We start from the raw sequence: 55,811 nt of genomic DNA, 5'->3' as shown, positions 1-55,811 counted from the left end.
ATCCACTTGCCCCCACCCGAGGGGATGAAGAACCCCAGCAGCGCCGAATAGACGCCCATCAGCAGGGCGAAGGTGTCGTGGGTGGCAATCTGGGTGAAGAACGCTGCAATATGGTGCGCCAGGGTCTGGCCGTCGGCGCCGTTGACCTTGGTCAGGATGGCGGCGATGGAGCCGTACAGCGGAAACTGGATCAGCACCCCAGTGGTGGCCGGTACCGCGCGGGCCACGGCGTCGAGGAAGTGCCGGGGTCGCCAGTGCAGCAGGGCGCCTAGGGAGATGAACAGCAGGTTGTAGGTGTTCAGCCCGGAGATGGCCTCGATGGCCGGCTTGCTGGCGAATTCCTGCACCAGCCAACCCGCGGCCAGCAGCACCAGCAACACGATAAGGATCGGGCTGTATTCCAGCCATTCACCCGGACGGGTCGGCCTGGCGGCCGGCTTGGGCGCCGGGGTGACATCGACGCCACAGGCGCGGGCATCGCGCGCGCTGTCCGGCCCCGGGGCGGTGACATAGGCGATCACCGCCGAGACCACCAGCAACACCAGCAGCAGGACGCCGGACTGCCAGAGGAACAGCGTCTGGCTGAAGGGGATCACCCCGGTGATGGCCAGGATCGATGGGGGCAGGCTGGCCGGATTGGCCTGCAGTTGCGCCGCCGAGGACGACAGCCCCAGCGCCCAGACCGCCCCCAGGCCCAGGTAGGCCGCAGCGCCAGCGGCGCGATAGTCCATCTTGAGTTCTTCTCGCCGCGCCAGGGCGCGCACCAGCAGGCCGCCGAACACCAGGCTCAGACCCCAGTTGAGCAAGGAGGCGAGCATGGCCACCAGGGCCACCCAGCACACCGCGCCGCGTCCGGTGCGCGGCACCCGTGCGAGACGCTCGATCAGGCGCCCGGCCGGGCCGGAACTGGCGACCACATAGCCGCCGATGACCACGAAGGCCATCTGCATGGTGAAGGGGATCAGACTCCAGAAGCCGTCGCCGAAGGCCTTGGCGGTGGTGGCCGCCGGCGCCCCTATGCCCAGGGCTGCCAGGGCCACCACGGCCACGGCGAGCACCGCGAAGACCCAGGAGTCGGGAAACCAGCGTTCGGCCCAGTTGGAACAGGCCAGGGCGAACCGCGCGCTGCGCGAGTCGCGGGAGGGGGTTGAGCTCATGAGAGGTCCTTTTGTTGTTGTTTTTTGTGGGAATGTAGTGCGGGACGGTGATGCTTTGATCGCGGCCATGGGCCGCTCCTACGGTGGTGTCCGGACCTGTAGGAGCGGCCCATGGCCGCGATAGGCTTTAACGCCGCTCCACCGCTAGCGCCACGCCCTGACCACCACCGATGCACAGGGTCGCCAAGCCTCGTCGACCGTCACGGCGGCGCAATTCGTGGAGCAGGGTCACCAGCACGCGGCAACCGGAGGCGCCGATGGGATGACCCAGGGCGATGGCGCCGCCGTTGACGTTGACCTTGTCGTCATCCCAACCCAGCTCCTGACCCACGGCCAGGGCCTGGGCGGCGAAGGCTTCGTTGGCTTCGATCAGGTCCAGGTCGGCCAGCCGCCAGCCGGCCTTTTCCAGGGTCCTGCGGGTGGCAGAGACCGGGCCGATGCCCATGATCGCCGGATCCACTCCCGCGCTGGCATAGGCGGCGATATGGGCCAGCGGCGTGAGCCCCAGGGCGGCGGCCTTGGCCGCGCTCATCACCAGCACGGCAGCGGCGCCATCGTTGAGGCTGGAAGCGTTGCCCGCGGTGACGCTGCCGTCCTTGGCGAAGGCAGGCCGCAGGCGCGCCAGCCCCTCGGCGGTGGTGTCGGCGCGGATACCCTCGTCGGTGTCGAACAGCAGCGGTTCGCCCTTGCGCTGGGGGATGGCCACCGGGGTGATCTCCTCGCGGAACCGCCCGGACTCCACCGCGGCCGCGGCGCGCTGCTGGGAGCGTGCAGCGAAGGCATCCTGGGCCTCGCGGCTGATGCCGTATTTCTGCACCAGATTCTCCGCGGTCTGGCCCATGTGGTAGTCGTTGAAGGCATCCCACAGCCCATCGCTGAGCATGGTGTCGACCAACTCGGCATGGCCCAGGCGCAAGCCGGTGCGTACCTTGGGCAGCACATAGGGCGCCAGGCTCATGTTCTCCATGCCGCCGGCGACGACGATCTCGGCGTCGCCGCAGCGGATCGCCTGGACCGCCAGCTGCACCGCCTTGAGGCCGGAGCCACAGACCTTGTTCAGGGTCAGGGCCGGCACCTCGTGGGGCAGGCCGGCCTTGACCGCCGCCTGGCGCGCCGGATTCTGGCCGGCGCCGGCGGTGAGCACCTGGCCGAGGATGACTTCATCCACCGCAGCAGGCGCCACGTTGGTCTGTTCCAGCAGGGCGCGGATGACGGTGGCGCCAAGCTCCACCGCGGGCACATTGGCCAGGGAGCCCTGGAAACTGCCGACCGCGGTGCGGGTGGCGGCGACGATGACGACGTCTTGCATGGCTGGGATCTCCTCAGGCCTGGATGGGGGCGCCGGTGGCGGCGCGCAGTTCATCGAGGCTCACGCCTTCGGCCAGCTCCACCAGTTTCAGGCCGCCTTCGGTCACCTCCAGCACAGCCAGGTCGGTGATGATCAGGTCGACCACGCCAACCCCGGTCAGCGGCAGGTCGCAGGCCGGCAGGATCTTGTGGGCACCCTTGGCGGTGTGTTCCATCAGCACCACCACGCGCTGTACGCCAGCCACCAGGTCCATGGCGCCGCCCATGCCCTTGACCATCTTGCCGGGGATCATCCAGTTGGCCAGGTCACCTTTTTCCGACACCTGCATGGCGCCCAGGATGGCCAGGTTCACATGGCCACCGCGGATCATGCCGAAGCTGGTGGCGCTATCGAAATAGCTGCTGCCGGGCAGGGCGGTGACGGTCTGCTTGCCGGCGTTGATCAGGTCCGGATCGACCGTCTCGGCGGTGGGGAAGGGGCCGATGCCCAGCAGGCCGTTTTCCGACTGCAGCCAGACGTCCATGCCGGCGGGAATGTAGTTGGCGACGAGGGTCGGCAAGCCGATGCCGAGGTTGACGTAGAAGCCGTCCTGCAGCTCCCGGGCGGCGCGTTGCGCCATCTGTTCGCGGGTCCAGGCCATCTTACTTCTCCTCGCTCAGGGTGCGTTTTTCGATGCGTTTCTCGGGGCTTGCGTTGACCACCAGGCGCTGCACGAAGATGCCGGGCAGGTGGATCTGGTCGGGGTCCAGCTCGCCGACTTCCACCAGCTCCTCCACCTCGGCCACGCAGACGCGACCGGCCATGGCGCACAGCGGATTGAAGTTGCGCGCGGTCTTGTTGAACACCAGGTTGCCGGCCTTGTCGGCGCGCAGCGCCTTGACCAGGGCCACGTCGGCGGTCAGCGCCAGTTCCATGACATGGGGCTGGCCATTGAAGTCGCGCACCTCCTTGCCCTCGGCCACCAGGGTGCCGTAACCGGTACGGGTATAGAACGCCGGGATGCCGGCGCCACCGGCGCGCAGCTTCTCGGCCAGGGTGCCCTGGGGGGTGAATTCCAGTTCCAGCTCGCCAGCCAGGTACTGGCGCTCGAATTCCTTGTTCTCGCCCACGTAGGAGGAAATCATCTTGCGGATCTGCCGGGTCTCCAGCAGCTGGCCGAGACCGAAACCATCCACCCCGGCGTTGTTGCTGATGGCGGTCAGCTCGCGGGCGCCAGTGTCGCGCAGCGCGGCGATCAACGCCTCGGGAATGCCGCAGAGGCCGAAGCCACCCACGGCCAGGGTGATGCCGTCGCTGACCAGCCCGTCGAGGGCGGCCGCGGCGTTGGGATAGAGCTTGTTCATGGCAGAGGTCCTCTTGTCGTTATTGGGCGGTCCAGCCGCCGTCCATGGTCCAGGCGGCGCCGCGCACCTGGGCGGCGGCGTCGCTGCACAGGAACAGCGCCAGCTCGCCCAGCTGGTCGGTGGTGACGAATTCCTGCGAGGGCTGCTTCTCGCTGAGCAGGTCGCGACGGGCCTGGTCCGGATCGCTGCCACGGCTGTCCAGCTGCTGCTGGATCAGCGGGGTGAGCACGAAACCCGGGCAGAGCGCGTTGCAGGTGATGCCGGTGCGAGCGGTCTCCAGGGCCGTGACCTTGGTCAGGCCCACCACACCATGCTTGGCGGCCACGTAGGCCGCCTTGCCAGTGGAAGCCACCAGGCCGTGCACCGAGGAGATGTTGACGATGCGTCCCCAATCGCGTTCGCGCATGCTCGGCAGCGCCAGGCGAGTGGTGTGGAAGACGGCCGAGAGATTGAGGGCGATCACCGCGTCCCAGCGCTCCACCGGAAAGTCTTCCAGCGGCGCCACGTGCTGGATGCCGGCGTTGTTGACCAGGATGTCCACGCCGCCGAAGTCGCGTTTGGCGTAGGCGAAGAGGTCTTCGATCTCCTCCGGCCTGGACAGGTCGGCCCCGTGGAAACCTGAGTGGCCGGGGAGGCTGGCCTGGGCCGCAGCGGGATCGCCGAAGCCGTTGAGGATGAGGGTGGCGCCAGCGGCGGCCAGGCGCTGGGCGATGCCCAGGCCGATGCCGCTGGTGGAGCCGGTGACCAGGGCGGTCTTGCCGGTAAGGTCCATGGTTGTCTCCTTAGACGAGGCCGGTCAGGTAGTAGAGGGCGATGACGAAGAACACCGCCACGGTCTTGATCAGGGTGATCTTGAACACGCCGCCATAGGCTTCGCGGTGGGTCAGGCCGGTCACCGCCAGCAGGGTGATCACCGCGCCGTTGTGCGGCAGGGTGTCCATGCCACCACTGGCCATGGCCGCCACCCGGTGCAGCACCTCCAGCGGGATGCCCGCGGCATTGGCGGCGGCGATGAAGGTGTCGCTCATGGCGGCCAGGGCGATGCTCATGCCACCGGAGGCCGAGCCGGTGATGCCGGCCAGCAGGGTCACGCTCACCGCCTCGTTGATCAGCGGATCGGGGATGGCCTTGAGGCCCTGGGCGAAGAGCACGAAGCCGGGCAGGGCGGCGATCACCGCGCCGAAACCGTATTCGGACGCCGTGTTCATCCCGGCTAGCAGGGCGCCGGAGACGGCGGTCTTGCTGCCCTCGGCCAACCGCCCGCGGATGGCGCCGAAACCCGTGGCCAGCACCAGCAGGATGCCCGCCAGCAGCGCGCCTTCCACCGCCCAGATGCCGGTCAGCTTGGCCACCTCCTGGGTCACTGGCTTGGCCATGCCCGGCAGCGCCAGGTTATGGGTGGCGCCGTACCAATCGGGAATCCAGCGGGTCAGCAGCAGGTTGAGCACGCCCACCAGCACCAGCGGTGCCAGGGCCAGCCAGGGGTTGGGCAGCGGCAGGTCGGCGGCGGTCTCGGGTTCGTTGCGCAGCGGCACGCTGGCATAGCCTTCGCCACTGTTGCGGGCCTTGCGGCGAGCGCTGCCGAGGTAGGTGAGGCCCACCGCGATGACGAACAGCGACCCGGCCAGGCCCAGCCAGGGCGCGGCCCAGGCGGTGGTCTGGAAGAAGCTGGTGGGGATGATGTTCTGGATCTGCGGGGTGCCGGGCAGGGCATCCATGGTGAAGGAGAAGGCGCCCAGGGCGATGGTGGCCGGGATCAGTCGCTTGGGAATGTCGCTCTGGCGAAACATCTCGGCGGCGAAGGGATAGACGGCGAAGACCACCACGAACAGCGAGACGCCGCCATAGGTGAGCAGGGCGCAGACCGCGACGATCACCGGGATGGCCCGTTCGCGACCGAGCAGGCGGATGGCGGCGGCGACGATGGCGCGGGAAAAGCCCGACAGCTCGATCAGCTTGCCGAACAGGGCCCCGAGCATGAACACCGGGAAGTAGAGTTTGAGAAAGCCCACCATTTTGTCCATGAACACCCCGGTGAAGGCGGGCGCCACGGCGGAGGGATCGGTGAGCAACACGGCGCCGAGGGCGGCGAGGGGGGCGAAGAGGATGACACTGAAACCCCGGTAGGCGGCGAACATCAGCAGCGCCAGGGCAGCGAGTGCGATCAGGACACTCATGGCTTCTCCTAGAGCTTCGCCTGAGGCGAAGCGGTTCTTGTTGTTATAGGGCGATACAGGGATCGCCTGAACACAGGAGCCAGAACCGTGCCAGCTTTATAAGCTATTGTTTTGCATGAATTTTTATTTCGATCTTCGCCGGCTAGCGATAAATTGTCTCAAAAGTTGGACCCTGTAGGTTGGGTTGAGCGAAGCGAAGCCCAACATCGCCCCGAGGCCAGCAATGTTGGGCTTCGACGATAGAGCCGTCTCAACCCAACCTACGGGTGGACCCTGTAGGAGCGGCCCATGGCCGCGATGGATTGTCAATCGCGGCCATGGGCCGCTCCTACAGGCTGTCTCTTTATGTAGATATATCTCAATTTTGAGACGTCAGCCCCAAGGCCACTAGTTTCTTGTACAGCGTAGACCGCCCCAGACCCAGACGCCGGGCGGCCTCGTCCACCTTGCCGCCGCAGGCGGCCAGGGTGTCCTGCAACAGCTCGCGGTCGAAGCGCTGGCGGGCTTCGGCATAGGTTTCGCCGCTCGGGCCAGGGAGGGATTGACCTGCTGTGGCAGGTGCGGGGGCCCCATCCAGCGCCGCGGCCAGTGCCCTGGCGTCCAGCTGGCTGTCGTCACCCAAGAGCACCGCGCGCTCCAGCACGTTGCGCAACTCGCGCACGTTGCCGGGCCAGGGTTGGCGCTGCAGCAGCGCCAGCCCATCGGCGGTGAGTTCAGGGGTGGGCTGTCCGCCTATCTGGGGCAGACTGTCGAGGATGGCCTCGGCCAGCACCGCCAGGTCGTCCAGGCGCTCACGCAGCGGCGGGATGCGGATCGGCAGCACATTGAGGCGGTAATAGAGATCGGCGCGAAAGCGCCCCTCGGCCACGGCGGTCTCCAGGTCGCGGGAGGTGGCGGCTATCATGCGCACGTCGCAGGCCAGCACCTCGTTGGAGCCCAGGGGTTCGTACTCCTTTTCCTGCAGCACCCGCAGCAGCTTGGCCTGCAAGGCCAGGGGCATGTCGCCGATCTCGTCGAGAAACAGGGTGCCGCCCTGGGCGATCTGCAGCTTGCCCGGGCGGGCGCGTCGTTCGGCGCCGGTGAAGGCACCCGGCGCGGTGCCGAAGAATTCCGCTTCCAGCAGGCTTTCCGGGATGGCCGCGGCATTGATGCTGACGAAGGGCCGCCCGGCCCGCGGCGAGGCGCCGTGGATGGCATGGGCCAGCAGCTCCTTGCCGGTGCCGGTCTCGCCTAGCAGCAGCACCGCGGCCTCGCTGGCGGCGGCGCGCCGGGCGCGGCGCTTGACCTCCAGGCTGGCCGGACCGCTGCCGACGAAGTGGCCGAAACCGTACTTGGCGGTGCGCGCATGCTGCAGCGAGCGCCGGGTGGTGGCCAGTTCTTCCTGGATGCGAAGGTAGCGGGTCACCAGCGGCGCCAGTTGCTGCAACTGGTCGAACAGCGCGAAGCCGATGGCGCCGATCAGTTCGCCCTCGTCGGTATGGATCGGCAGGCGCATCACCACCAGCGGTCCGTTGCGGGTCTCCAGCATGTCCAGCAGGATCGGCTGGCCATTGCGTGCCACCTCGCGCAGGAGGCTGTGGGGAATGATCTGCTCCACCGGCTGGCCGATGGCGGCGGCGGCATCCGGCAGGCCGAAGTGCTGGGCGTATCTCTGGTTGATCCAGACGATGCGCGCCTCGCGATCGACGATCACCGTGCCGTTGCTGGTCTGCTCGATGATCTCGAACAGCGAGCGGATCGCCCGCTGGCGGATGTCGGCGTAGTCTTCCAGCCCGGGCAGACCCGGCGGGGTGCGGCTCATGGCTTCAGCGCATGGCGCAGCTGGTGCAGGCGCCGCTGGACGATGCGCTCGCGCCGCGCGGCGTCCCACTCATGGAAGCCGTGGCCGCTGCGCAGGCCGGTACGGCCGGCGGCCACCTGGTCTTCCAGCAGCTGCAGCGGGGCCTCGTCCCGCGCCAGGGTCGGCCAGAGATGCCGGGCGATGTCGCGAAAGGTGTCCAGCCCGCCCATGTCCGCCGCCTCCAGGGGGCCGACCATGGCATAGCGCCGACCCAGGGAAGCGCGCATCACCCGATCCACCGTCTCGGCATCCGCCGCGCCGCTCTGCACGATGTGCAGGGCCTCGCGCAACAGGGCGAATTGCAGGCGATTGCCGACGAAGCCGGGAATGGCCCGCTGCAACACCACGGCCTCCAGGTCGGCGGCTTCCAGCAGTTGGCGCACGGACTCCAGGTGCGTGGGCAGGGTGGCCGTGCCGGGCACCAGCTCCACCAGGGGAATGAAGTGTGGCGGATTCCAGAAGTGGGCGATCAGCAGGCGCTCGGGATGGCGCAGGTGCGCGGCCAGATCGTCCGGGGGCAGGCCACTGGTGTTGCTGGCGATCAGAGCGTCCGGGCGCAGCACGGCTTCGAGATGGGCATAGAGACTGTGCTTGAGCTCCAGGCGCTCGGGCACGGCTTCGAAAAGCAGGTCGCAGTCGGCGAGATCGGCAAGCTCGGTCGTGGTCGTGAGGCGGGCGACGACCGCCTCGGTGTCCACGGCAATGTCGGCTTCTTCCAGCTCGGCGAGCAGGGTGCGCGCGGTGGCGGCCACCTCGGCGAGACGGTCGGGGTCGACATCCTGCAGGCGCACGGCATGGCCGTGGCGGGCGAGATGCACGGCGATGCCGATGCCCATGAGACCGGAACCCAGGACGGCGAGGCGTGGCGTGGTCATGATCTTTTCCTTGTGAGACGGCCGCGGCAACCGTCTCACACTTGACCGCCCCCGGCCAAGGCACGGGGGCGCTCCCTTGCACCAAAGGTGGGCCCCAGCTGCGGACCTGCGGCTACGCCACGGCTCTGCCACGCCGCTCGACGATGCCTGGCACGGGCACTGCTAAGGACAGACACGCCCATCCCGAGGAGATCGCCATGAGCAACGCTGGCAACGACTACCCCCTGAGCGAAGTCCCGCCCGAGGCCCGCAGGGGCTTGGCCTCCCTGGCCATGGTGCTGCTGGGCTTCACCTTCTTTACCGCCACCATGTTCGCCGGCGGCAAGCTGGGGGTGGCCTTCGGTTTCGCCGACCTGCTGCTGGTGATCGCCCTCGGCAATCTGCTGCTGGGTCTCTATGCCGCGGCCCTCGGCCATATCGCCTGTCGCAGCGGCCTCAACTCGGTGCTGATGGGGCGCTTCGCCTTCGGCGAGCGCGGCAGCAAGCTGTGCGACCTCATCCTCGGCTTCACCCAGATCGGCTGGTACGCCTGGGGTACGGCCACCGCCGCGGTGGTGCTAGGCAGATACTTCGGCCTGGAGCAGGGCGCGGTGCTGGCGCTGATGGCGGTATTCGGCCTGGGCTTCTGCGCCACCGCCTACATCGGCTACCGGGGCCTGGAGATCCTCTCCTGGATCGCCGTGCCGGCCATGGCGCTGCTGCTGATCCTGTCCATGAGCGTGACCACCGCCAAGGCCGGCGGCCTGGCCGGCCTGCTGGCGATCCAACCCAGCAGCAGCCTGGACCTGTCCACCGCCATCACCCTGGTATTCGGCACCTTCGTCAGCGGCGCCACCCAGGCCACCAACTGGACGCGCTTCGCCCGCTCCACGCGAGTGGCGGTGCTGGCCAGCCTGATCGGCTTCTTCCTCGGCAACGGCCTGATGGTGCTGATCGGCGCCTATGGCGCCATCGTCTACCAGCAGCCCGACGTGGTGGAGGTGCTGATGCTGCAGGGCTTCGCCACCGCCGCCCTGGCCATGCTGCTGCTCAACATCTGGAGCACCCAGGACAACACCATCTACAACTTCGCCGTGGCCGGCTGCAACCTGGTGCGTACCGATCGCCGCAAGACCGTGACCCTGGCCGGCGCCCTGATCGGCACCGCCCTGGCGGTGCTGGGCATGTACGACCTGCTGGTGCCCTATCTGGTCCTGCTCGGTACGGTGATCCCGCCCATCGGCGGGGTGATCGTCGCCGACTTCTGGCTGCGCCATCGCGGGCGCTATCCACTGCTCGCCGAGGCCCGCCTGCCGCACTACAACTGGCCGGGCCTGGCCGCCTATGGACTGGGCACCATCGCCGCCTTCGGCTCACCCTGGGTCGCACCGCTGGTGGGTATCGGGGTGGCGGCACTGGCCTATGGCGTGTTCAATGGACTGACTCGGGGGCGTACTACTGCTCCTGCCTCGCTCTAGGGAGATCCACCATGCGCATCCTCAACGCCCGCCTGCGTGACCGCGAAGGCCTGTACGACATCCGCCTCGAAGGCGGGCGCATCGCTGCCATCGCCGAGCAGTTGATGCCCCCCGCGGTGGGGCCGGACGACATCGACGCCGCTGGCAACCTGGTGGTGCCGCCCTTCGTCGAGCCGCACATCCACCTCGATGCCACCCTCACCGCCGGCGAGCCACGCTGGAACATGAGCGGCACCCTGTTCGAAGGCATCGAGTGCTGGGGCGAGCGCAAGGCCACCATCACCCAGGAAGACACCAAAACCCGCGCCAAGCGCACCATCCGCGCCTTGGCCGCCCACGGCATCCAGCACGTGCGCACCCATGTCGACGTCACCGATCCGTCGCTGGCCGCACTCAAGGCCATGCTGGAGGTGCGCGAGGAAACCGCCCACCTGATCGATCTGCAGATCGTCGCCTTTCCCCAGGAGGGCATCGAGTCCTTCAAGAACGGCCGCGAGCTGATGGAGGAGTCGATTCGCCTGGGCGCCGATGTGGTCGGCGGCATTCCGCACTTCGAATACACCCGCGACCAGGGCGTAAGCTCGGTGAAATTCCTCATGGACCTGGCCGAGCGTACTGGTTGCCTGGTGGACGTCCATTGCGACGAGACCGACGATCCGCATTCGCGCTTTCTGGAGGTGCTGGCCGAAGAGGCGCGCAGCCGCGGCATGGGCGCGCGGGTCACCGCCAGCCATACCACCGCCATGGGCTCCTACGACAACGCCTACTGCGCCAAGCTGTTTCGCCTGCTGACCCACGCCGGCATCAACTTCATCTCCTGCCCCACCGAGAGCATTCACCTGCAGGGCCGCTTCGACAGCTTTCCCAAGCGCCGCGGCGTGACCCGGGTCAATGAGTTGCTGGAGGCCGGCCTCAACGTCTGCTTCGCCCAGGATTCCATCGTCGATCCCTGGTATCCGTTGGGCAACGGCAACATCCTGCGGGTGCTGGAAGCAGGGCTGCACATCTGCCATATGCTCGGCTATCGCAACCTGCAGTCGGCGCTGGATCTGGTCACGGTGAACAGTGCCAAAGCGCTGTGCCTGGGCGACCGTTATGGCCTGGAGGAGGGGCGCCCCGCCAATCTGCTGGTGCTGTCCGCCGAGAGCGACTACGAGATGGTCCGCAGCCAGGGCCTGCCGCTGTATTCCATCCGCCACGGCAAGGTGCTGATGCAACGCCGCCCGGCGCAGGTGGAGTTGGCGGATCTGTAATAGGTGTTGATCAGAGCGGTCCGGCTTGTACCGGTCGCTTGCGATTTTTCAGGAATGGCAAAGATCTGATTCTCACTCGGACAACCCCCTCTCCCTCTGGGAGAGGGCTGGGGTGAGGGCAAGCCCCATGCCGAAGCCCCAGCGGAAAAGGCTGCGCCGTTTTCCACGCTACGGCGCTGATCGCGGCCATGGGCCGCTCCTACAGGGGGGCGGAATCTGTAGGAGCGGCCCATGGCCGCGATTGGCGTCCCCTGGCAGCAGCGGATCGTCATAACTGCAACTGCCATTACCGATGTCGCGTCCCGTCGCGTTGGGCTTCGCTGCGCTTAACTAAACCTACGAAAGCCTATCGCCCGCTTTCGGCGAAATCCCGCAGCGCGGCGCCATCCAGGCGATAGCGTACCCATTCGCTCTGGGCCTGGGCACCCAGGCTTTCGTAGAAGTCGATGGCGGGCGTGTTCCAGTCCAGCACGCTCCATTCCAGGCGACCGCAATCGTTGGCCACCGCCTCGCGGGCCAGCTCGCGTAGCAGGCCCTTGCCCAGGCCGGTGCCGCGGGCGCTGGGGCTCACATAGAGGTCTTCCAGGTAGATGCCGTTGCGGCCCAACCAGGTGGAATAGCTGTAGAAATACACGGCATAGCCCACCACCACACCTTCCTGCTCGGCGACCAGGGCGCGGGTCGGGGTGTCGGCGGCGAACAGCGTGGCCTCGATCTGGGCCGGACTGGCCAGGACCTCGTGGATGGCCTTTTCGTAGTCGGCCAGTTCGACGATCAATGCATGGATACGGGCGGCGTCGGTGCGGCGGGCGGGGCGGATCTGGGTGGTCATGGGTGCCTTGGTCAGGTCGTGGGGCAGCGGCGACCTCAGGAGGGCACCACGGCCCGATTGGCGGACCCGGACAGCATGGCGGCGACCTGCGCGGCCAACTGGTCCAGGGTGAAGGGCTTGGTCATCAATTCCATGTTACCACCCAGGAAGCTGGTCCTACTGAGCGCGCCCTCGGCGTAGCCGGTGAGGAACAGCACCGGCAGCCGCGGCCTGAGCTGCTGGATCACCTCCGCCAGCTGGCGACCATTGAGGCCCGGCAGGCCCACATCGGTCACCAGCAGATCCAGCCGCGGGATCTGCTCCAGCAGGTGCAACGCGGCCTTGCCTTCGGCCGCGCTCCAGACGCGATAACCCAGGGCTTCCAACGCTTCCTGATTGACCAGCCGCACCGCATCGTCGTCCTCCACCAGGAGGATGGTCTCGCCAGCGCCCTGGACGAATTCGGCCGGCTCGATCCGCTTGGGTTCGCGGCGCTGCTCGGCCGCCGGCAGGCAGACGCAGACCCGCGTCCCCGTCGTGTCGCTAGCGATGGTCAGGCGGCCGTTGCTCTGCCGGGCGAAGCCATAGACCATCGACAGACCCAGCCCCGTGCCCTGGCCCTGGGGCTTGGTGGTGAAGAAGGGTTCGAGCACCTTGCCGAGCAGGCGCTCGGGGATGCCGGTCCCGGTGTCCCGGACCTCAAGGCAGACGTAGTCGCCCAGGGCCAGCGCATCATCCCCGCTACCCGGCTCGGTGACCGTCAGCGGATAGGTCTCCAGGGTGATGACACCGCCGTGCGGCATGGCATCGCGGGCATTGATCACCAGGTTGAGCAAGGCATTCTCCAGCTGGTTGGCATCCGCCAGGATCCAGGGCAGGTCATCGGCCAGCGCCAGGGTCACCGAGATCTGCTCGCTCACCGTGCGTTGCAGCAGGTCCTGCAGCGCCAGGATCAGCTCATTGGCAGACATTGGCCGGGATTCCAGCGATTGCCGCCGGGAAAAGGCCAGCAGCCGCTGGGTCAGCGCCGCCGCCCGGTGCGCCGAATGCTGGGCGGCCTCCATGTAGCGCTCCAGGCCCGCCAGCTGGCCCTTGTTCTTGATCTTCATGAGATCCAGGGCGCCCAGTACCCCGGTCAGCATGTTGTTGAAGTCATGGGCGATGCCGCCGGTGAGCTGGCCGACCGCTTCCATCTTCAGTGACTGGCGCAACTGCTCCTCGGCGCGACTGCGCTCGACGGTTTCCCGTTGCAGCTCGCTGAGGGTGTGGGCCAGGGTCCGGGTGCGTTCCTCGACCTGGAATTCCAATTCTTCGTTGAAGCGGCGCAAGGCCAGTTCGGCGCGCTTTTCGTCGCTGATGTCGGCGATCACCGTGGTCGCCCCGATGATCCGCTGGGTGGCGTCGTGCAGGGGCACCGCGCTTACCCGCAACCAGGATTCCTCGCCGGTCGCGGTGGTGTGATAGAAATCCTGGCCCTTGACCCGTTCGCCAGCCAGGGCGCGGGCACCCGGAAAGCGCTCGGGCGGCAAGAGGCGTCCATTGTCGTCGAGCGCGGTCCAGCGTGTGGCTTCCTCGGGTTGCTGGGAGGGGATGCGCTGACCGGGCACATGCTGCTCATAGAAGGGATTACTGACCAGGGTGCGGCCTTCGCTGTCCATGAAGCACACGCCGACCGGCAGGTTCTCCAGCAGTGTCTGCATGCGCTCGCGTTCCTGGGCGAGTTCGGCGAGGCGGTCGCGCATCTCGAACTGGCGCAGGCGCGAACGCCAGGCCGCGGCCACGCTGCTCAGCAGGGAGGCACCGCTCAGCGGGCGCTCCAGGATGACCAGATTGGTGGTCGCCGCCGGCAGCTGCCGACGCAGGAGGTCATTGCCGCGGCCCGAGCGCTTGGCGTCGGAGGCCAGCAGCACCAGCGGGATATCCGACCAGGTCGGTTGCCGCTCCAGCGCCTCCGCCAGCGCCTGCAGGTCCTGGCGCAGGGCCTCTTCGGTGAACACGATGATGCCCGTCTCGTCGCCCAGCGCGGCGGCGACCTCGTCGAGGCTGGCCAGGTAACGCGTGTGGTAGCCCTGGGTGAAGAGGCGCTGCAGACTGGCCGCGTCACCCCGCAACGGGGCGCAGATGATCAGCTCACAGGCCGGCGTCGTGGTCTCGGTCAATCGCGCTCTTCCATCAGGGGTTGCTTGGCACCGAAGTATTCCGGGGTCCCGGTCAGCACGCCGCGGAAGTCCACCAGGGGCTGGCCCACGCGGATGCCCCGGGTATCGATGCGCAATTCCCGAATCGCATCCTCATGGCCACCCCCGCGATGCTTGAGGATGGAGATGGCCTTGCGCAGGCGTCCCTGGGCCTCGAAGAAGCGAATCAGCACCACGGTGTCGGCGATATAGGAGATGTCCAGGCTGGAGGTCATCGAGCCGACCAGGCCATGCTGGGGGTTGATGAGAAAGGTGACGACCCCGGACTGGCTCAGATAGGAGAGCAATTCGTGCAGCTGCAGGATCAACTGCTGTTCCTGGGGCATGGCGGCGAGGTAGCCGTTGAGGCTGTCCAGCACCAGCATCCGGCAGTTGTCCTCCTCGACGTCTCGCCGCACGCGCCAGGCGAATTCACCAGGAGACAGCTCGGCGGGATCGATCTGGTGAACCACCAGCAGGCCTTCCTCGATATGGCGCAGCAGCGGCATCCCCATGCTTTCCGCACGCTTGAGCAGGGTGCCGATGCGCTCGTCGAATTCATAGAGGGCGCACCTCTCGCCCCGGGCGCAGGCGGCCATCACGTACTGCAGGGCCAGGGTCGTCTTGCCGGTGCCGGCCGGCCCGGTGATCAGGGTGCTGGTGCCACGCAAGGGCCCGCCGTGCAACAGGGCATCCATGTCGGCGATGCTGCTGGGTACCGGTTCGCCGGCGAAATCCTGGTAGCGCCCCGCGGCGATCATCCGCGGATAGACCTCCAGGCCGCCATGGCGGATGGTGAAGTCGTGATAGCCGGCGACGAAGTCCCGACCGCGCAGCTTCTGGATCTGCAGGCGGCGACGAGCGGCGCCGAAGTCCAGGGTCAGGCGTTCCAGGGTCAGCACCCCGTGACAGAGGCTGTGCAGGTGATTGTCCCGCTCGCCGCCGCTGGTGGTCAGGTCATCCACCAACAGGACGGTGAGGCCGCGGCCGGCGAAGAATTGCTTGAGCGCCAGCACCTGGCGTCGATAGCGCAGCGGGTCCTGGGCCAGCAGGCGCATCTCCGACAGGCTGTCGAACACCAGTCGGCTTGGCTTGAGCTCATTCACCCGGGTCTGGATCAATTCGATGGTATCGCCCAATTCGGATTCCCAGGGATGCAGGATGGTCTGCTCCTGCGCGCCGCCCAGCACCGCATCGGCAGCCGACAGTTCGAACAGGTGCATGCCCTCCAGGCTCCAGCCGTGGGATTCGGCGACGCTCTGCAGCTCCTCGCTGGTTTCCGACAGGGTGATGTACAGCACCGACTCGCCTCGGCGCACCCCCTCGAAGAGAAATTGCAGGCCCAGGGTGGTCTTGCCCGACCCCGGGGTGCCTTCCAGCAGATAGAGCCGGTCCTTGGGCAAACCGCCGCGTAACACCTGATCCAGACCGGCATTGCCTGTCGCGATAATTGACTGGCTGGGAGAGCTCATGGATGACCGGACCTCGTGGTGGCGGAAGCGAAAAACACAGGATATACGCGGCCCAGCCTGCGCCCCGAGCGGACTCGACAGGGCGGCGGCAAGGTGCAGGCAGTGACGGCAGCACGCCGAAAGACCTCGGCGGGAGAGGGTGACGGCAAGACCCGCACCTTGTTAATGGTCAGTCTAATGCTGTCGCCGGCGCCAGGCCACTGTGACAGGCGGTCACCCGGCCATACCGATACGTCGGTACCGGCTGGCGCGGCGCGATGCTTAGGCGATCCCGTTCGGGCCATCCAGTACCCGGCGGATCTTGCGCGCCAGATCGTTGGGGATATAGGGCTTGGAGATCACATCGAACTCCGAACCACCGATGTCGGTGCGCTCCAGGGAGTTCTCGGCATAGCCGGTGGTGAGCAGCACCTTGATCTCCGGATGCAGGCGTTTCACCTCCCGCGCCAGCATCACGCCGTTCATGCCGCCCGGCATGATCAGATCGGTGAAGAGCAGATCGAAGGGCTGTTCGGTCTCCCGCAGCACGCGCAGGGCCTCGCTGGCGTTGAAGGCGATCTGCGCCGTATAGCCATAGTCTTCCAGCACCAGCTTGGCCAGTTCGGCGACGTCCGGGCGGTCTTCCACCACCAGGATGCGTTCGGTGCCATTACGGCGCTCCGAGCGCTGCTCGCCCTGCTGATGGGTGATGTGGCTGTCGTCCACCGGGAAGTACAGGCGTAGGGTGGTGCCAACGTCCTCTTCCGAATAGATGCGCACCGTGCCGCCGGATTGCTTGGCGAAGCCATAGACCATCGACAGACCCAGCCCCGAGCCCTTGCCTTCCTCCTTGGTGGTGAAGAAGGGATCCATCACCCGGTCCCGGATGCTGGCCGGCATGCCGTGGCCGTTGTCGGTGATCGCCAGGCTGACATAGCGGCCCGGCATGAGGCCGTCGTAGGACATGTTGGCCAGTTCGCGCACCTCGACGTTGCGCGTCTCGATGCCCAGGCTGGGTTGCGCTCGATCCGCCAGGGCGTCCCGCGCATTGATCAGGATATTGAGCAGCGCCACCTCGGCCTGGGTCGGATCGATGCGGCAATTCCACAGGTTCGGATCCAGCTGGGTGCGGATCTCCACATCGCCCAGGGTCCGCTCGGCCAGTTCGTGGGAGGAGCGAATCAGGTTGTTCAGATTCAGCACCCGGCCTTCGAGCTTCTGCTTGCGCGAGAAGGCCAGCAATTGCTGGGTGAGGGTGCTGGCGCGTTCGGCTGCGGACTTGGCATGGGTCGCGCTGCGAACGATGCGCTCCTGGTCGAAGCTGGGCTTTTCCGCGGTGCGCTGGATGATGTCGATATAGCCCATCATCACCTGCAGCAGGTTGTTGAAGTCGTGGGCGATACCGCCGGTGAGCTGGCCGAGGGCCTCCATCTTCTGCGCCTGGCGCAGGGCATCCTCGGCGTCGCGACGGCGGCTGACGTCCAGCTGGGACGCGAAGTAGTAGGTCAGCTCGCCCGCTTCGTTGTACACCGGCGAGACGAACAGCGCATTCCAGAAGGTCGAGCCATCCTTGCGGTAATTGATGATCTCCACCGAGACCTCGCGCTCCTGCTCCACCGCCTCGCGAACCTGGGCGACCACCGAGCGATCCGTCTCCGGCCCCTGCAGGAACCGGCAATTGCGCCCCAGCAGCTCGTCCACCTGGTAGCCGGTCATCTCGGTGAAGGCATTGTTGGCGAAGAGGATCGGATTGTCCGGCTGGTTGGGATCGGTGATCAGCATCGGCATCCGCGTCGTTTCCACCGCGGCGAAGAAGATGTTCTTGCCCTCGTGCGAAACATCGCTCGTCGCTGAATTATCGACCCGCGCCTTGCGGGGTGGGTGCTGTCGGCTCACGGGGGGCGGAATCCTTGCGCAGGCAAAATGGGGCGGTATGGTCCTCAGACAGCCAAGCGGCGAAAAAACTTCACCGGCGCGCCGTCCGAGGCCGTCTGGCATCCTCCTTTGCCAGGCTGAAAGCCAGGCGCGGCGCGGCTTTGGCGGCCATTTGCCAGTGTACCGCTCACCTCTCTCAGGTGACCGTTAGGTAAGTTTGCGGAGAACCTCTCCGGCATCCGATGTCTGAGCTGCCATGAAGCCGAGAAGCCTTGATATACAAAGACAAATTCTTGTTCTGGAAGACGATCCGGGGCAGCGCGAGCTGCTGACCGAAATCCTGACCGAACAGGGACTGGATGTCGTGGCGGTGGCTTCCAGCGACGAGGCCCTGGCGCACATGGACGCCCGCGGCAGCGATACTAAAATGGTCATCGCCGACGTCAACGTGCCAGGCATGCTGGACGGCCTGGCCTTCGCTCAGCTGGCCGCCGTCAGTTGGCCCACGGTGCCCTTCATCATCATCTCCGGCTACATCGACCAGGACCTCGCCATCCTGCCGCGTCGCGCCGCCTTCCTGCCCAAGCCCTGGAGTGTCGCCGACCTCAGCCAGCTGGTCGAAAACCTGCTGCCGCGCCGCTAGCACCCCCTGCCTGTCGATCTCCCAATCGCCCTCGACCCACGTCGGGCGATCCCACCGTTGATGCCTGGAAAGAAGACGTTCGTCGGCATGACTACGGTGGCACTGGCCAAATGATATGACGTCCGTCGGCAAGCCCCTTTGGCAGGGAACCAAATACGCCGAACGCTATCAATGTGCCATCTATTCCCGACTGGCAAGGAGCGCTTCATGGACGCAGTCATCACCCAGATTTCTCAGATCACCGATTGGGAATTTCTCATCGCGCTAGAGCGCAGCCTGGAAAGCCGCGGTCGCCTCGATCTAGCGGCCAGAGAGGCCCTCGAACGCCAAGGCAATCTGCTCTCCCGTCGTTACCTGCTGCAGAAGGGCAAGCTTGGCAACGGTCTCTTCAGCCCGGTGGAAAACGAGGTTCTCGACGTTCTGGCCACGGCCACGGCCGCCCTGCGCCGCAGTCGTCGTCTGCCCCACAACATCGTCAAGAGCCTGCGCGCCGGTGGCCTGATCGAAGCCGTCGAGCGCAACGTCTGCCACGCCGGCGCCCTGCAATGCCGTACCGACTTCGAAGCCGACGGCATTCCCCGTGGCACCCTGGAGCGCATCGTCGACCGCCATCCCCAGGCCTTCGAACTGGAAGCTCGCCGCGCCGCCGCCCGCTACATCGCCGACCAGGAACCGGCCTTCCGCGCCGCCGGCTGAGCCTCGTCATGGCCGCCTGCGGGCGGCCTCGCGATACAGGGGGCAGGCTGATCACTGTCCTGGCGCGTGCTACCGTTGCGAGCCACACGCCGCAACAGGTCCCGCCATGCCCCTCGCCGACAACCTGCTGGCCTTCACCCTGGCCGCCTCCCTGCTCACCCTCACCCCTGGCCTGGATACCGCCCTGATCCTGCGCACCGCCGCGGTCGAAGGCCGCGCCCAGGCCTGGCGCGCGGCCCTGGGAATCAATGCCGGCTGCCTGCTCTGGGGCGCCGCCGTGGCCTTTGGCCTGGGCGCGTTGCTGGCGGTCTCGGAACTGGCCTATACGCTGCTCAAGTATTGCGGCGCCGCCTATCTCTGCTGGCTTGGCCTCAACCTGCTGCTGCGCCCCCGTACCGCCCTCGCACCCACGACAGGCGAGGGCGGTACGGCCTCCAACTGGTTTCTCAGAGGCCTGCTCGGCAATGTCCTCAATCCCAAGATCGGCATCTTCTATGTGTCCTTCCTGCCCCAGTTCATCCCCCAGGGCCAACCCCTGATCGCCTGGACCTTCGGCCTGGTCGCCATCCATGTGCTGCTGAGCCTGCTCTGATCCCTGATCCTGATCGGCGCCACCCGCACCCTGGGCGAGACCCTGCGCAAGGCCGCAGTGATCCGCTGGCTGGATGGGGTGACGGGGGTCGTCTTTCTGCTGTTCGCGGCGAAGCTGGCGTTGAGTCGGCGGTAGGGGGAGGGTAGTGCTGCTTTGGGGGCGCTAAAGCTGAACGGCAGAAACGACAAAGCCCACACTAGGCGGGCTTTTACAGGTGATCCTGTCAAGCGACTACGTCAACACTGAGTGCTGTATGCCGCTTCCTTGCTGTACTCAAGCGGGTGAGGAAAGTGCTGGCATACACGTTGGCATACATACCCATTCGGTATGCCATTCGATTGGAGGCAGCGGCGAGTCTATCTCTCGGCTTGGAAGCTCTGAGAAATCTGGAAGGCATTCGTAGTCGCGACGCTGTATTGGCGAGTTTGGAAATTCCGTCGAGAAACCACCGGACGCTCAAATTCCCGCATGCAGCTATGATCTATTTTCTGGGCTGGACTGAACTTGGAACACAATCTCGATAAAGCTTAGGGGCCGTCAAGAAATTGCTCCGCGTATAGGATGTCACTTTCTAATAGCGTTAGAGTTTTTTCGTGCTCTTCTAAAAGTCTTTGCTTTTCTTGGGCGATGAGATAATGGGCGTTCTCCAAGAACATTGGATTGCTGACCTCTCTATTCGCTGCAGCATGTTTTTGGGCGGCTTTAATTCTTCTTTTGCGTAGCTCCTCTAGCCTGTCCTTTGCATTTAGCTGAAGGTCGAGTTTGTGAAGTGCCCTAACAATGTTGGATATTTCGGAGCTAGTTTTTGCATGGGCGAAGTTGAAGCTATTTTCTTCGAATGCATGATGCTCTTGGTTTTGCGCCTTCCAATAAATAAGATCTCTTTTTAATAGGTTGATGTTTTCCTGATCTCTGATGACTTCTGCGTATGCTATTTCGTAGATTTTTTCTAAAGAAATTTCTAATAGATTACCTTGTCTATGATGGTGTCTATCAGAGAACTCGGCTGTAACTGATATTTTTCTTGATGTACAGAATTGCAATGTCATCGTTTCTAGCCAGATTCGGCAGTAAATTAGCGCTTGTCGAATGTCAGAGATTTCGAGGGCGGCGCCTATTTTATCTTCGAATCCTACGTTGTACTCAACTAAAACGATTCCTCTATTTGTGTGTTTCAAAACTCTGCTTGCGAGTTGGCTGGTGCCGTGTAACTTCTGGTTGCTGTTGCAGTACCTTTCCCAGAAAAGACGGTCGTGAGTTGTTATGATCTTTTGAGTACTGCTCAAATAGGGATCGGAAAAAAATAGGGCAATTATGTTAGCTCTATGCTCAGAGTCAATGGCGTTTACCACATCATCAAAGACGATGAAAGGGTACTGGTGTTTCTCTGCTAGTGCTAATAGTAAGGATAGGCCCAGTGACCTTAAATGCCCTTCGCTGAGGCAGGAGAACGCATTTAAAGTGTTTTTGTTTTTGCATAGAAGTTCAATGATGTAGGAGCTGTCTGTTTTGACAAAAGCTATTGATTCTATCTTTTCTGAATCATCATCGTGGTCGTTGATTGCTTGGTAATAGGCGGTAGCCTTCCTCTCAATGCCGCTAAGTTTAGAGCATTCAAGTTCCACCTTATATTCTATAAGGTCTGCGTAAAGCTTTTTGTATTGGCCTTGTACTTCGCTTAAGAAGCTATTGAAATAAATCTCTCTCTGTGCGCTATGGTATAGGTCTGGACGATTTTTGATCTCTGCATATAGCGAATTGTTTTCTGCCTTAAATCGGCGATAAAGTTGCCTCAGAGCGTTTAGCTCTGCGTCAACTAGCGCTATTTTGTCCCTTAGATTACCAATTCTCGTCTGGGCTTCAGCCTTTCCGGCAGCAGCGAAGGCACGTCGTTGGAATTGTTGAAGACATTCGTCGCAATATCTATCAATCGCTTCTTTGTGCTCTAAGTAAAGTATATCTAAAGCTTCGAGGAGGCGCGCAATAGTTGTAGTGTCATGTTCGACATTTGCAGTGCATTCCTTAAAGGTGTTCACTAGGAAGTAGCCGGTGTATGCCTCTAGATCAACACCTTCTTTCTTGTTTTGTTCTATCTGCTGAACTGCGGGTCTAAGTAGAATTATATAAGATGCCAGGTTCTTTTCTAAAGTTCTAATTCGAGTGTTGGTCGAAGAAATCAACTGCAATTTCTGCAGTTCTGCAGATGCTGTTTCGAATGGGTTGGTAGTCGTCTTATCAAGTGAGGTTAAGCATGCCGGGCACTCTGATTTTTCCTGTGCGGCTTTCCCAAATCTCTCTATGGCATTGTAGATCGCTTCATAGTGTACGCTAGAGGCGTTGTCTATCAGTGTTGCTTTTGCTTTTTGGTATTGTTCTAAGGTGTGGCGGATCTTTCTGAAAAGCGCAGCTATTCCTACCTTTCGCATGATATGAATTTTCGATTCTGCGACTGCTTCTAATAGCTTCTTTTCTCTATGTTTTAATAATGCGTTGAAATAGTTTCTTCTGAGATGAATGCCGCCAGAAGTGTAAGCGGTTAAATCTAGCAGTTCCGCAATATATGATTTTTTAGTTAATATTTCTTCTTGAGCTGATCGCTTTCCTTCGCTATGAAGTCTGATTGTTTGATCTAAATTTGTAAGGCGGTCCTGATGGCTTTGGAGGCGTAGGCTGCTTAAATTAAAATTTACTGGTTGAACAAATCTTCTAATTAGTTCGTCTAGGTCTTCTAGTCCAAGCAAGAGAGCTAAAACATCTCCCTGTTCGAACTTTGTATCTTTACTACCGAGCAAGGAGAACTCTTGCAGTCTATTTCTATCTATAAAGCAGCTGCTTAGTGCAACGGTTTTTGGGAAATTTTCGCCATGTATGTCATGCAAAGACAGCGTGGGGCGACCCTCACCTCGGCGAATATAGTCAGCGATTTTTTCCTTCCGTCTTATAGATTCTTTTATTGATCCTGTTACTTGGAATTCAATTGCCTCGCATAGGGACGTTTTTCCTCCGCCGTTAGGTGCATAAAATATATTATTAAACTCATTAAATATTATTTGAGTTCCTTTGTCTTCATCGCTAAGGCATCCGAAGCCGCGAAAGTTTCTTGCCCTTAATCTTCCAAGTCTGGGTGGTTTGGACGCCTCTACTATCTGTGTCGGCTTTAATTTGTTTAGGATATTGAAGTAATTGATTCTGTGCTTTTTGATGTCTATATCTAATATTTTTCTTTTCTATCGGAAAGTTTTTCCTTGATCCGATCGCTCAGTCTTCCTGGACGTTTAAGATTTTTATAGGCTATCCATAGAGAAAATAGGTAAGCGTCCGACTCTCCTTTGATAGCTCTTTTTGCGAAATCTTGAAGATGGATCAGCATTTTTCGTCCTTGAATTCTGGCAGTAGGGTCAGCGGAACGTGTACCCCCGCTAGTGCAGGGATTTGCAGGGTTTTTTGATAGGCGTTGTTGAGCTTGTCGGCCGTTACTGGCGCGGCTTGAGGTCGGATACAGGGGTGCAGAAAAACCCACACATTTAGCCCGCAGGTGTGGCGGGGGGACAACGGCGCGCGCCGGGTGCAGCCCCGTGCTGCGCGGCCCCTAGTAGGCTGAGACCGGGATCAGCTTGTCGGCGTGGCGTGGGCGATTACCTGAGGCCTTTCGCCGGCCAGGAGGAGCGGGCTGATGCGCTTCGAGCATGCCTGCCAACTCTCCGTCGCGATCAACTGTACTGCGCTTGGATGCGTGGGCCCATAGTGACTGGCGAGAGGTCAGCTGCGGCAATGCTGCCGCTTGGGTTGGCCGTGTCGATATGGTTGGCGCTGCTGATCAAGCTGCGTTTCGTTGACTTGCTCACGTCACCCCGCGCATCGTTGGTTTATGGGACTGGCTTGAATAAAGCCTTTCAAGCAGTGGATCACTCGATAGGAGCAGGGATGGGAGCTTTCACTCCGGCTGGAGAAACGCGTGTAGCGGTACTCGTAGATTGCGACAACGTATCGCCCGAGATTCTGGAGCACGCGTTGCGCGTTGTGGCGCAGTTCGGACGTGTCGTTCTGAGAAGGGGGTATGGTAATCACGGCACCTTGGCCAATAAGTGGCAGGAGGCCCTGGTCCGATTGGCCTTTACGCCATGCCTGCAGTACCAATATGCAGCGGGTAAGAATACCTCTGATATCGCCTTGGCTCTCGATGCAATGGAGGCGCTCTTTGATCACCGTGCGGATACGTTCTGCCTGGTGACCAGCGACTCCGATTTTGCCTACCTGTGCCGCAAGCTCAGAGAGCGCGGCGCTACCGTCTGCATAGTCGGTGAACCCAAGACTCCAGACGCACTACGTAATGCCAGCGACCAGTTCTTTGAGTGGCGCCGCGAGGAGCACCTAAAGGAGCCTGCTTCGGAGCATGCCGACAAGCCAGCGGCCAAAGCCGAAACAAATTCCAAGCAGGAAATCACTAAGCCCGAACCCACTAAGCCAGTCGTCAAACGGCGACCAAGATTTGTGGTGGACGCCGTCTCTCTGCTTGCAGGTGGAACCAGCGAAGGCAAGGTTACCCTGAGCGCCCTTGGGCAGTACCTCAAGCGTACCGATCCCGCATTCTCACCAAACGCTTACGGTCATTCTGGTCTTCTCGACATGATCAGAACCTACGACCTGCTGCGCCTGATCCAAGAGAACGGCGGGCACTGGACGGTGGGGCTTGCAGACAAGGAAGAAGAGTCGGCCGAGCACGCAGCGCACGTGTGAAAGGACGTGGCAAAACGGGACTGAGCCTCCTGGGGCTCATGTAACGGGGCGGCTCGTCGTTGGCCCAGATAGCGCCAGGCATTGCGCGGCTGGCCTTGCTGTTCGATCAGTGCCTGGGCCTCGGCCCGCTGGCAATTCAGCCTGAGGGGATTCGCTGCTCGGCCTGTTCATTCGTCGGCCGCCACCGCAGGTAAAGCAAATAACCAAACCCCAGAAACAACAAAGCCCGCACTAGGCGGGCCTTGGGGTGATCCTGGCGGATCAGATTGGTCGGAGCGACTGGATTCGAACCAGCGACCTTCTCGTCCCGAACGAGACGCGCTACCAAGCTGCGCTACGCTCCGTAATGGATGGCGCGCATTCTACCTAAAACTCATGCAAGCACAAGGGGTTAGGTAAAAAAAATCGCGCCGGGCAGTAATCAGAGCTCCTTGATGGTGCGAACCTGATCCTTGTTGATGCGGGTCGGCTTGCCGTCGAGCTGCTTGAAGGTATAGAAGCCAGAGTCGTCATCGTACTTCGGCGTGTCGGTGGCCTGGATCTCGCGGCCATCGTTGAGGGTGATGACGCTGGGCGTGGAGCAGCCGGCGAGCAGGGCGCTGGCGACGACCAACAGGACGGCGGGGAACAGGTGCTTGTTCATGTGACGGTCTCCTTTCTTGGCAACCAAGCGGCCTTAGGACCGCTGGCGCGGGGTCAAGTTCGTCCGGGAACCGGTGAGTCACACCCTCTGGCTCGATGGGTCGCTAGGTTCTGTACGAAAAGTGCCTGCGCTCGGTGATGCTTCGTTGAAAAAGGCTTCGGAATGCTCATTTACCGCTCGTAAACTCCGCTTCCTCAGCCTTTTTCGCCTCGCCTGACCTTCGCTCGTCGACTTTTCGTACAGAACCTAGGGTCGGATCGCGCTTTCCAGGGCTGTGGGATCGTTGAAGTTGGCCAGGCGGATATCGTCTTCGGCGAAATCCACCGCGGTCAGGCCCAGCGGCAGCAGGGCGCCTCGCGGACTGCGCTCGCCGCCTGCCCAGGCCTGGCGCAGCGCCGGCAGCAGGCGCCGGGGCAGGGCGCTGAACAGCGGTTGCCAGTAGCCACCCTGGCGCGCCATCACCGGGCCGTCGCTCGCCTGGGCCGCGGTCAGCAGTTGCCGGGCGAGGGCGGTATCGATACGGGGCGCATCGCAGGGCAGCAGCAGCACCCAGTCATGCCGCGCCACGGCGAGGCCGGCGAGGATGCCGGCCAGGGGGCCGGGAAAGTCCGGCTGGTCATCGGCCACCAGCTGGTCGGCCCATTGGGCATAGCGCAGCGCGTTGCGGTTGCAGGAGATCACCAGGTCATCGGTCAGTGTTCGCACCGCCGCCTGCACCTGGGCCACCAGTGGCTGGCCCTGCCATTCCACCAGGCCCTTGTCGCGCCCGCCCATGCGTTGGCCGCGCCCGCCGGCAAGGATCAGGATGGAAGCGGGCAGGAGAGACATGCAGAAGACCTCAGGTGTCAGGACGTGGGAAGCGGGCGCCCATCCTAGCCCGGTTTCCGCCCTGGCTGCCGGCTCTGGCGGGGTTTGTTCGGGTAGGCGCCCTGGACTAGACTCGGGCGTGTCCTGCAAAGGGGCGTACTAGACACCTTTGACCCCCTCCGCCTGGTGGAGGGGAGTCCCTGCCCAGAAGGAGTTTGGAAACGATGAAGACGATGCTGCTTTCCGCCCTGGCCCTGGCGGCCTTGCCCGCCTTTGGCGCAGGCGGTGGCGAACCGCCCTCGATCAAGGTCACCTTCGGCAAGCCGACCATCCGGCAGAAGCTGTTCTACGAAAAGCTCTACGAGAAGAAGCCCTATCCCGACGCCACCCTCTATTACTACAGCAATGGCGTCTACAAGATCATCTCGCCGGGCGAGGAGCACTATGGCGTCTACGTGGTGCATGGCCAACTGACCGACGATAAGTACCAGGTGGATTTCATCTCGCTGCCGTCTGCGGACTGGGGTGGCAAGACGGCCCGGCACTTCCTCACCTTCGATCGCAAGGCCGGCACCTTCACCCAGCAGGCGACCTGGGAAGAGGACCCGGATATCGCGCCGCAATATGGTCGCTTCAGCCAGGACGCCAACGACATCGCCGATCCGCGACCCATCAAGTGGGACAGCCATGCCGAGGGCGAACAGCGCCAGCGCTAGCCATGGCCGGTCGCGCCCCTGCGGGTTGAAGGGGCGTCGGCTTTTCCTCTAGGCTGTCGCTATGCAGCCCGCGCGGATGTCTTCCCTGACCCTGGTGGCCGACAGCGAGCCTCCCTGCCGGAGCGCTCGCCTCCTGGCCACCCCTGGTCACCTCACCCACGGGAAACCCGCTGCCCGTCCAGCGGTCTTCCGCTGCACCCTTTCTTTCGCACTCTTCGGAAACCCAAGCAGATGAGCCATAAAGCCGAGGCGGTTTTCGTACCGCTGAACGTTGCCGTCCTCACGGTCAGTGACACCCGCACCTTCGAGACCGATACCTCGGGTCAGCTGTTCGTCGACCGCCTGCAGGCCGCCGGCCACTTCCTCGCCGACCGCGTGCTGCTCAAGGATGACCTCTACCGGATCCGCGCCCAGGTCGCCCACTGGATCGCCGAAGACCAGGTGCAGGTGGTGCTCATCACCGGTGGCACCGGCTTCACCGGTCGCGACAGCACCCCGGAAGCCGTGGCCTGCCTGCTAGACAAGCAGGTGGACGGCTTCGGCGAGCTGTTCCGCCAGATCTCCGTGGCCGACATCGGCACCTCCACCGTGCAGTCCCGTGCCCTGGCCGGTCTGGCCAACGGCACCCTGGTCTGCTGCCTGCCCGGTTCGACCAATGCCTGCCGCACCGCCTGGGACGGCATCCTCGCCGAGCAGCTGGACAACCGTCATCGCCCCTGCAATTTCGTGCCGCATCTGAAGCAGGCCGAACCCTGCGGGCCGCGCGGATGAGCCTGCTATCGCTGGAAGAGGCCCTGGCGCGGTTGCTGGCCATGGCCGCCGAAGACGGTCCCTTGCCCCAGGAGCGCGTCGCCCTGGAAGACGCCGACGGGCGCATCCTGGCCGCTCCGCTGATCGCCGACCTGGACCTGCCGCCCTGGGACAACAGTGCCATGGACGGCTATGCCTTGCGCCTGGATGACTGGCAGGGCGAGCCGCTGCGGGTTTCCCAGCGTATCTTCGCCGGCCAGGCACCGGCGCCGCTGGAGCCAGGCACCTGTGCGCGCATCTTTACCGGCGCGCCGGTGCCGGCGGGTGCCGACTGCGTGGAAATGCAGGAGAACACCGAGGTGCTGGACGACGGTCGGGTCCGTTTCGTCGAGCAACTGCGAGCGGGGCGCAACATCCGCCGCCGCGGCAACGAGGTCAAGGTGGGGGACGAGGTCCTGTCAGCCGGCACGGCCCTGGGCCCGGTCGAACTGGGCGTCGCGGCCTCCCTCGGGCGTGCCCGGCTGGACGTCTTTCGCCGCCCCAAGGTCGCGGTCCTGTCCACCGGCGATGAACTCGTGGCGCCCGGGCAGCCCCTGGGACCGGGGCAGATCTACAACAGCAATCGTGCCCTGCTCATCAGCTGGCTGCGGCGGCTGGGCTGCGAGGTTTCGGACCAGGGCATCCTGCCGGACGACCTCGCCGAGACCCGCCAGCGGCTCGGCGCGCTGCAGGCCGATCTGATCCTGTCCACCGGCGGTGTCTCGGTGGGGGAGGCCGACTATCTGGGCCAGGCACTGCGCGAAGAGGGCGAGCTGACCCTGTGGAAGCTGGCGCTCAAGCCGGGCAAGCCGCTGACCTGTGGGCGTTTCCGCGGTATCCCGCTGATCGGCCTGCCGGGCAATCCCGCCTCGACCCTGGTGACCTTCGGCCTGCTGGCGCGGCCCTATCTGCTGCGCCGGGCCGGCAAGATCGACGTGGCGCCGCTGAGCGTCGAGGTACCGGCGGGTTTCGACTGGCCGCGAGCCGGGGCGCGCCGTGAATACCAGCGCGCGCGCCTGGAGAATGGCCGGGCGGTGCCCCATCGCAACCAGGGCTCCAATGTGCTGCAAACCGCGGCCTGGGCCCATGGTCTGGTGGAGATCCGCGAGGACCGCACCTTCGCCGTCGGTGACTTGGTGCGCTTCATTCCCCTCGCGGAATTGCTCAAGGCCTAGCCAACCGATCGTCAGGACTGAACGTGGCCGTTGGGCCACAGTCCTAGTCTCCAGAATCGCACGCCGGGCTCTGCCCGGTACCTGACGCGGCATCTCGCCGCACAGCGCCAACCTTGGACGACAGACATGACGACGACAGGCACCCTGGCTGACGCAGCCCTGGTCATTCTCAATGGCAAGGAAACCGGTAATGAGGACGTTCGAGAGGCCATTCTCGAACGGCGTGCCGCCGGTCATCGCATCGATGTGCGGGTAACCTGGGAAGAAGACGATGCGGCGCGCTTCGTCGAGCAGGCGACCCGAGAGGGCTATGGCATCCTGGTCGCGGCCGGTGGCGACGGCACCCTGCGCGCCGTGGCCGAAGCCATGGCCCAGAACCACAGCCAGGCGCGCCTCGGTCTGCTGCCGCTGGGCACCGCCAACGACTTCGCCCGCGCAGCGGGGGTGCCGGTAGAACCCGCGGCGGCCCTGGCGCTGCTGGACGGCCCGACCAGCGCCATCGACCTGGTCGCGGCGGATGGTCAACTGTTCCTCAACATGGCCACCGGTGGCTTCGGCTCCCAGGTCACCGCCAACACCCCGGGTGAACTCAAGCGCCTGCTGGGCGGGGCGGCCTATCTGCTCACCGGCCTGACCCGCTTCGCCGAGGTGCATTCGGCCCACGGCCATTTCCGCGGGCCGGGTTTCGAGTGGGAGGGTGAATTCCTCGCCCTGGGCATCGGCAATGGTCGTCAGGCGGGCGGTGGCCATGTGCTCTGTCCCACCGCCGTGGTCAACGATGGTCTGCTCGACGTAGGCATCCTGCCGGCGTCCCAGGACGTGCTCGGTACCCTTGGCGAATTCCTCAGCAAGGGCTTCAGCACCGAAGAGATGTTTATCCGCGCACGCCTGCCCTGGGTTGAGCTGGAAGCCGCCGAAGGTCTGGACATGAACCTCGATGGCGAACCGGTCAAGCGCGACCGGGTGAGATTCGAGGTGCGTCCGGGTATCCTGCAGGTCTATCTACCAGTGGATTCGCCCCTGCTGGGCGAGACCGCCGGCTCGCTGGCCGAGCCGGTCGCGACGTCCTGAGCAGGTGGGTGCGGAGGTAACGTTGGAGCTACTGATCAATGCGGGAATCGTGCTGGCCACGGTGGCTGGCATGGAAGCCTTCGCCTGGTGGTCGCACAAGTACATCATGCACGGCTGGGGGTGGGGCTGGCATGAATCCCACCACCGCCCACGCACGGGCTGGTTCGAAAAGAACGATCTCTATGCGGTTGTTTTCGCCGGCCTCGCCATCCTGCTGATCGCCCTGGGCAATGCCGGTTACTGGCGCCTGCAGTGGATAGGGGCCGGCATGACCCTCTACGGACTGCTGTATTTCATCGCCCACGATGGGCTGGTGCACCAGCGTTGGCCGTTCCGCTACGTGCCGCGCACTGGCTATCTGAAGCGGCTCTATCAGGCGCACCGCATGCACCATGCGGTGGACGGCAAGGACGGCTGCGTGTCCTTCGGCTTCCTGTTGGCGCCAACCACCCAGCAGCTCAAACAGCAGTTGCGTGAGATACACGGCGGCGCCCTGGATTCCTCGCGTGAGCGCAAGGCCCGGGATCAGGTGCAGGAAGGCGTGGACTAGGCGGGAGCGGAAGCGCCTCCTGGGAGGCGCTAACCGGGGTCAGGCGACGGCTGGGGTGTCGTCGTAAGCGGCGAACAGCGAATGGGCGTACTGGCTGCGCTCGCTCTCGTTGCGCAGCAGATCAATGAATTCCTTGGCCGGCGGATTCAGGGTCCCCGCTTCGGCGGCGGTGACCACCTGAGCCTGCTCGCCAGCCGCCAGGTCGGCGAAACCGGCACCCAGTCGCTCGGTGCAATAGCTATCCACCACGGCCAGACCGTCACGCAGCAGGTCGCGCAGATTGGCGCCCTGCTGGACCTGCGCCTGTTCGTCGAAGGGATCGACGATGTTGGAGCGGTCGCCATGGGCGTAGGGGGTGAGCATGTGGCGATCGATGAATTCGGGCAGGCGGGCATCGGCCTGCTGGCTGTCGGCCTGCAGATGAGCGCACAGGGCGACCAGGGTACGCCACTGGGTGGCGTTGAAGAATTCTGGCTTGTAACCGGACTGCGCGTTAGCGGAAAGGCCAAGGGCAAGTAGTGACGAGGAGGCAGCGAAGCGATCGTGTGAAACAGCCGTTTCCGTCTTGTGCATGTGCAAATCCCATACTCGTAGGCTGACTACCGGATGCAGCGCTCTGGCTCAGGCATCCATCCATCCGCGGCCCGCGGGGGGTCGCTTTAATCCGACCCGTTTATCGCATAAAAGTTTGCTGTTGGGCATCCCTGAGATGCACGCAAATGTGACCGAAGCGTAATCGCTGGCGTCAGCGGCGCGGTCGGGTCCAGAGCATGGCTGGGCGCGGCTCGTCGCGCTGGTGCCGGGAGAGCATGGCGCGGGCGGCGCCGCGGCAGACCAGGCGCAGCTTGTCGGCGGTGCTGGTGCTGACGCGTTGGTCCCAGGCATGGGCGCCCAGGTGCAGCACCTGCACGCCGATCTCGCGATAGACGCCACGGGCGGTGGCGATGGCCCAAGCCGAGCGCAGGGGCAGGGCGGCGAGGCCCTGGCGCGCCGAATCGTAGTAGGGCTCGGCCAGACGTACCAGCCGCTCGGCCAATTGGGCGACCGCTGCGCGATGGCGGGGGTCGGCCAGCTCTTCGGCCGGCACGCCGAGCTCGTCGAGCCACAACCGTGGCAGGTAGATGCGGCCGATGCGAGCGTCCTCGACGATGTCGCGGGCGATGTTGGTGAGCTGGAAGGCCATGCCCAGGTCACAGGCGCGATCCAGGGTCTCCTCGTCTTCGGCGCCCATGATGCGCGCCATCATCACCCCGACCACGCCGGCGACGTGGTAGCAGTACTCCAGGGTGTCTTCCAGCTCCACATAGACGCGCTCCTCGACGTCCATGCGAAAACCGGCCAGATGGTCCAGCGGCAGGGCCAGGGGGATGCTGTGGCGCTTGACCACCCGCTGGAAGGCGGCGAAGGCTGGATCCTGCAGGGGCTCATCGCCATAGGCGGCGCGGGTCAGCCGTTCCAGCTCGGCCAGGCGTTCCCGACCGCCACGGCGGTCGCCCTCGACCTGGCCATGGCCCAGTTCCTGGCCGTCGATGACATCGTCGCAATGGCGGCACCAGGCATAGAGCAGTACCGCGCTCTCGCGGGTCTCGGGTGCGAACAGCTTGGCGGCCGCGGCAAAGCTCTTGGAGCCGACGGCGATGCTCTGCTCGGCGTGGTCGACGACGTCATGGGTGGCAGTCATGGCTAACCGTGCTCCTCGAGGATGACGCTGGCGGTGGCCTTGGCCGAGCCCACCACGCCCGGAACGCCGGCGCCGGGATGGGTACCCGCGCCGACCAGGTAGAGGTTGGGAATGACCTTATCGCGATTGTGCGGGCGGAACCAGGCGCTCTGGGTGAGGATGGGCTCCAGGGAGAAGGCCGAGCCGACGTGGGCATTGAGCTCCTGGCGGAAGTCGGCTGGGGTGAAGATGCGCGAGGTGACCAGATTGGCTCGCAGGCCGGGCATGTAGCGCTCTTCCAGATAGGCGAGGATCTTGTCGCGTAGGCGTGGGCCTTCCACGCTCCAGTCGACGTCGGCATTGCCCAGGTGCGGCACGGGCGCCAGCACGTAGTGGGCGCTCTGGCCGGGTGGCGCCAGCGAGGGGTCGGTGACGCAGGGCGAATGCAGGTAGAGCGAGAAATCGTCCGGGACGCCCGGGCCCTTGAACAATTCGTCGATCAGACCGCGATAGCGCTGGCCGAAGCACACCATGTGGTGTTCGAGGCCCACCGGCGGCTGGTTCAGGCCGAAGTGGATGACGAACAGCGACATGCTGTGTCTCTTGCGCTTGAGGCGGTTGCTCTCGACCACGCCATGGGTGTGGTGACCGAGCAGCTTGCGATAGGTGTGCACCACGTCGGCGTTGGAGGCCACCAGGTCGGCCGGGATCTGGCTGCCATCGGCCAGGCAGACGCCGGTGGCGCGATTGCCTTCGGTGAGGATGCGTTCCACCGGCGCATTCAGCCGCAGCTCGCCACCGAGGTCGCTAAAGAGTTTCAGCAGACCCAGGACCAACTGATGGGTACCGCCCTTGGCGAACCAGACGCCCCACTTGCGCTCCAGTGCATGGATCAGCGCATAGATCGAGGAGGTGGCGAAGGGATTGCCGCCTACCAGCAGGGTGTGAAAGGACAGCGCCTGGCGCAGCTTCTCGCTCTTCACGAAGCGCGACACCTGGGTGTAGACGCTGCGCCAGGCGGTGAGCTGGGCCAGCTTGGGGCCAGCGGCGAGCATGTCGCCGACCTTGAGGAAGGGCTTGGCGCCGAGACGGAGGTAGCCCTCTTCGAACACCGCCTGGGAATAGGCCAGAAAGCGCTGGTAGCCGGCCACGTCGTCCGGTTCCAGGGCACGGATCTGCTCGTCCAGACGGGCCTGGTCGTTGACGTAGTCGAAGCGGGTGCCGTCTTCCCAGCACAGTTGGTAGAAGGGGCTGACCGGGAGGAGCTCCACATAGTCGCTCATCCGCCGGCCGCTCAGGGCGAACAGCTCTTCCAGCGCCGACGGATCGGTAATGACGGTGGGGCCGGCATCGAAGGTGAAGCCGGCGTCTTCATAGACATAGGCACGACCGCCGGGCTTGTCGCGACCCTCGATGAGAGTGGTGGCGATGCCGGCCGACTGCAGGCGGATCGCCAGGGCGATACCGCCAAAGCCGGCGCCGATGACGATGGCCCGTTTGGGCCCGTTACCTTGGGTCATGGTGCTTCCTTGAACTGAGGGGGACGCGCCAACGCGGCATCCAGGGCCGGTTTCAGCGGTACCGGCGGTTTGCCGGAGAGAATGCGCAGGCGATCGAAGGCGGTGAGGCGGCCGGCGTAGAACCGCTGGATCAGTGGTTCGCCGAGGCCGTAGAACCTTTGCATGACGCGTACCCGGTGTTCGGGGCGGCCAGCGAGAAAGAGCATGCGATTGAGCAGGCGGAAGAAGCCCTGCTGCCGCCAGCGCCCCTGGGCATACTGCCGCAGGGTGTCGCGCAGCACGGCACTGGAGGTGAAGGGCTGGGCGGCCAGGTGCTCCGCCAGACGCACCGCCTCCGGCAGCGAGTAACCAGTGGTGGGGTGGAACAGGCCCGCGGCTAGGCCGATGGGCGCCCCGGCGCCGATGTTGTCCCAGTAGCGGTCGAGATCGCCGCCCAGGGTGATGGGCAGCACGCCCTGTTCCTCGCGTAGCACCTCGGCGATTTCCCAGTCCTGTTGGCGGGCGTAGTCGGCCAAATGCTGGCGCAGACGTTCGACCGGCAGGCTTTCGCCGTCGGCGTAGTAGGTGTCTTCGATCAGCAGCCGATCCGGGGCCAGCGGTAGGCTGTAGACGAAGCGGTAACCGTCCAACTGATCGACGGTGGCGTCCATCACGATGGGTTCGGTGAGGCCATGGGGGCGGGTGAGGCGGACCTCCTGGCCGAGGAATTTCTGATAGCCCAGCCAGAGCGCCGGATCGGGTCGCGGCCCCCGGGCGTCGATCACCGCGCCGGCGGCCAGGGTGTAGCCATCGGCGAAGACCACGCCGTCGTCCTGTAGGCGCAGCACCTGGCGACCCAGCAGCAGGCGCTCGGCGGGCAGGCGCGCGCTCAGTACCTCATGGAAGCGCTCGGCGCTGATGCTGGCGTAGCCGCTGCCGAGCTGCCGCTGCCGCTCGGGGAAGCGCACCTCGTAGCCCGGCCAGCGATGGGCGACCAGGGGCTCGATCCAGGCATGCTGCGGCACCGTGAGATCCGGTTCGTGGAAGGACCAGGTATGGTTGCCGCCCAGGCGTGGGCTGGCTTCCACCAGGCGCCAATCCAGTTCTGGCCGCGTCTCCGCCAGGCGCAGGGCGAGCAGGCCACCGGCCAGGCCGCCGCCGACGATCAGCAGATCAGGACGCACGGTCGAGCCCTCTTCGGGCCAGGCCATCCACCAGGCGGGCGGCAGCCGCGACGCCACCGGCCGCCTGGGTAATGGGCACGAAGCGTTCGGCTGCCTGGCGATAGCCGGGATCGGCCAGCACCGCGCCAAGGGCCTGGGTAAGGCGTGCCTTGCTGGCCAGGCGCGGCGCCAGGCAGATGCCGGCGCCGACCCGCTCCAACCGCCGGGCGATGCCGGGCTGGTCGAAGACCATGGGCAGGGCAAGCATGGGTTTGCCGGCCGCCAGGGCGTCCAGCACGGTATTGAAGCCGCCATGGGTGATGACCGCATCGGCGCGGGCGATGGCCGCTTCCTGGGGCGCGAAGTCGGTCACCCAGGTGGCGCCATCGTCCAGCAGACGCCGCTCGGCGCTGGGGTCCAGCCGCCCGCAGTGAGCGATCAGCACCTGGACGCCGAGTTGGCGACAGGCCTGGGCGATGCGGCGGAACAGCGGTAGCCGGCCACCCTGCAGGGTGCCGAAGGAGGCGAAGACGAAGGGCCGGCGTGGATCAATCTCCAGTTCCAGCCGTTGCTCACGCACCGCCGGCGAGCGCAGCGGCCCGACTTCGTGGAAGTGCGGTGGTGGTGCGCGGCGCGGAAAGTCGAAGCCCGGCAGGCATTGGCTCAACTGCAGATACGGTGAGAAGCAGTCGTCGAGGGTGCGCCGGTCGCCAAGGCCGAAGGCCTGAGCCTGGCGCTGGATGACCTCGCCCTGGCTACGCATCATCAGGTCGAACACCTGGGTGGCGCCCTGGACGATCTGCCGCTCCCGCTCGGTGCCGGGATAGGCGAAGGGCAGGGTGGGCAGCGGCAGATGGGGCTCGCGATTCATCGGCACGGCGCAGGCCAGCGAGGCATAGGGCAGGCCCAGGTGGTCGCCGAGCAGGCCACCGGCCGGCTCCATCTGGTCGGCGATAAGGCAGTCGACACCCAGGTCGCGCAGGACGGTCGGGCCTTCGCGGCAGAACAATTCGGTATTGCGTGCCATGTCGGCGATCACCCCGAACACCGACCAGGGCTTGCTGCTGGCGGTACGGGCGAGCAAGGGGCCCAGGCTGCCACGTGGATGGCTGGTCGCGCCTATGGCCTGAAACTGGATACCCGCTGGGAGCGTCCGATCGCCCACCTCCTCCTGGTGCAACAGGGTGACCCGGTGGCCGAGGGCGACCAGCGCCTCGCCCAGCACCAGATGGGTGGACAAATGGCTCGGCAGCGGCGGCGAGATCAGGGCGACATGCATGGCGGCGTCCGGTCGGGTGTCGGCCACTATGGGCACCGCAGCGGCGTGGCGTCCAGCAACTCGGCCTGGCGCAAGCTGGCCAGATCGGCTGAGCCGGTGCAGAAGCAGGCGATGCGCAGCTGTTCGATCACCACCTGGAAATGCGCGATCACCGCCTCGGTGGATTCCGTGGCGCCGGGCAGGGCCGCGGCGGCCTGGCCGGCCAGGTCCGCGCCGAGGCGGATGGCCTTGGCGGCGTCGATGCCGTCGCGGATGCCGCCCGAGGCGATCACCGTCGCCTGCGGGCAGGCCGCGCGCACCTGGCGCAGGCTCTCGGCGGTGGGAATGCCCCAGTCGGCGAAGGCGCGGGCGATGGCACGCTGCTGCTCGTCACGGGCGCGTTCGGCTTCGACCGCGGCCCAACTGGTGCCACCGGCCCCGGCGACGTCGAGCACCGCCACGCCTGCTTCCAGCAATTGCCGGGCGACCCGGCCCGAAAGGCCGGCCCCGACTTCCTTGACGACGACCGGCACGGCCAGATGTGTAACCAGGTTTTCCAGCGCGCCGAGGATGCCATGCCAGGTCCGATCGCCACCGGCCTGCACGGCTTCCTGCAAGGGATTGAGATGCACGATCAGGGCGTCTGCCTCGATCATCTCCACAGCGCGGCGTGCCTCGTCGAGGCCATAACCGGCCACCAACTGGGCGGCACCGAAGTTGGCCAGCAGGGGTACGTCCGGCGCCAGGCGCCGCAATTCGCCGGTCAGGCCCTGGTCGCCACCCTGCTGCAGGGCGATCCGCTGGGAGCCGACCGCCAGGGCGATACCCAGGGTCTGGGCCGCTTCGGCGAGATGGCGATTGATCAGCGCGGCCCGCTCTGGCCCGCCGGTCATGGAGCTGATCAGCAGGGGCGCGGCCAGGGGGCGATCGAACAGCCGAGTACCCAGGTCGATCTCGTCCAGATTCAGTTCGGGCAGGGCGCAGTGCGTGAAGCGATAGGCGTCGAAGCCCGTGGTGACGGCGCTGCGGGCCTTGTGGGGATCCAGCACGATGTCCAGATGATCGTTCTTGCGGCTTGCCAGTTCCCAATCCACCATGTCTTCTAGAGTCCGCCCTGAATGACCTTTCGTCGGTCGTTGTGGTCTGGTAGGGGACGACGGGTTCGCTTTGCGAAGACCTAATCCACCGAGGTGCGACCGTTCGTCGGTTCCACATATGGAGTATCTCGACTCATGGCGACCGTATTAGTGCCGAGCGCGACAGACAATTTTGCCGCTTCGCTGCAATGGCAGCGTACCCGTATCGACGAGCGTCTGGCAGAGCTATTGCCGGCCGGGACCGATCCGGTCGCCGCCGCCATCCGCAGTGGGGTCATGGCCCCGGGCAAGCGACTGCGTCCGTTACTGATGGTCCTGGCCGCCGAGGACCTGGGTCAGTCCGACGAAGCCGTGCTCGATCTGGGCTGCGCGGTGGAGATGGTGCACGCAGCCTCCCTGTTCCTCGACGACATGCCCTGCATGGACGATGCGCGCCTGCGCCGTGGCCGTCCGACCCTGCATGTCGAGTTCGGCGAAGACGTCGCCATGCTGGCGGCGGTGGCCCTGCTCAGTCATGCCCTGCGGCTGGTCGCCGGCCTCGCCGGGGTGCCGGCGGAAACCCGGACCCAGATGGTCTGCCAGCTGGCCGATGCGGTCGGTACGGCCGGGCTGGTCTGCGGCCAGTACCATGACCTGCACGACGGTCGCCAGACGCGTCCGGCCGAAGCCATCGCCCTCACCAACCAGCTCAAGACCGGGGCGCTGTTCTCCGCGGCCATGGGCATGGCCGGTGCCACCCTGGTCACCAGCGCCACGCAGCGCGAAGCCTTCCACGTCTTTGCCTGCCAGCTGGGCCTGGCCTTCCAGTTGCTCGACGATCTCGACGACGGCAAGGGCCTGGGCAAGGACGCCGGCAAGGATGGCGACAAGTCCACTCTGGTCAGCCTGCTCGGCCGTGACCATGCTCAACGCCAGTTGCAGAGTCACCTCAAGCAGGCCCGCGAGGCGCTGGCCGTGGCCGATTGCGCCGATGGTGCCCTGGCCGGATTGCTGGATATCGTCTTTCGTCCGCGTTAGGGCGAATTACTGGGCGTCTGGCCCTCTAATCTCTCGATAGCCTTGTTCCCGTGTGAGGAGTCCTGAGATGTCGAAGTGGAAAATTGCTTACAGCAACGTTGACGGCAACACCTCGGTGGTCACCACCGAAGCCGAGCAGAAGCCGGACATGGAGCGGGTCGCCCAGATCGTCCGCGACGATGCCCTGGAAGAGTACGATGACAGCGAGGTCCCGCGGGATTACGACGAACCTACCGTAGCCCTGTTGGAGCGGCACGGCATCACCATCACCGGGATCACCGAAGAGGGCTGATCTCCGGGGTATCTGGTTCTAGGTTCTGTACGAAAAGTCGACGAGCGAAGGTCAGGCGAGGCGAAATAGGCTGAGGAAGCGGATCGGACTCGCGCTCGAGTTCACGAGCGGTAAATGAGCATTCCGACCGGGCTGGCGATCCAGGCCTTTTTCAACGAAGCATCACCGAGCGTAGGCACTTTTCGTACAGAACCTAGCGCAGGGGCCAGATACCGCCATCCCCTACCACGAAGATCCGTCGCGCCGGATCGGGCGCCAGCAGGTGCCCGCCGGTGAAGTCCCCGAAGGCCGGCAGGATCAACACTTCATCGTTTTCCAGGCAGAAGCAGGGCAGGCGTAGCGCCTGACGCCCGCGGCCGTGCAGGCGAAACGCCGGATGGATATGTCCGGCCAGCACCGGCAGTCGCGGATGGGGATCGGGTTCGTGCTGCAGCGACAGGCCGTCCAGTTCCAGCGGCTCAGCTACCACGTCGATACCCAGGGCGGCCGGTGGATCCCCCGCGCGGCGGTCGTGGTTGCCGCGGATCAACAGCAGCCGCAGGTGGGCCTGGTGTTCCCGCCAGCGCTCCAGGGTGTCCATGGTCAGGGGCGCGCGGGATTCCGGCGCGTGCAGGAAGTCACCGAGAAAGATGATCTCGCGGCAGTCGTAGCGCGCCAGCAGGCTGTCCAGTCGCGCGATATTGCCCGCTGTGGTGCCGTGGGGTACCGGCTGACCCAGTGCCCGAAACGCCGCGGCCTTGCCGAAATGGATGTCCGCCACCAGCAGCGCCTGGCGCGCCGGCCAGTAGATGGCCTTTTCCGCGAGCAGCCAGAGTTCGACACCGGCGAGGATGAGAGGGTGATAGGCAGGCATGGGGTCTCCAGAAAAGGCCTCCTGCTCTGATGGCGGCGGGGTGCCAGGGTTCAGCGGCGTTGCACGTTGGGCAACACGGCGTGGGATCAGACGCGTAAGGCGCTGGACGCCGGCGGTCTTCTGGACCTCGAACAGGGGGGCTGGTAGCAGCGAAACACCGTGGCAAAGTGATCTTGGCGTTCGCCGAGCGCTGAGGTCGAGAAACTTTTTCGTTGCTGTGCCAGTCCGCCAAGGCGACCCTTGCCTCGAACTACTCGAAGAAAGAGGCTGCGCCGTTTTCTACGCGACGGCATACGCACCCGCGTAGGTTGGGTTGAGCGCAGCGAAGCCCAACAGCCCAATCCGGTATCGCCACCGTTGGGCTTCGACGATGGAGCCGTCTCAACCCAACCTACCGCGACTCCGGGCCCCGAGCCGAAACACACCCTATGACCGCCATTGAGCCAGGCCAGGTGCACCGCGGCGGGCAGCCCGGTAAACTGGCGGTTCACTAGAGTCCGGAGCGACCCATGTCGACATCCTTCGCCCAGATGCTGGAAAACATCACCCCCGATATCTACGAGGGCCTGAAGCTGGCCGTGGAGATCGGCAAGTGGCCGGACGGCCGCAAGCTCAGTCGCGACCAGGTCGAGCTCTGTCTTCAGGCAGTGATCGCCTACGAGGCCAAGCACCTCCCCGAAGACCAGCGGACCGGTTACATGGGCCCTCAGGAATGCGCCTCCAAGTCGGTGCCCATCGAGAACATCCTGTTCAAGTCCGACGCCATTCACTGATCGACTACGCCCTACCCGACGAGGTGCCCTTCGGTGACGAAGAGGCACCTCGCGTCTTTTAGAGATCGAGAAATTCCTACCGTGATGACCGAACTGGGCCGTGGCGCCCTGCGCAAGATGGCCGTGACCTTGGCCGACCCCGTCAACTATGCCTTCCGCCTCGATGAGCGGGAGGTGCCGGTCAACCCGCTGATCGGCCGCCGCGTGCGCCTCGAATATCTGGGTGCCATCCATTGCACCCACTGCGGTCGCAAGACCCGCAAGAGCTTCAGCCAGGGCTACTGCTATCCCTGCTTCACCGCCCTGGCCCAGTGCGACAGCTGCATCGTCAGCCCGGAAAAGTGTCACTACGAGTACGGCACCTGCCGTCAGCCGGAGTGGGGCGAAGCCCACTGCATGGTGCCGCACGTGGTCTATTTGGCCAATTCCTCCGGCCTCAAGGTCGGTATCACCCGCGCCACCCAGTTGCCCACCCGCTGGATCGACCAGGGCGCCTATCAGGCGCTGCCGATCCTGAGGGTCGCCACCCGCCAGCAATCCGGCCTGGTGGAGGACGTGTTGCGTAGCCAGGTGGGCGACCGCACCAACTGGCGCGCCATGCTCAAGGGCGTCGCCGCGCCGGAAGACCTGGTGGCGGTACGGGAGCGCATCTTCGATGCCTGCGCCCAGGGCCTGGACGATCTCCAGGGCCGTTTCGGCCTGCAGGCGATCCAGCCGGTGGTCGACATGGCGCCCATCGAGATCCATTATCCGGTCACGGTCTATCCCACCAAAGTGGTCAGCCACGACCTGGAAAAGACCCCCGTGGTGGAAGGCACGCTGCTGGGCATCAAGGGTCAATACCTGATGTTCGACACCGGCGTGATCAACATTCGCAAGTACACGGCCTATCAGCTGGCCGTGTCCGTTTCCGAGTAAGGATGTAAACCCATGCGCACCGACCAGCCCCAGACCATCTACCTCAAGGACTACCAGGCGCCCGAGTACCTCATCGAGGAAACCCGCCTCAGATTCGAGCTGCACGACGACCAGACCCTGGTGCACGCCGAACTGCGGCTGCAGCGTAATCCGATGCGCGGCGCCGGCCTGCCGCCGCTGGTGCTGCATGGCGAGGAGTTGGAACTGCTGGCGGTGGCGCTGGACGATCAGGCGCTAGCCGCTGGCGACTACCAGGTCGAGGCGGGCAGCCTGACCCTGCAGCCGCAGGGCGAGGCCTTCGTGCTCAAGACCTCGGTGCGCATCCACCCGGAAAGCAACACCGCCCTGGAAGGGCTGTACGTCTCCGGCAAGATGTTCTGCACCCAGTGCGAGGCCGAGGGCTTCCGCAAGATTACCTACTACCTGGATCGTCCGGACGTGATGAGCGTCTTCACCACCACGGTGGAGGCCGACAAGGCCAGGTACCCGATCCTGCTCTCCAATGGCAACCCCGTGGCCAGCGGTGACACCGAGGGTGGTCGGCACTGGGCCACCTGGGAAGATCCCTTCCCCAAGCCGGCCTATCTGTTCGCCCTCGTGGCCGGTGACCTCTGGTGCGTGGAAGACAGCTACCGCACCGGCAGCGGCCGCGACGTGGCCCTGCGTATCTATGTCGAGCCGGAAAACATCGGCAAGCTGCAGCACGCCATGGACAGCCTGAAGAAATCCATGCGCTGGGACGAGGAGGTCTACGGCCGCGAATACGATCTGGACATCTTCATGATCGTCGCGGTGAACGACTTCAACATGGGCGCCATGGAAAACAAGGGGCTCAACATCTTCAACTCCAGCGCCGTGCTGGCCAGCCCGCGCACCGCCACCGACGCCGCCCACCAGCGCGTCGAGGCCATCGTCGCCCACGAATACTTCCACAACTGGTCGGGCAACCGCGTGACCTGCCGCGACTGGTTCCAGCTGTCGCTCAAGGAAGGCTTCACCGTGTTCCGTGATGCCGGCTTCAGCTCCGACATGAATTCGCCGACGGTCAAGCGCATCGAGGACGTGGCCTTCCTGCGCACCAACCAGTTCGCCGAAGACGCCGGCCCTATGGCCCACCCGGTGCGTCCGGATCACTTCATCGAGATCTCCAATTTCTACACCCTGACAGTGTACGAGAAGGGCGCCGAGGTGGTGCGGATGCTGCACACCCTGCTGGGCCCGGACGGCTTCCGCAAGGGCACCGATCTCTATTTCGAGCGCCACGATGGCCAGGCGGTGACCTGCGACGACTTCATCAAGGCCCTGGAAGACGCCAACGGCGCCGACTTCAGCCAGTTCAAGCGCTGGTACAGCCAGTCGGGCACCCCGCGCCTGGCGGTCAGCGAGCAGTACGATGCGGCGGCCAAGACCTATCGCCTGACCTTCCGCCAGAGCTGCCCACCCACCCCAGGCCAGCCGACCAAGGAGCCCTTCGTCATCCCGGTCCAGTTGGGCCTGCTGGATGGCCAGGGCCGCGAGCTGCCCCTGCGCCTGGAGGGCGAAGCCGCTGCCCAGGGTACCGACCGGGTGCTGTCGGTCACCCAGGCCGAGCAGACCTTCACCTTCGTCGATGTGCCCGAGCGCCCGCTGCCTTCGCTGCTGCGCGGCTTCTCCGCCCCGGTCAAGCTCAGCTTCCCCTATAGCCGTGAGCAGCTGACCTTCCTCATGCAACATGACAGCGACGGCTTCAATCGCTGGGACGCCGGTCAGCAACTGGCGGTGCAGGTGCTGCAGGAGATGATCGCCGGCCAGCCGCTGGACACCCGGCTGGTGGAGGCCCTGCGCACCGTGGCGGCGGATGAGTCCCTCGATCCGGCCATGGTCGCCGAGATGCTGTCGCTGCCGTCCGAGGCCTATCTGGTGGAGCTGTCCGAGCAGGCTGATCCCGGTGCCATCCACGGTGCCCGTCGCCAGGCCCGCCGGACCATCGCCGAGGCCCTGCGCGACGTGCTCTGGCAGCGTTATCGCAGCGCTCGGGAGGAATCGCTCGCCACGCCCTACCAGGCCAGCGCCGACCATATCGCGCGTCGCAGCCTGCAGAATGCTGCGCTGGGCTACCTCATGCTGCTGGAAGAGCCGGAGGCGCGCGACGCCGCTCTGGAGCAATTCGAGCACGCCGACAACATGACCGAGCGCCTGGCTGCGCTGAGCGCCCTGGTCAACTCCGGTTTCGAGCAGGAAAAGGCGGAGGTACTGGCGCGTTTCTTCGAGGAGTTCAAGGCCGATCCGCTAGTGATGGACACCTGGCTCAGCGTCCAGGCGTCCAGCCCCTTGCCGGGCGGCCTGGCCCGCGTCCAGGCACTCATGGAAAACCCGGTCTTCACCCTGAAAAACCCCAACAAGGTGCGGGCGCTGATCGGCGCCTTCGCCAACAGCAATCTGGTCAACTTCCATGCCGAGGACGGCAGCGGCTACCGCTTCCTGGCCGATCAGATCATCACCCTCAATCGGCTCAATCCGCAGATCGCCTCGCGCCTGCTGACGCCCCTGACCCGCTGGAAGAAGTACGGTCCCGCGCGCCAGGCGCTGATGCGCGCCGAGCTGGAGCGGATCCTGGCCAGCGGCGAGCTGTCCAGCGACGTCTACGAGGTGGTGAGCAAGAGCCTGGCGTAGGAGAGCCGACTGGGCTGCTTGTTGGGCTTCGACGATAAAGCCGTCTCAACCCAACCTACCTCGTCCCGTAGGTTGGGTTGAGCCCCGCGAAGCCCAACATCGCCCGCCGCCAAGCCTGACGCTCAGCGTCGGGCTTTTTTTTGCCCAGATTTTCCCGCGCGGCCCTAGCCTGTAGCGCCTCTGCCGCCCGCTGAAAAATCTCGCACATCCTCGTGCCTGACAACTCGTCCCCACTCGGGCGCCGCCTGGCTGATGAAAATGCTTTAGGCTGACAACTGTATTCAAATCAGCTGCAGAGAGGCGCCGCCGCCGACAGGGTAGGCGTGCGGCCTCGCTTGGCACCCAGGCCCTATCACCGGAAGAGAGCGGAGCGGCAGATGAGTCATGCACAGCTGATGGATTGGGGATTCGTCCTGATAACCCTGTGCAACATCCTGCTGATCGCCCTGGTGGTGTTTCTCCTGTGGCAGCGCTACTTCGCCGGCGACGCCGCGGCCAAGGGCGAGGAGGCCGGCGAGGCGCAGGCGCCGGCCCTCCCCGAGGCGGTGGCCAATCCGCCTGCCGATACCCAGCCGCCACCTCTTCCCGTCAGCCCCGGCCCGGCGGTGAACCGCAACGTCGACCTCTTCGACGAGGGACCGGAAGAGGTGTACGACGAAAACTACCCCGAATGGAAAAAGAGCGACGACCCCTACGTCGAGGAGCTGCTGTCCCACCGCGAAGCCCTGGAGCTCAAGGTGGACAACATGGTCATGCGGCTCACCCGGGCGCACAAGGTGGTGACCGGGCTGCGCGCGCAGAATCGGGAATTGCGCGCCTCCGAGGCCCAGGCCCAGCGGCTGCAGGAAGAGCTGACCCGAGCTCAGACCAGTCTCGCCCAGATGCGCCAGGAGCGTGACGCCCTGCTGGTGGAGGTGCAGCACAGCCGCAAGGGAGATTCGGCGCCACGGCAGCCGACCGACACGGGCGCGCCATCCTCGCCCTGAGCAGCGATGGTCGGCCCATGCTCCACCAGCCATCCCCTCAACCGCCGCATCCGTCGCGCTGAACAGCGATCGGCGCGGCTTGCTCCTAGACTGGCACTCTCACCACCTTCAAGGACGATTCGATGAAATTGCTGCTCCTGCTGGCTGCCCTGGTCGCCATCGGCCTGTTCGCGATCAGCCTCTACAACGCCCTGGTCACGGCGCGTAATGCCTATCGCAATGCCTTCGCCCAGATCGATGTCCAGCTCACTCGCCGACACGACCTCATCCCCAATCTGGTGGAGGCGGTGAAGGGCTATCTGCAGCACGAGCGCGAGACCTTGCAGGCGGTGATGGTGGCGCGCCAGCAGGCGCAATCCGGTCTGCATCAGGCCAAGACCCGGCCGGAGGATCCCGTCGCGCTGCATGCCCTGGAGCAGGGCGAGCAGGGGCTCGGCATCGCTCTCGGGCGGCTGTTCGCCGTGAGCGAAGCCTATCCGGAGCTCAAGGCCAACGAGACGGTGATCCAGTTGATGGAAGAGCTGAGCTCCACGGAAAATCGGCTGGCCTACGCGCGTCAGGCCCATAACAATGCGGTGATGGACTACAACAATCGCTGCGAGACCTTTCCCGGATCGCTGCTCGCCAGCCGCTTCGGCTTTCGTCTGGCGCAGCCCTTGGCGCTGCCGGATGGGGCCGCGCGCCAGGTGCCGCGAATCAGCCTGAGCTGAGTTCGTGCGCTTTCTCGACGACCAGGCCGCGGCGCGTCGGCGCACCCGGCTGTGTCTCGCCTTGCTGGCTCTGGTGGTGCTGCTCATGGCGCTGGCCAGTGCCGGACTGGCCCTGGTGTTCTTGCCGCGGGAGGTGGTCGACTACCTGGGCGGACGCGGGCCAACGCTGGTCAAGAGCGGATTGGTCTTTGTCGGCGTCATCACCGGAGCGTCCTTCTGGAAGGTCCGGCAACTCGCCCGTCAGGGTGGAGAAGAGGTAGTCAGGCGCTTGGGCGCGGTGCCGCTGGACGATCAGGCCGATCCCCGGACCCGCCAGTTGCACAACGTGGTGGCGGAGATGGCGCTGGCCGCCGGCGTACCGTTGCCGCGGCTGTATCTGCTGCCGGACGAACCGGCCATCAATGCCTTCATCAGTGGCTATGGACCGGCCGATGCGAGCCTGTGCCTGACCCGCGGCGCCCTGCAGCAGCTGAACAGGGACGAGTTGCAGGGCGTGGTCGCCCATGAATTCAGTCATCTGCTCAATGGCGACATGCGCCTGAATCTGCGCCTGCTGGGCTGGCTGCATGGCATCAGCCTGATCGCCGACCTGGGACAGGAGCTGTTTTCCGATCGCACCTCGACCACCACCCGGGTCGACGGCAACCATCTGCTCGGCTGGTTGCTGGGCACCGTGCTGCTGTCGATCGGCGGCTGCGGATTGTTCTTCGCCAATCTGATCCAGGCCGCGGCGACGCGCTCGCGCGAGCGCCTGGCGGATGCCTCCGCCGTGCAGTTCACCCGCCATCCCCAGGGGCTGGCCGATGCCTTGAAAAAGATCGCCGCCCATCCGCTGCAGGGGCGGCTCTATCATCGCCGGGCGCGCAGCGTCGCCCACATGGTGCTGGGCGACTCCGGCGCGTCCTGGTTCGCCACCCATCCACCGGTCCTGGAACGCATCCAGCAACTCGAACCGGGGTTCGACGAATGGCAGCTGGAGCGCCTGCGGGCGGAGGCGCTGCTGCCCACGGGCGTGGCCTATGTCGCCGGCAGTCCGCCACCCGCGCCGGCACAACCGACCGCGAGTCAACCAACAGCCCCGCCCGCGTTGGCCGACGAGCGCCTGGCGGACATCCCGCCAGCGCTGTACCTCTTCCTGCAAGACCCGCAACAGGCCGCCGAGGTGCTGCTGGCCCTGGCCGGTGCCTCCGCGCCGACTGCTGCAGGGGAGGGGCGACGCTGGGTGGATAGCCTGGACACGGCGCTGCACCTGCCGCTGGCCCAGCTGACCTTTCCGGCCATCCGGCAGTTGCCCGGCCTGCCTTGCGTGCCTTGCTGGTCGCGCTCAAGACGCAGCTGCGATCCGCGGAGCTGGATCTGTCCCGCTATTGCCTCGCCCGGATCATCCAGCGCCAGCTGATCGGCAGCCTGGCGCCCGGACGCCAACAGCCTGCAGGGCGGCGTACCCTGGCCCAGGAGCGGACGGCGGTGCTCACCCTCTACGCGGTCGCTGCCGAGCAGACCCATGAGAGCGTCCTGGCGGCGCGGCGCGCCTTCCTCCTGGCCGTGGCAACCACCTTTCCCGGACTGCACTGTGCCTACCAGCCGCCACTGGCCTGGCTACCCGCGCTCGAAGTGGCTCTGATGGGCCTAGGCCGGTTGGGCGTCGAGGCGCGGACCCTGGTACTGGAAGGCTTGATCCGCTTGGTGGAGGCGGATCAAGCCGTACGAATCCGCGAACTGGAGCTGCTGAGGCTGTGTTGCGCCGTGCTGGAATTGCCCTTTCCCGTCATCCAGGCACAGCTTTCTCGCGGCGAGGACAGGCCGCTGCCACTACCTCACCGCTCGACCGCTCCTGGCCGGTCCAGCTGAGCGATCAGTCCCGGTAGAGGGCATCGCGGATGGCGTCGGGAAAGGGGCCACTCATGCCGGCGATCGCCGTGTTGGTGAGGATCACCACGCTCAGCTCGCGCGCCGGATCGATGAACCAGGCGTTGCCGTAGACCCCGCCCCATTGCAGGGTACCGGGCGTCTGCGGCGTCTTCGCCAGCCGGGCATCGCGCAGCACCGCCGCGCCCAGGCTGAAGCCCCAGCCTGGCGCGTCGTCGCGTTGCAGCCCGGGGATCTGGTCTTCCATGAACAGACGCTGGCTGGTCGGGGTGAGCAGCCGGCCCTGGCGCAGCGCCTCCAGAAAGGCCAGGTAGTCTCCCGCACTGCCCTGCATGCCGCCGCCGCCCGAGGGAAAGGCCGTGGCCGAAAGTGCCCGCGCCGGGGAATAGAGGATGCCGCCCTTGGGCAGGGGCAGCAGATAGGGCTCGCTCATGGGCTCCGGGCGTGGATAGCCGTCGCGATAGGCCGTGGCCAGGCGGCTGGGCTCGCTGACGTGAAAGCTCAGGTCGTGCAGGTCGAGCGGTGCCGCCACCTGCTGCTGGACGACCTGAGGCAAGGGCAGGCCGGTCGCGGCTTCCAGCACGCCGCCCAGGACATCCAGCCCGAGGGAGTAGCGCCACTGGGTACCTGGCTTGAAGTCCAACGGTACGCCGGCGAGGCGCCGCAGGTTTTCTTCCAGAGTCAGGGGGGCGCCATCCAGGCCGTCGGATACCCCGGCGCGGTGATAGGGACCGTCCTGGTCTTCGCCGAAGCCGTAGTGCAGGCCCGCGGTGTGGCTGAGGAGCTGGGCCAGCGTGGGCACGGCTGGAGTGCCATCGGCCAGGTGCGGGGTGAAGTAGGGCAGGTAGCGACTGACCGGCGCCTGCAGATCCAGGCGCCCCTGATCCGCCAGGCGCAGCGCCGTCACCGCCACCAGCGGTTTGGTCAGGGAGGCAAAGCGAAACAGCTGGTCTTCCTGCATCGGCCGCTGCGCGTCCCGATCGGCGAATCCCGCCGCGCGGTGATACACCACCCGGCCCTGACGGGCGACCATGACCACGGTACCGACGATGCGCTGTTGGGCGATGGCGCGCTCCAGGATCGGATCCAGCCGCGCGGCGAGGGCGGCTTCCTCGGCCTGGACGAGGGGAGCGCTCAGGCCGAGACCGAGGGCGCTGGCGAGCAGTAGGGAGGACATCTGGTTTAAGCTCCTGGCGAAACGCCGGTGACTGGCAAAGAAGGAATCCTCGCATGATTCGCGACATTTTGAAGATGGGTGATCCCCGGCTGCTGCGGGTGGCGCCGCCGATAGCCGCCGAGCGCCTCGGCTCGGCGGAGCTGCAGGCGTTGATCCAGGACATGTTCGATACCATGGCCGCCGCGGGTGGCGTGGGTCTTGCCGCCCCGCAGATCGGTGAGGACCTGCAGCTGATGGTCTTTGGCTTCGAGCGCAATGCCCGCTATCCCGAGGCGCCGCCGGTACCGCTGCAGGTACTGATCAATCCGCGCATTGAGGTCCTTGATGCCAGCGAAGAACTGGGCTGGGAAGGCTGCCTGTCGATCCCCGGGCTGCGCGGCGAGGTACCGCGGCCGCGGCGAATCCGTTATCGAGGCGTGGATGGCGCGGGCAACCTGGTGGACCAGCAGGCCGAAGGCTTCCATGCGCGGGTGGTGCTGCACGAGTACGATCACCTGATCGGTCGGCTCTATCCCTCGCGGATTCAGGACTTCGCCCGCTTCGGCTTTACCGAGGTGCTGTTCCCCGAGTTGACGCCGGCCGCCCAGCGCTAGGCTTGGATCGCGTCCAGCTGCGCCCGGACGGCTGCCGCCAACTGGGCGAAGGGTACCGCTCCATCCAGAGCCCGCGCCTGTTCGATGGGCGCCTGCGCGGAACGCAGCAGCAGCGTCGGTACGGCCGTGATGCCCAGGGCTTCGGCGCGATCCTCGGCGTGCAGCACCACGTCGGTGTGGTCACCGCGCGCCAGGCTGGCCTGCAAGGCTTCGCCATCGAGACCGCTGCGGCGCGCCAGATCGATCAGCACCTCCCGCTCGCCGATATCGCGCCCCTCTTCGAAGAAGGCCTGGAAGACCGCCGTATGGAAGGCGTCGAAGCGGTCGTGGTCGCGGGCGAATTCCGCTGCTTCCAGGGCCAGACGGCTGCGCGGCTGGACCGGTGGTAGCCGCAGCACCATGCCGTATTCCGCCGCCATGGGATAGACCGCCCGGTCCCAGGTCCGGCGCAGATAATCCCCGGCGGGATCCAGGGTGGGCGTGGGTTCGGGGCGCAATTCGAAGGCATGCCACTCGATGGCCAGTTGATCGCCGAATTCCTCCTGCAGGCGCGCCAGCTGGGGCAGCTCCAGGTAGCAGAAGGGGCAGACGTAGTCGCTCCAGACATCCAGACGAACGCGCGGGGTGGCGGTCATGGCAGTGCTCCGGAAGGGCGTGGTGTCCGTCGGACCGCACCTGGGCGCGGATGTTCGCTGAACGGGTCGATATCCTCCGTGACGTGGCAACCAGCCAGGCGCTGCTGCCTTGGCGAGGTAACGGCCTGCGCGGCGGGCCTCTTCATATCTGGAAACGCAATTGTCCCGGGCCTATTACGTGAAATGGGCGGCGATCCGCGCTCTAGAGGCTTGCCTTGAACCTGTTTTCGACCCCAGGTTCCTATGGCTGCATCCCTCCTTTCTCGCGCTAAGGACTATCACCTTGGGTTTTTTCACCAGCAAAATGACCTTCCTTCGGCAAACCTTCACCTACGTTGGCTGGTCGGTGTTCTGGCTGCTGCTGTGGGACATCGCCGTTACCGTCGACTACATGATTTTCGTCGACAATCGGGCGCAGCTGCCCAACATTCCACTGACCCTGATCGGCTCGGCGCTGATCGTGCTGACCAGCTTTCGCAATACCAGTGCCTACCAGCGCTGGTGGGAGGCGCGCACCCTCTGGGGCGGCATGGTCAATAGCTCGCGTAGCTTCGCCCGCCAAGCGCTGACGCTCATCGACGACGGCGACGAACATTTCAACGCGATCAAGACGGTGCTCATCGAGCGTCACCTCGCCTATGTCCGCTGCCTGGCCTGCCAGCTCAGCGGCGATTCGTTGCCCAAGGAGGTGCGCACCTACCTGGGCAAGGAGGAGTGGGCGATGCGCAAGGAGACCAACAACTTCGCCAACGCCATCCTCAGCGGTTCCTCCAGCCTGATCGCCCTGGAATACCGCGCCGGTCGCCTGGACAGCATCCGTCTGGAGCGCCTGGAAGCCACCTTCGTCGACATGTCCAACTGGCAGGGCGGCATGGAGCGCATCGCCAATACCCCCTTGCCCTATCCCTATGTGAATTTCCCGCGGCTGTTCATCTTCCTGTTCTGCGTGCTGATGCCCATCGGCCTGGTGGAAAGCCTGGAGTGGTATACGCCGCTGGCCTCTACCGTGGTGGGCTTCATCTTCCTGGCCATGGAAAAGGTCGGCACCGATCTGCAGAATCCCTTCCAGCGCAGTCGTCACCAGATCACCATGGGTACCATCTGCAACACCATCGAAGGCAACCTGCGCACCATGCTGCGCGATGCCCGCGGGGGTTATGCTTCGGTCAGCGAGATCGTGCGGGATTCGCGGCTGAATTCGCCGGAAAAGGACCCCGTCTGAGCAAGACCCGGCCCTGGCGATTGCCAGGACCGGGGTAGGCCTTACTTGAAGTCCCACTGCATCTGCGCGGGTATGCTGATGTCCCGCGAGGAATGCACGCAGACATCCAGATAATCGGTGAAGCGCGGTGGGGCGGCGATGCCTTCGTCGAGCAGCCGCTGGTTGTCGAACAGATAATTCAGATCGGCGAAGCCGCCGTACAGCTTGAGCGCGCGCAGCACCAGGCGTGGATTGGCCGGGCCGATGCGTTCGTTGAAGTCGGCGGCGAGTTCCTTGAGATCGGCGCTGTCCACCTGGCGATAGCGCTCGCCCACCGGGGCGTCGCCCATGGCGCCGGCATAGGCCTCGTCGATTTCGCCGAAGGTGCAGGCACCCGCATTGCCCGCCGAGATGTGGTAAAGGCTGTGGTTCAGCTTGGGCTTGAGCGCCAGCTCCACCAGGGCTTCGGCGCAGTAGTCCACCGGAATGACATCGATCTGCTCATCCAGACCGCAGGTGAAGCGCTCCAGCGCGAAGCCCATGCGGAACACCCAGAAGATGCTGCCCGAGGCCTTGCAGCCCGAGCGACGGTGACCCACGACGATGGAAGGACGCGCCACCACCAGCGGCAGCAGCGGCAATTCGTTACGCAGCTTGAGTTCGATGGCGGCCTTGGAGGCGGTGTAGTCCACCAGCTGCTGTTCGGGTTCGGGGAAGTCCCAGGTCTCGGCGACCGGTGACTGGCGCTGCGGGCCGCAGGCCATGGCGGTGCTGACGTGCAGGAAGCGCTTCAGCCGCCGGGACTGGGCGCAGGCCTCGGCCAGGGCGAAGGTGCCCTCGACATTGACCGGCCAGATTTTCGGATTGCGCGAGAAGGAGGCCACTGCCGCACAGTTGATGACCTCGTCCAGCGCCAGCAGTTGCGGTTTGGCGGCCTCGATCCAATGGGTGTCCAGCAGATCACCGCAGAGGATCTGCTCGGGTTTGAGCAGTGCCGCCAGGCGCTCGTCGACGTCATGGACGCGCAGATTCTGCAGCAGCCGCTCCAGACCTTCCGCCGGAGTGGCCGCCCGGACCAGGAATTGCAGCCCCTCGACATGTCCCAGCTCCAGCAGGCGCAGGGTAACGGCGCCGCCGAGAAAGCCGGTGGCACCGGTGACGAGAATGCGGCGCGGTGCGGCGGTGAAGTGAATGGCAGAGACGGGAAGCGACATGGCGAAGGCCCTGGTTGGCGAAACGTGGGCGTACCTTAAGGCCCGACGCTGAAGGATTTATTAAGGCCAGGGAACCCCTCAAGGCTGGCGTCTTTCTAGATGCTTGCCGTTACCGACCGATACCTGCCTGGAGACCCCTATGGAACTTCCCGTTCACGATCTGACGACCCTTTTCGAGCAACTGGGCCTGGATTCCGATCCGGCTGCCATCGATGCTTTCATCGCCAGCCATTCCCCGCTGCCCGACGAGGTGAAGGTCTCGGAAGCCGATTTCTGGTCACCGTCGCAAAAGGCGTTCCTCAAGGACGAGATCATGGAAGATGCCGATTGGGCACCGATCGTCGACGAGCTGAACGTCCGCCTGCATCGCCATGACTAACGTACAGGGCCGAACCCTTTCGGCCCTGTAGTCCTTCTCTTTCCGCGTCTGGAGATTTGCCATGAACGCCGTCCATGCCCAACAGCAGCCGAACGATCCGCCCGTCGCCGACGATGAAGACGAGGTAAGCGAAGAGCAGCTCGACGAATCCGTCGAGGAAACCTTTCCTGCAAGCGATCCCATTTCGCCTTGATGATTTCCTGGCGCCGTTTCGACGGCGCTGGTCCTACCCCTGATCCTACTTTCTTGCACATTCGTCGTGCCATCTCCCTGTGCTGACCAGCCATTCACCTCGCGACTGCTAAGGTAACCGCGTCGCGCACGCAGCGTGACCGGGGTCGCGCAGGCGATCCGATGGATCGTTCAACGCAGGGAATTCCATGATCAAGACCTTCTTCGCCACCCTGGCCGGCTCGCTTATCGCCTTGGCCATGCCCTTCGCTGTGGCCGAGCCGATCGTCATCAAGTTCGCCCATGTGGTGACGGACGATACGCCCAAGGGCCGTGGTGCCCTGCAATTCCAGAAGCTGGTGCAGGAGCGACTGGCCGGCCAGGTCAAGGTGGAGGTCTATCCCAATTCCAGCCTGGTGGGCGACGCCGACGAACTGGAAGCCCTGCGCAGCAACAAGGTCCAACTGCTGGCACCCTCGGTTTCCAAGCTCAACGCCCTGGCCAAACCACTCAGGGTCTACGATCTGCCCTTCCTGTTCGACAACATCGAGGCGGTCAAGCGCTTCCAGCGCCGCGACAAGAGCCGCGAACTGCTGGGCAGCCTGGTCAGCCACAACATCACCGGATTAGGCTACTGGAACAACGGCGGCCGCCAGCTCTCGGCCACGCGGGAAATCCACACTCCCGCCGATCTCAAGGGGCTGACCTTCCGCGTCGAATCCTCCGAGGTGCTGGCCGCCTACTACCAGCAACTGGGTGCCGAGGCGGTCAAGCTGCCGTTCGCCCAGGTCTACGACGCCCTCCGGACCGGCAAGGTGCAGGGAGCGGAGAATCCCTGGTCGAACCTGCTGGGACAGAAGATCAACAGCGTGCAGCCCTATATCGTCGAGGACAACCACAGCTTCCTCACCTATATGCTCATCACCAACACCACCTTCTGGAATGGCCTGCCGTTCCAGATCCGCAGCGAGCTGGAGGCCATCCTCGACGAAGTGACCCAGTCGGTGAACCGCGATGCCGAAGCCATCAACGCCAAGGCGCGCGAACGGGTGGTCGCGGCCAATACCAGCAGGATCCTGGTACCGACGCCTGCCGAGCGGGAAGCCTGGCGCACGGCCGTGGCGCCGTTGCTCAAGAGGTACGAAAGCGAAGTAGGCAGCGACGTCCTGCGCGCCGCCGAGGCCGCCAATCGGCGTTGAGATTGCACGGGCGTCCACCCTGGATTTGCGGCAAACTGGCACGGCTTCATCCTGACAACAAGAGGAATAGCCGTGCAGCACGCGGTCATCAGCGGTAGTGGGCTCTATACGCCGCCCGAAAGCATTTCCAACGACGAGCTGGTTGCGTCCTTCAACCAGTGGGCTGGCCAGTGGAATGCCGAGCATGCCGACGCCATCGCCCAAGGCAGTCTGGCGCCCCAGCCGGAATCCAGCGCCGCCTTCATCGAGAAGGCCTCCGGCATCCGCAGCCGCCATGTGGTCGACAAGGCCGGTATCCTCGATCCGGCGCGCATGGTGCCGCGCATTCCCGAGCGTTCCAACGACGAGCCCTCGATCCTCTGCGAGATGGGCGTCGCCGCGGCGCGCGAGGCGCTGGAACGGGCAGGGCGGACCGCCGCCGACATCGACGGTGTCATCGTCGCCTGCTCCAACCTGCAGCGGCCCTATCCGGCAGTGGCCATCGAGGTCCAGGCCGCGTTGGGCATCCAGGGCTACGGCTTCGACATGAACGTCGCCTGCTCCTCGGCCACCTTCGGCCTGCAGACGGCGGCCAACGCCGTGCAACTGGGCCAGGCGCGGGCACTGCTGGTGATAGATCCGGAGATCTGCACCGGGCACCTGAACTTCCGCGACCGCGACAGCCACTTCATCTTCGGCGATGCCGCCACCGCCCTGGTGGTGGAACGCGCCGACCAGGCGACCTCGGCTCACCGCTACGAAATCCTCGGCACCCGGCTGTTCACCCAGTTCTCCAATAACATCCGCAACAACTTCGGCTTCCTCAACCGCGCGGCGGAGGAGGGCATGACCCACCCGGACAAGCTGTTCGTCCAGGAAGGGCGCAAGGTGTTCAAGGAGGTCTGCCCGCTGGTGGCCGAACTGATCGCCAACCACCTCGCCGAGCTGGATATCCCCGTCGAGCGGGTCTCGCGCTTCTGGCTGCACCAGGCCAACCTGGCGATGAACCACCTCATCGTCAAGCGCCTGCTGGGGCGCGAACCCGAGCCTGGCGAGGCGCCGGTCATCCTGGATACCTACGGCAACACCAGCTCGGCCGGCTCGGTCATCGCCCTGCATCTGCACCACGAGGATCTGGCCAGTGGCAGTCTGGGGGTGCTCAGCTCCTTCGGCGCCGGTTACTCCATCGGCAGCGTGGTCCTGCGCAAGGTCTGATCGACGGCAGGAGTCTTCCCGGGAGGACCGTTGTCGGACCTGGGAAGACCTCTCGAGAAAGGAAGACCCCGTGTCGCCAGGAAGCCTGCTCCGGGTGCAATTGCGCCAGCTGCGCCCCACCCAGCCCGCGATCGGTCATGACCAGGTGCTGTACAAGCTTGGCAAGTACGCCTGCGACCGACGCAAGCTGTTCGACGACTACTGCGAAGCCAACGGCCAGCATCTGAGTGGCGGTTTTCAGCCGAGCACCAGTCTGCGCTCGGCCGGCGACGCCCTGGGCGTCAAGCCACCCGGCACCTATCCAGACGAAATGAAGACCGTGGTCATCGGCCCCGGACAGCAGCTCTACCTTACCGATGGTCACCACACCTTTTCCGCCTTCTGGGAACACCCCGGCGGTGGCGCCGAGACCTCGGTGTGGGTCAGGGTCACCGACGATTTCAGCGGCGCGGCGAGCATGGCCGAGTTCTGGATTCGCCTGCTCGACGAGCGCAAGGCCTGGCTCAAGGACCCCCAGGGGCGTCCGATCCTGCCCGAACAGCTGCCCGAATCCCTGGGGCTCACCGCCATGGCCGACGATCCCTACCGCGCCCTAGTGTATTTCACCCGCCAGATCGGCTACGACAAGCCGCGTACGCCGGATGGCCGGGTACTGCCCTCGGAATTCCTCGAATTCTACTGGGCCGAATGGCTGCGCATGCTGCTGCCCTTGCAAGGCTATGACCTGAATGATCGCAAGAGCTACGCCAAGGCCGTGGAGCAGGCGGCCCGGCTGATGGTGGCCAATCCCGGCATGCTGATCGGCAGCTCGGGGCGTACGGCGCTGGAGATGGGCGGCTACCGCGCCCTGGACAAGAAGGTCCTGCGCAAGCTCTCCGCCAGCGATGGCAAGTTCACCTACCTGCTGGCAGCCCGCGCCCAGCGTGCGGCCCTGGCGCGGGCGATCTGACCCTTTTCCGGCTTAAGTGTCTGTTACTAGCAGGTTTTTTTCTGATTGGTGTTGACAGGGGAGGCCGGGCCTCTTAACATGCGCCCCGTCCTGACCGACGGGGCTATAGCTCAGCTGGGAGAGCGCTTGCATGGCATGCAAGAGGTCGACGGTTCGATCCCGTCTAGCTCCACCAAATTTCGGTTTCGCCCTCGGGGGAAATCGGTAG

General features: G+C 64.8%; 52 protein-coding genes, 2 tRNA genes and 1 pseudogene (1 of these 55 running past the window's edge). 28 read left to right on the top strand and 27 right to left on the bottom strand.

Going from position 1 to position 55,811, the window contains the following annotated elements:
* The 8 genes from C722_RS0117940 to C722_RS0117905 form a co-directional block, all read right to left on the bottom strand.
* Nucleotides 1-1,157 carry the 5' portion of a short-chain fatty acid transporter gene (locus C722_RS0117940; RefSeq protein WP_017641839.1) on the bottom strand. Its footprint begins 265 nt before the window's first position, so only the first 1,157 of its 1,422 coding nucleotides appear in the window; it begins with the start codon at nucleotides 1,155-1,157; the stop codon falls past the left edge of the window.
* Nucleotides 1,158-1,284: 127 nt separating this feature from the next.
* Nucleotides 1,285-2,466: an acetyl-CoA C-acetyltransferase gene (locus C722_RS0117935; RefSeq protein WP_017641838.1), complete on the bottom strand. Its 1,182-nt coding sequence runs from the start codon at nucleotides 2,464-2,466 to the stop codon at nucleotides 1,285-1,287.
* Between the two features lie 13 nt (nucleotides 2,467-2,479).
* Entirely contained in the window at nucleotides 2,480-3,106 is a 627-nt protein-coding gene (locus C722_RS0117930) for a CoA transferase subunit B (RefSeq protein WP_017641837.1), read from the bottom strand.
* A gap of 1 nt (nucleotide 3,107) precedes the next feature.
* A complete protein-coding gene (locus C722_RS0117925; RefSeq protein WP_017641836.1) occupies nucleotides 3,108-3,809 on the bottom strand; it encodes a CoA transferase subunit A in 702 nt (233 codons plus the stop codon).
* A gap of 19 nt (nucleotides 3,810-3,828) precedes the next feature.
* Nucleotides 3,829-4,581, bottom strand: a complete 753-nt coding sequence (locus C722_RS0117920; protein ID WP_017641835.1) for a 3-hydroxybutyrate dehydrogenase — start codon at nucleotides 4,579-4,581, stop codon at nucleotides 3,829-3,831.
* A gap of 10 nt (nucleotides 4,582-4,591) precedes the next feature.
* Nucleotides 4,592-5,986, bottom strand: coding sequence for a GntP family permease (locus C722_RS0117915; protein WP_017641834.1), 1,395 nt, complete (start codon nucleotides 5,984-5,986; stop codon nucleotides 4,592-4,594).
* Nucleotides 5,987-6,344: 358 nt separating this feature from the next.
* Nucleotides 6,345-7,787, bottom strand: a complete 1,443-nt coding sequence (locus C722_RS0117910; RefSeq protein ID WP_017641833.1) for a sigma-54-dependent Fis family transcriptional regulator — start codon at nucleotides 7,785-7,787, stop codon at nucleotides 6,345-6,347.
* Entirely contained in the window at nucleotides 7,784-8,701 is a 918-nt protein-coding gene (locus C722_RS0117905) for a 3-hydroxyacyl-CoA dehydrogenase family protein (RefSeq protein ID WP_017641832.1), read from the bottom strand. The genes C722_RS0117910 and C722_RS0117905 overlap by 4 nt, the downstream gene beginning before the upstream one ends.
* A gap of 197 nt (nucleotides 8,702-8,898) precedes the next feature.
* On the opposite strand from C722_RS0117905, the gene codB reads away from it, so the two are divergent.
* Both codB and codA read left to right on the top strand, forming a co-directional pair.
* Entirely contained in the window at nucleotides 8,899-10,158 is a 1,260-nt protein-coding gene (codB, locus tag C722_RS0117900; RefSeq protein ID WP_017641831.1) for a cytosine permease, read from the top strand.
* A gap of 11 nt (nucleotides 10,159-10,169) precedes the next feature.
* On the top strand, nucleotides 10,170-11,411 hold the full coding sequence (gene codA, locus C722_RS0117895; RefSeq protein WP_017641830.1) for a cytosine deaminase: 1,242 nt from the start codon (nucleotides 10,170-10,172) through the stop codon (nucleotides 11,409-11,411).
* 346 nt (nucleotides 11,412-11,757) lie between these two features.
* Here the strand turns inward: codA and C722_RS0117890 are convergent, their stop codons facing one another.
* From C722_RS0117890 to C722_RS0117875, 4 genes are all read right to left on the bottom strand, one after another.
* Entirely contained in the window at nucleotides 11,758-12,243 is a 486-nt protein-coding gene (locus C722_RS0117890) for a GNAT family N-acetyltransferase (protein ID WP_017641829.1), read from the bottom strand.
* Nucleotides 12,244-12,278: 35 nt separating this feature from the next.
* The gene (locus C722_RS0117885) at nucleotides 12,279-14,381 is read right to left on the bottom strand and encodes an ATP-binding protein (RefSeq protein ID WP_017641828.1); all 2,103 of its coding nucleotides are present in this window, start codon (nucleotides 14,379-14,381) and stop codon (nucleotides 12,279-12,281) included.
* Complete coding sequence (locus C722_RS0117880; RefSeq protein ID WP_026083929.1) at nucleotides 14,378-15,871, bottom strand: ATPase domain-containing protein; 1,494 nt, start codon at nucleotides 15,869-15,871, stop codon at nucleotides 14,378-14,380. The genes C722_RS0117885 and C722_RS0117880 overlap by 4 nt, the downstream gene beginning before the upstream one ends.
* 261 nt (nucleotides 15,872-16,132) lie before the next feature.
* A complete protein-coding gene (locus tag C722_RS0117875) occupies nucleotides 16,133-17,746 on the bottom strand; it encodes a hybrid sensor histidine kinase/response regulator (protein WP_026083928.1) in 1,614 nt (537 codons plus the stop codon).
* Between the two features lie 235 nt (nucleotides 17,747-17,981).
* Between C722_RS0117875 and C722_RS25120 the strand changes: the two genes are divergently transcribed.
* From C722_RS25120 to C722_RS25115, 3 genes and pseudogenes are all read left to right on the top strand, one after another.
* A complete protein-coding gene (locus C722_RS25120; RefSeq protein ID WP_017641825.1) occupies nucleotides 17,982-18,368 on the top strand; it encodes a response regulator in 387 nt (128 codons plus the stop codon).
* 207 nt (nucleotides 18,369-18,575) lie between these two features.
* Nucleotides 18,576-19,064 carry a hypothetical protein gene (locus tag C722_RS0117865; protein WP_017641824.1) on the top strand — a complete coding sequence of 163 codons (489 nt, stop codon included), beginning with the start codon at nucleotides 18,576-18,578 and terminating at the stop codon, nucleotides 19,062-19,064.
* 106 nt (nucleotides 19,065-19,170) lie between these two features.
* Nucleotides 19,171-19,791 (top strand): annotated as a pseudogene (locus C722_RS25115) (LysE family translocator).
* Nucleotides 19,792-20,183: 392 nt separating this feature from the next.
* Here C722_RS25115 and C722_RS26290 read toward each other — a convergent pair.
* Together C722_RS26290 and C722_RS26285 are read right to left on the bottom strand one after the other, a co-directional pair.
* Nucleotides 20,184-22,448: a hypothetical protein gene (locus C722_RS26290; RefSeq protein ID WP_157225851.1), complete on the bottom strand. Its 2,265-nt coding sequence runs from the start codon at nucleotides 22,446-22,448 to the stop codon at nucleotides 20,184-20,186.
* A gap of 419 nt (nucleotides 22,449-22,867) precedes the next feature.
* Nucleotides 22,868-23,026 (bottom strand): hypothetical protein, encoded by a 159-nt coding sequence (locus tag C722_RS26285; protein WP_157225850.1) that lies wholly within the window; start codon nucleotides 23,024-23,026, stop codon nucleotides 22,868-22,870.
* 554 nt (nucleotides 23,027-23,580) lie between these two features.
* Between C722_RS26285 and C722_RS0117850 the strand changes: the two genes are divergently transcribed.
* Nucleotides 23,581-24,393 (top strand): NYN domain-containing protein, encoded by an 813-nt coding sequence (locus C722_RS0117850; protein WP_026083927.1) that lies wholly within the window; start codon nucleotides 23,581-23,583, stop codon nucleotides 24,391-24,393.
* A gap of 267 nt (nucleotides 24,394-24,660) precedes the next feature.
* Here C722_RS0117850 and C722_RS0117845 read toward each other — a convergent pair.
* From C722_RS0117845 to mobA, 3 genes are all read right to left on the bottom strand, one after another.
* Nucleotides 24,661-24,737, bottom strand: a tRNA-Pro gene (locus tag C722_RS0117845).
* 77 nt (nucleotides 24,738-24,814) lie between these two features.
* A complete protein-coding gene (locus C722_RS0117840) occupies nucleotides 24,815-25,036 on the bottom strand; it encodes a YgdI/YgdR family lipoprotein (protein ID WP_017641820.1) in 222 nt (73 codons plus the stop codon).
* A gap of 246 nt (nucleotides 25,037-25,282) precedes the next feature.
* Nucleotides 25,283-25,864, bottom strand: coding sequence for a molybdenum cofactor guanylyltransferase MobA (gene mobA / locus C722_RS0117835; RefSeq protein WP_017641819.1), 582 nt, complete (start codon nucleotides 25,862-25,864; stop codon nucleotides 25,283-25,285).
* A 203-nt stretch (nucleotides 25,865-26,067) separates the two neighbouring features.
* On the opposite strand from mobA, the gene C722_RS0117830 reads away from it, so the two are divergent.
* The 5 genes from C722_RS0117830 to C722_RS0117810 all read left to right on the top strand — a co-directional run bounded on the left by C722_RS0117830 (nucleotide 26,068) and on the right by C722_RS0117810 (nucleotide 30,144).
* On the top strand, nucleotides 26,068-26,559 hold the full coding sequence (locus C722_RS0117830) for a hypothetical protein (protein WP_017641818.1): 492 nt from the start codon (nucleotides 26,068-26,070) through the stop codon (nucleotides 26,557-26,559).
* 231 nt (nucleotides 26,560-26,790) lie between these two features.
* The gene (moaB, locus tag C722_RS0117825; RefSeq protein WP_017641817.1) at nucleotides 26,791-27,330 is read left to right on the top strand and encodes a molybdenum cofactor biosynthesis protein B; all 540 of its coding nucleotides are present in this window, start codon (nucleotides 26,791-26,793) and stop codon (nucleotides 27,328-27,330) included.
* Complete coding sequence (glp, locus tag C722_RS0117820; RefSeq protein WP_017641816.1) at nucleotides 27,327-28,523, top strand: gephyrin-like molybdotransferase Glp; 1,197 nt, start codon at nucleotides 27,327-27,329, stop codon at nucleotides 28,521-28,523. Before moaB ends, glp begins: the two co-directional genes overlap by 4 nt.
* Nucleotides 28,524-28,649: 126 nt before the next feature.
* Nucleotides 28,650-29,594: a lipid kinase YegS gene (yegS, locus tag C722_RS0117815; RefSeq protein WP_017641815.1), complete on the top strand. Its 945-nt coding sequence runs from the start codon at nucleotides 28,650-28,652 to the stop codon at nucleotides 29,592-29,594.
* Between the two features lie 22 nt (nucleotides 29,595-29,616).
* The gene (locus tag C722_RS0117810) at nucleotides 29,617-30,144 is read left to right on the top strand and encodes a sterol desaturase family protein (RefSeq protein ID WP_017641814.1); all 528 of its coding nucleotides are present in this window, start codon (nucleotides 29,617-29,619) and stop codon (nucleotides 30,142-30,144) included.
* Nucleotides 30,145-30,183: 39 nt separating this feature from the next.
* Here the strand turns inward: C722_RS0117810 and C722_RS0117805 are convergent, their stop codons facing one another.
* The 6 genes from C722_RS0117805 to fni all read right to left on the bottom strand — a co-directional run bounded on the left by C722_RS0117805 (nucleotide 30,184) and on the right by fni (nucleotide 36,821).
* Nucleotides 30,184-30,717 carry a gluconate 2-dehydrogenase subunit 3 family protein gene (locus tag C722_RS0117805; RefSeq protein WP_017641813.1) on the bottom strand — a complete coding sequence of 178 codons (534 nt, stop codon included), beginning with the start codon at nucleotides 30,715-30,717 and terminating at the stop codon, nucleotides 30,184-30,186.
* A gap of 172 nt (nucleotides 30,718-30,889) precedes the next feature.
* On the bottom strand, nucleotides 30,890-31,825 hold the full coding sequence (locus C722_RS0117800; protein WP_017641812.1) for a phytoene/squalene synthase family protein: 936 nt from the start codon (nucleotides 31,823-31,825) through the stop codon (nucleotides 30,890-30,892).
* Nucleotides 31,826-31,827: 2 nt separating this feature from the next.
* Nucleotides 31,828-33,324, bottom strand: coding sequence for a phytoene desaturase (locus C722_RS0117795; RefSeq protein ID WP_017641811.1), 1,497 nt, complete (start codon nucleotides 33,322-33,324; stop codon nucleotides 31,828-31,830).
* On the bottom strand, nucleotides 33,321-34,514 hold the full coding sequence (crtY, locus tag C722_RS0117790; protein WP_017641810.1) for a lycopene beta-cyclase CrtY: 1,194 nt from the start codon (nucleotides 34,512-34,514) through the stop codon (nucleotides 33,321-33,323). Before crtY ends, C722_RS0117795 begins: the two co-directional genes overlap by 4 nt.
* Complete coding sequence (locus C722_RS0117785) at nucleotides 34,477-35,772, bottom strand: glycosyltransferase (protein WP_017641809.1); 1,296 nt, start codon at nucleotides 35,770-35,772, stop codon at nucleotides 34,477-34,479. The genes crtY and C722_RS0117785 overlap by 38 nt, the downstream gene beginning before the upstream one ends.
* Complete coding sequence (fni, locus tag C722_RS0117780; RefSeq protein WP_017641808.1) at nucleotides 35,772-36,821, bottom strand: type 2 isopentenyl-diphosphate Delta-isomerase; 1,050 nt, start codon at nucleotides 36,819-36,821, stop codon at nucleotides 35,772-35,774. Before fni ends, C722_RS0117785 begins: the two co-directional genes overlap by 1 nt.
* A gap of 135 nt (nucleotides 36,822-36,956) precedes the next feature.
* Here fni and C722_RS0117775 point away from each other — a divergent pair, with 135 nt between their 5' ends.
* Both C722_RS0117775 and C722_RS0117770 read left to right on the top strand, forming a co-directional pair.
* Nucleotides 36,957-37,838 (top strand): polyprenyl synthetase family protein, encoded by an 882-nt coding sequence (locus C722_RS0117775; RefSeq protein ID WP_026083925.1) that lies wholly within the window; start codon nucleotides 36,957-36,959, stop codon nucleotides 37,836-37,838.
* Nucleotides 37,839-37,905: 67 nt separating this feature from the next.
* Entirely contained in the window at nucleotides 37,906-38,130 is a 225-nt protein-coding gene (locus C722_RS0117770) for a hypothetical protein (protein ID WP_017641806.1), read from the top strand.
* A 193-nt stretch (nucleotides 38,131-38,323) separates the two neighbouring features.
* Here the strand turns inward: C722_RS0117770 and pdeM are convergent, their stop codons facing one another.
* Nucleotides 38,324-38,983, bottom strand: a complete 660-nt coding sequence (gene pdeM / locus C722_RS0117765) for a ligase-associated DNA damage response endonuclease PdeM (RefSeq protein ID WP_017641805.1) — start codon at nucleotides 38,981-38,983, stop codon at nucleotides 38,324-38,326.
* A gap of 509 nt (nucleotides 38,984-39,492) precedes the next feature.
* Here pdeM and C722_RS0117760 point away from each other — a divergent pair.
* The 7 genes from C722_RS0117760 to C722_RS0117725 all read left to right on the top strand — a co-directional run bounded on the left by C722_RS0117760 (nucleotide 39,493) and on the right by C722_RS0117725 (nucleotide 46,873).
* Complete coding sequence (locus tag C722_RS0117760; protein WP_007162881.1) at nucleotides 39,493-39,756, top strand: YeaC family protein; 264 nt, start codon at nucleotides 39,493-39,495, stop codon at nucleotides 39,754-39,756.
* A gap of 84 nt (nucleotides 39,757-39,840) precedes the next feature.
* Nucleotides 39,841-40,674, top strand: a complete 834-nt coding sequence (locus C722_RS0117755) for a DUF2797 domain-containing protein (RefSeq protein WP_017641804.1) — start codon at nucleotides 39,841-39,843, stop codon at nucleotides 40,672-40,674.
* A 12-nt stretch (nucleotides 40,675-40,686) separates the two neighbouring features.
* A complete protein-coding gene (gene pepN / locus C722_RS0117750; RefSeq protein WP_017641803.1) occupies nucleotides 40,687-43,326 on the top strand; it encodes an aminopeptidase N in 2,640 nt (879 codons plus the stop codon).
* Nucleotides 43,327-43,703: 377 nt separating this feature from the next.
* Nucleotides 43,704-44,312 carry a hypothetical protein gene (locus C722_RS0117740; protein ID WP_017641801.1) on the top strand — a complete coding sequence of 203 codons (609 nt, stop codon included), beginning with the start codon at nucleotides 43,704-43,706 and terminating at the stop codon, nucleotides 44,310-44,312.
* Between the two features lie 122 nt (nucleotides 44,313-44,434).
* Nucleotides 44,435-45,022 (top strand): LemA family protein, encoded by a 588-nt coding sequence (locus C722_RS0117735; RefSeq protein ID WP_017641800.1) that lies wholly within the window; start codon nucleotides 44,435-44,437, stop codon nucleotides 45,020-45,022.
* 4 nt (nucleotides 45,023-45,026) lie between these two features.
* Entirely contained in the window at nucleotides 45,027-46,421 is a 1,395-nt protein-coding gene (locus tag C722_RS25110; protein ID WP_037064291.1) for a M48 family metallopeptidase, read from the top strand.
* Nucleotides 46,325-46,873 carry a hypothetical protein gene (locus C722_RS0117725; RefSeq protein ID WP_157225849.1) on the top strand — a complete coding sequence of 183 codons (549 nt, stop codon included), beginning with the start codon at nucleotides 46,325-46,327 and terminating at the stop codon, nucleotides 46,871-46,873. The genes C722_RS25110 and C722_RS0117725 overlap by 97 nt, the downstream gene beginning before the upstream one ends.
* Nucleotides 46,874-46,877: 4 nt before the next feature.
* Here the strand turns inward: C722_RS0117725 and C722_RS0117720 are convergent, their stop codons facing one another.
* Nucleotides 46,878-48,068, bottom strand: coding sequence for a serine hydrolase (locus C722_RS0117720; RefSeq protein WP_017641799.1), 1,191 nt, complete (start codon nucleotides 48,066-48,068; stop codon nucleotides 46,878-46,880).
* Nucleotides 48,069-48,121: 53 nt separating this feature from the next.
* Here C722_RS0117720 and def point away from each other — a divergent pair, with 53 nt between their 5' ends.
* Nucleotides 48,122-48,661: a peptide deformylase gene (def, locus tag C722_RS0117715; RefSeq protein ID WP_017641798.1), complete on the top strand. Its 540-nt coding sequence runs from the start codon at nucleotides 48,122-48,124 to the stop codon at nucleotides 48,659-48,661.
* Here def and C722_RS0117710 read toward each other — a convergent pair.
* A complete protein-coding gene (locus tag C722_RS0117710) occupies nucleotides 48,658-49,296 on the bottom strand; it encodes a DsbA family protein (RefSeq protein WP_017641797.1) in 639 nt (212 codons plus the stop codon). The genes def and C722_RS0117710 overlap by 4 nt on opposite strands.
* A 304-nt stretch (nucleotides 49,297-49,600) precedes the next feature.
* Here C722_RS0117710 and C722_RS0117705 point away from each other — a divergent pair, with 304 nt between their 5' ends.
* Nucleotides 49,601-50,518: a bestrophin family protein gene (locus C722_RS0117705; RefSeq protein ID WP_051226173.1), complete on the top strand. Its 918-nt coding sequence runs from the start codon at nucleotides 49,601-49,603 to the stop codon at nucleotides 50,516-50,518.
* Between the two features lie 41 nt (nucleotides 50,519-50,559).
* Here C722_RS0117705 and cprA read toward each other — a convergent pair whose 3' ends face one another.
* A complete protein-coding gene (gene cprA / locus C722_RS0117700) occupies nucleotides 50,560-51,711 on the bottom strand; it encodes a cationic peptide resistance protein CprA (RefSeq protein WP_017641795.1) in 1,152 nt (383 codons plus the stop codon).
* A 139-nt stretch (nucleotides 51,712-51,850) separates the two neighbouring features.
* Here cprA and C722_RS0117695 point away from each other — a divergent pair, with 139 nt between their 5' ends.
* The 6 genes from C722_RS0117695 to C722_RS0117670 all read left to right on the top strand — a co-directional run bounded on the left by C722_RS0117695 (nucleotide 51,851) and on the right by C722_RS0117670 (nucleotide 55,778).
* Nucleotides 51,851-52,090 carry a DUF2789 domain-containing protein gene (locus tag C722_RS0117695; RefSeq protein WP_017641794.1) on the top strand — a complete coding sequence of 80 codons (240 nt, stop codon included), beginning with the start codon at nucleotides 51,851-51,853 and terminating at the stop codon, nucleotides 52,088-52,090.
* Nucleotides 52,091-52,151: 61 nt separating this feature from the next.
* Nucleotides 52,152-52,283 (top strand): hypothetical protein, encoded by a 132-nt coding sequence (locus C722_RS26765; RefSeq protein WP_007162893.1) that lies wholly within the window; start codon nucleotides 52,152-52,154, stop codon nucleotides 52,281-52,283.
* A gap of 187 nt (nucleotides 52,284-52,470) precedes the next feature.
* Nucleotides 52,471-53,460 carry a DctP family TRAP transporter solute-binding subunit gene (locus C722_RS0117685; RefSeq protein WP_017641793.1) on the top strand — a complete coding sequence of 330 codons (990 nt, stop codon included), beginning with the start codon at nucleotides 52,471-52,473 and terminating at the stop codon, nucleotides 53,458-53,460.
* A 72-nt stretch (nucleotides 53,461-53,532) separates the two neighbouring features.
* On the top strand, nucleotides 53,533-54,654 hold the full coding sequence (locus C722_RS0117680; protein WP_017641792.1) for a beta-ketoacyl-ACP synthase III: 1,122 nt from the start codon (nucleotides 53,533-53,535) through the stop codon (nucleotides 54,652-54,654).
* Nucleotides 54,655-54,724: 70 nt separating this feature from the next.
* The gene (locus tag C722_RS0117675; RefSeq protein ID WP_026083922.1) at nucleotides 54,725-55,603 is read left to right on the top strand and encodes a ParB/Srx family N-terminal domain-containing protein; all 879 of its coding nucleotides are present in this window, start codon (nucleotides 54,725-54,727) and stop codon (nucleotides 55,601-55,603) included.
* Between the two features lie 99 nt (nucleotides 55,604-55,702).
* Nucleotides 55,703-55,778, top strand: a tRNA-Ala gene (locus tag C722_RS0117670).
* The last annotated feature ends 33 nt before the right edge of the window (nucleotides 55,779-55,811 follow it).

The organism is Pseudomonas sp. 313, assembly GCF_000316965.1.
GTDB classification, from domain to species: domain Bacteria; phylum Pseudomonadota; class Gammaproteobacteria; order Pseudomonadales; family Pseudomonadaceae; genus Chryseomonas; species Chryseomonas benzopyrenica.
This window is presented reverse-complemented; position numbering and strand designations above follow the sequence as displayed.

Excerpts from the sequence above, each read along its gene's own strand:
- C722_RS0117770 (WP_017641806.1), top strand. The coding sequence starts at position 37,906 with ATGTCGAAGTGGAAAATTGCTTACAGCAACGTTGACGGCAACACCTCG.
- C722_RS26765 (WP_007162893.1), top strand. The coding sequence starts at position 52,152 with ATGAACGCCGTCCATGCCCAACAGCAGCCGAACGATCCGCCCGTCGCC.
- C722_RS0117925 (WP_017641836.1), bottom strand. The coding sequence starts at position 3,809 with ATGAACAAGCTCTATCCCAACGCCGCGGCCGCCCTCGACGGGCTGGTC.
- C722_RS0117905 (WP_017641832.1), bottom strand. The coding sequence starts at position 8,701 with ATGACCACGCCACGCCTCGCCGTCCTGGGTTCCGGTCTCATGGGCATC.
- C722_RS0117795 (WP_017641811.1), bottom strand. The coding sequence starts at position 33,324 with ATGACCCAAGGTAACGGGCCCAAACGGGCCATCGTCATCGGCGCCGGC.
- C722_RS0117865 (WP_017641824.1), top strand. The coding sequence starts at position 18,576 with ATGGACGCAGTCATCACCCAGATTTCTCAGATCACCGATTGGGAATTT.
- C722_RS0117930 (WP_017641837.1), bottom strand. The coding sequence starts at position 3,106 with ATGGCCTGGACCCGCGAACAGATGGCGCAACGCGCCGCCCGGGAGCTG.
- cprA (WP_017641795.1), bottom strand. The coding sequence starts at position 51,711 with ATGTCGCTTCCCGTCTCTGCCATTCACTTCACCGCCGCACCGCGCCGC.
- pepN (WP_017641803.1), top strand. The coding sequence starts at position 40,687 with ATGCGCACCGACCAGCCCCAGACCATCTACCTCAAGGACTACCAGGCG.
- fni (WP_017641808.1), bottom strand. The coding sequence starts at position 36,821 with ATGGTGGATTGGGAACTGGCAAGCCGCAAGAACGATCATCTGGACATC.
- C722_RS0117775 (WP_026083925.1), top strand. The coding sequence starts at position 36,957 with ATGGCGACCGTATTAGTGCCGAGCGCGACAGACAATTTTGCCGCTTCG.
- C722_RS0117695 (WP_017641794.1), top strand. The coding sequence starts at position 51,851 with ATGGAACTTCCCGTTCACGATCTGACGACCCTTTTCGAGCAACTGGGC.
- codB (WP_017641831.1), top strand. The coding sequence starts at position 8,899 with ATGAGCAACGCTGGCAACGACTACCCCCTGAGCGAAGTCCCGCCCGAG.
- C722_RS0117915 (WP_017641834.1), bottom strand. The coding sequence starts at position 5,986 with ATGAGTGTCCTGATCGCACTCGCTGCCCTGGCGCTGCTGATGTTCGCC.
- C722_RS0117920 (WP_017641835.1), bottom strand. The coding sequence starts at position 4,581 with ATGGACCTTACCGGCAAGACCGCCCTGGTCACCGGCTCCACCAGCGGC.
- C722_RS0117720 (WP_017641799.1), bottom strand. The coding sequence starts at position 48,068 with ATGTCCTCCCTACTGCTCGCCAGCGCCCTCGGTCTCGGCCTGAGCGCT.
- C722_RS0117740 (WP_017641801.1), top strand. The coding sequence starts at position 43,704 with ATGAGTCATGCACAGCTGATGGATTGGGGATTCGTCCTGATAACCCTG.
- C722_RS0117890 (WP_017641829.1), bottom strand. The coding sequence starts at position 12,243 with ATGACCACCCAGATCCGCCCCGCCCGCCGCACCGACGCCGCCCGTATC.
- C722_RS0117910 (WP_017641833.1), bottom strand. The coding sequence starts at position 7,787 with ATGAGCCGCACCCCGCCGGGTCTGCCCGGGCTGGAAGACTACGCCGAC.
- C722_RS0117830 (WP_017641818.1), top strand. The coding sequence starts at position 26,068 with ATGAAGACGATGCTGCTTTCCGCCCTGGCCCTGGCGGCCTTGCCCGCC.
- C722_RS0117805 (WP_017641813.1), bottom strand. The coding sequence starts at position 30,717 with ATGCACAAGACGGAAACGGCTGTTTCACACGATCGCTTCGCTGCCTCC.
- codA (WP_017641830.1), top strand. The coding sequence starts at position 10,170 with ATGCGCATCCTCAACGCCCGCCTGCGTGACCGCGAAGGCCTGTACGAC.
- C722_RS0117800 (WP_017641812.1), bottom strand. The coding sequence starts at position 31,825 with ATGACTGCCACCCATGACGTCGTCGACCACGCCGAGCAGAGCATCGCC.
- C722_RS0117935 (WP_017641838.1), bottom strand. The coding sequence starts at position 2,466 with ATGCAAGACGTCGTCATCGTCGCCGCCACCCGCACCGCGGTCGGCAGT.
- C722_RS26285 (WP_157225850.1), bottom strand. The coding sequence starts at position 23,026 with ATGCTGATCCATCTTCAAGATTTCGCAAAAAGAGCTATCAAAGGAGAG.
- C722_RS0117705 (WP_051226173.1), top strand. The coding sequence starts at position 49,601 with ATGACCTTCCTTCGGCAAACCTTCACCTACGTTGGCTGGTCGGTGTTC.
- C722_RS0117710 (WP_017641797.1), bottom strand. The coding sequence starts at position 49,296 with ATGACCGCCACCCCGCGCGTTCGTCTGGATGTCTGGAGCGACTACGTC.
- C722_RS0117880 (WP_026083929.1), bottom strand. The coding sequence starts at position 15,871 with ATGAGCTCTCCCAGCCAGTCAATTATCGCGACAGGCAATGCCGGTCTG.
- glp (WP_017641816.1), top strand. The coding sequence starts at position 27,327 with ATGAGCCTGCTATCGCTGGAAGAGGCCCTGGCGCGGTTGCTGGCCATG.
- yegS (WP_017641815.1), top strand. The coding sequence starts at position 28,650 with ATGACGACGACAGGCACCCTGGCTGACGCAGCCCTGGTCATTCTCAAT.
- C722_RS0117735 (WP_017641800.1), top strand. The coding sequence starts at position 44,435 with ATGAAATTGCTGCTCCTGCTGGCTGCCCTGGTCGCCATCGGCCTGTTC.
- moaB (WP_017641817.1), top strand. The coding sequence starts at position 26,791 with ATGAGCCATAAAGCCGAGGCGGTTTTCGTACCGCTGAACGTTGCCGTC.
- pdeM (WP_017641805.1), bottom strand. The coding sequence starts at position 38,983 with ATGCCTGCCTATCACCCTCTCATCCTCGCCGGTGTCGAACTCTGGCTG.
- mobA (WP_017641819.1), bottom strand. The coding sequence starts at position 25,864 with ATGTCTCTCCTGCCCGCTTCCATCCTGATCCTTGCCGGCGGGCGCGGC.
- C722_RS0117850 (WP_026083927.1), top strand. The coding sequence starts at position 23,581 with ATGGGAGCTTTCACTCCGGCTGGAGAAACGCGTGTAGCGGTACTCGTA.
- C722_RS0117760 (WP_007162881.1), top strand. The coding sequence starts at position 39,493 with ATGTCGACATCCTTCGCCCAGATGCTGGAAAACATCACCCCCGATATC.
- C722_RS0117755 (WP_017641804.1), top strand. The coding sequence starts at position 39,841 with ATGACCGAACTGGGCCGTGGCGCCCTGCGCAAGATGGCCGTGACCTTG.
- C722_RS25120 (WP_017641825.1), top strand. The coding sequence starts at position 17,982 with ATGAAGCCGAGAAGCCTTGATATACAAAGACAAATTCTTGTTCTGGAA.
- C722_RS0117840 (WP_017641820.1), bottom strand. The coding sequence starts at position 25,036 with ATGAACAAGCACCTGTTCCCCGCCGTCCTGTTGGTCGTCGCCAGCGCC.
- crtY (WP_017641810.1), bottom strand. The coding sequence starts at position 34,514 with ATGGCCTGGCCCGAAGAGGGCTCGACCGTGCGTCCTGATCTGCTGATC.
- def (WP_017641798.1), top strand. The coding sequence starts at position 48,122 with ATGATTCGCGACATTTTGAAGATGGGTGATCCCCGGCTGCTGCGGGTG.
- C722_RS0117685 (WP_017641793.1), top strand. The coding sequence starts at position 52,471 with ATGATCAAGACCTTCTTCGCCACCCTGGCCGGCTCGCTTATCGCCTTG.